At 61.2% G+C, this 57,671-nt stretch carries 48 protein-coding genes and 2 pseudogenes (2 of these 50 cut by a window edge); 23 read left to right on the top strand and 27 right to left on the bottom strand.

Annotation, left to right across the window (positions count from 1 at the left end):
- A protein-coding gene (locus PQR32_RS07250; RefSeq protein ID WP_408223690.1) for a LysR family transcriptional regulator crosses the window boundary here: on the bottom strand, nucleotides 1-159 show its beginning. It extends 741 nt beyond the left edge of the window; only the first 159 of its 900 coding nucleotides appear in the window; its start codon is at nucleotides 157-159; its stop codon lies beyond the left edge, outside the window.
- Between the two features lie 265 nt (nucleotides 160-424).
- Here PQR32_RS07250 and PQR32_RS07245 point away from each other — a divergent pair, with 265 nt between their 5' ends.
- The 4 genes from PQR32_RS07245 (at nucleotide 425) to PQR32_RS07230 (ending at nucleotide 4,802) form a co-directional block, all read left to right on the top strand.
- Entirely contained in the window at nucleotides 425-1,555 is a 1,131-nt protein-coding gene (locus PQR32_RS07245) for a porin (RefSeq protein WP_494471415.1), read from the top strand.
- A 45-nt stretch (nucleotides 1,556-1,600) separates the two neighbouring features.
- The gene (locus PQR32_RS07240) at nucleotides 1,601-2,896 is read left to right on the top strand and encodes an MFS transporter (RefSeq protein WP_408223684.1); all 1,296 of its coding nucleotides are present in this window, start codon (nucleotides 1,601-1,603) and stop codon (nucleotides 2,894-2,896) included.
- 147 nt (nucleotides 2,897-3,043) lie between these two features.
- The gene (locus PQR32_RS07235; RefSeq protein ID WP_408223681.1) at nucleotides 3,044-3,952 is read left to right on the top strand and encodes a polysaccharide deacetylase family protein; all 909 of its coding nucleotides are present in this window, start codon (nucleotides 3,044-3,046) and stop codon (nucleotides 3,950-3,952) included.
- The gene (locus PQR32_RS07230; protein WP_408223678.1) at nucleotides 3,936-4,802 is read left to right on the top strand and encodes an amidohydrolase family protein; all 867 of its coding nucleotides are present in this window, start codon (nucleotides 3,936-3,938) and stop codon (nucleotides 4,800-4,802) included. The genes PQR32_RS07235 and PQR32_RS07230 overlap by 17 nt, the downstream gene beginning before the upstream one ends.
- Before the next feature lie 24 nt (nucleotides 4,803-4,826).
- Here the strand turns inward: PQR32_RS07230 and PQR32_RS07225 are convergent, their stop codons facing one another.
- From PQR32_RS07225 to leuC, 14 genes are all read right to left on the bottom strand, one after another.
- Complete coding sequence (locus PQR32_RS07225) at nucleotides 4,827-5,225, bottom strand: RidA family protein (protein WP_408223675.1); 399 nt, start codon at nucleotides 5,223-5,225, stop codon at nucleotides 4,827-4,829.
- A gap of 110 nt (nucleotides 5,226-5,335) precedes the next feature.
- Nucleotides 5,336-6,436, bottom strand: a complete 1,101-nt coding sequence (locus PQR32_RS07220; RefSeq protein WP_408223672.1) for an alanine racemase — start codon at nucleotides 6,434-6,436, stop codon at nucleotides 5,336-5,338.
- Between the two features lie 35 nt (nucleotides 6,437-6,471).
- Nucleotides 6,472-7,413 carry a glutamate cyclase domain-containing protein gene (locus tag PQR32_RS07215; protein WP_408223669.1) on the bottom strand — a complete coding sequence of 314 codons (942 nt, stop codon included), beginning with the start codon at nucleotides 7,411-7,413 and terminating at the stop codon, nucleotides 6,472-6,474.
- A gap of 47 nt (nucleotides 7,414-7,460) precedes the next feature.
- Complete coding sequence (locus PQR32_RS07210; RefSeq protein ID WP_408223666.1) at nucleotides 7,461-8,762, bottom strand: MFS transporter; 1,302 nt, start codon at nucleotides 8,760-8,762, stop codon at nucleotides 7,461-7,463.
- Nucleotides 8,763-9,115: 353 nt separating this feature from the next.
- Nucleotides 9,116-10,588, bottom strand: coding sequence for an MDR family MFS transporter (locus PQR32_RS07205; RefSeq protein ID WP_408223663.1), 1,473 nt, complete (start codon nucleotides 10,586-10,588; stop codon nucleotides 9,116-9,118).
- A gap of 39 nt (nucleotides 10,589-10,627) precedes the next feature.
- The gene (gene oxlT, locus PQR32_RS07200) at nucleotides 10,628-11,911 is read right to left on the bottom strand and encodes an oxalate/formate MFS antiporter (RefSeq protein WP_408223660.1); all 1,284 of its coding nucleotides are present in this window, start codon (nucleotides 11,909-11,911) and stop codon (nucleotides 10,628-10,630) included.
- A gap of 136 nt (nucleotides 11,912-12,047) precedes the next feature.
- The gene (locus PQR32_RS07195) at nucleotides 12,048-13,625 is read right to left on the bottom strand and encodes a gamma-glutamyltransferase family protein (RefSeq protein ID WP_408223657.1); all 1,578 of its coding nucleotides are present in this window, start codon (nucleotides 13,623-13,625) and stop codon (nucleotides 12,048-12,050) included.
- Between the two features lie 135 nt (nucleotides 13,626-13,760).
- A complete protein-coding gene (locus PQR32_RS07190; protein ID WP_408223655.1) occupies nucleotides 13,761-15,095 on the bottom strand; it encodes an amidase in 1,335 nt (444 codons plus the stop codon).
- On the bottom strand, nucleotides 15,092-16,072 hold the full coding sequence (locus PQR32_RS07185; protein ID WP_408223652.1) for an ABC transporter substrate-binding protein: 981 nt from the start codon (nucleotides 16,070-16,072) through the stop codon (nucleotides 15,092-15,094). Before PQR32_RS07185 ends, PQR32_RS07190 begins: the two co-directional genes overlap by 4 nt.
- Before the next feature lie 68 nt (nucleotides 16,073-16,140).
- On the bottom strand, nucleotides 16,141-16,995 hold the full coding sequence (locus PQR32_RS07180; protein WP_408223649.1) for an ABC transporter permease: 855 nt from the start codon (nucleotides 16,993-16,995) through the stop codon (nucleotides 16,141-16,143).
- A complete protein-coding gene (locus PQR32_RS07175; protein WP_408223646.1) occupies nucleotides 16,992-17,768 on the bottom strand; it encodes an ABC transporter ATP-binding protein in 777 nt (258 codons plus the stop codon). The genes PQR32_RS07180 and PQR32_RS07175 overlap by 4 nt, the downstream gene beginning before the upstream one ends.
- Before the next feature lie 806 nt (nucleotides 17,769-18,574).
- A complete protein-coding gene (locus tag PQR32_RS07170; RefSeq protein ID WP_408223643.1) occupies nucleotides 18,575-19,906 on the bottom strand; it encodes an MFS transporter in 1,332 nt (443 codons plus the stop codon).
- A gap of 104 nt (nucleotides 19,907-20,010) precedes the next feature.
- Entirely contained in the window at nucleotides 20,011-20,652 is a 642-nt protein-coding gene (gene leuD, locus PQR32_RS07165) for a 3-isopropylmalate dehydratase small subunit (RefSeq protein ID WP_408223640.1), read from the bottom strand.
- Complete coding sequence (leuC, locus tag PQR32_RS07160; protein ID WP_408223637.1) at nucleotides 20,645-22,060, bottom strand: 3-isopropylmalate dehydratase large subunit; 1,416 nt, start codon at nucleotides 22,058-22,060, stop codon at nucleotides 20,645-20,647. Before leuC ends, leuD begins: the two co-directional genes overlap by 8 nt.
- Nucleotides 22,061-22,188: 128 nt before the next feature.
- Between leuC and PQR32_RS07155 the strand changes: the two genes are divergently transcribed.
- A complete protein-coding gene (locus tag PQR32_RS07155; RefSeq protein WP_408223634.1) occupies nucleotides 22,189-23,091 on the top strand; it encodes a LysR family transcriptional regulator in 903 nt (300 codons plus the stop codon).
- Between the two features lie 100 nt (nucleotides 23,092-23,191).
- On the opposite strand, the gene PQR32_RS07150 is transcribed toward PQR32_RS07155, so the two are convergent.
- Nucleotides 23,192-24,199: an asparaginase gene (locus PQR32_RS07150; protein ID WP_408223632.1), complete on the bottom strand. Its 1,008-nt coding sequence runs from the start codon at nucleotides 24,197-24,199 to the stop codon at nucleotides 23,192-23,194.
- A gap of 503 nt (nucleotides 24,200-24,702) precedes the next feature.
- Here PQR32_RS07150 and PQR32_RS07145 point away from each other — a divergent pair.
- The 6 genes from PQR32_RS07145 to PQR32_RS07120 all read left to right on the top strand — a co-directional run bounded on the left by PQR32_RS07145 (nucleotide 24,703) and on the right by PQR32_RS07120 (nucleotide 32,712).
- Nucleotides 24,703-26,283, top strand: coding sequence for an ABC transporter substrate-binding protein (locus tag PQR32_RS07145; protein ID WP_408223629.1), 1,581 nt, complete (start codon nucleotides 24,703-24,705; stop codon nucleotides 26,281-26,283).
- A gap of 94 nt (nucleotides 26,284-26,377) precedes the next feature.
- Nucleotides 26,378-27,319 carry an ABC transporter permease gene (locus tag PQR32_RS07140; RefSeq protein ID WP_408223626.1) on the top strand — a complete coding sequence of 314 codons (942 nt, stop codon included), beginning with the start codon at nucleotides 26,378-26,380 and terminating at the stop codon, nucleotides 27,317-27,319.
- An 18-nt stretch (nucleotides 27,320-27,337) separates the two neighbouring features.
- On the top strand, nucleotides 27,338-28,300 hold the full coding sequence (locus tag PQR32_RS07135) for an ABC transporter permease (protein WP_408223623.1): 963 nt from the start codon (nucleotides 27,338-27,340) through the stop codon (nucleotides 28,298-28,300).
- Nucleotides 28,301-28,325: 25 nt separating this feature from the next.
- Nucleotides 28,326-29,963 (top strand): dipeptide ABC transporter ATP-binding protein, encoded by a 1,638-nt coding sequence (locus PQR32_RS07130; protein WP_408223620.1) that lies wholly within the window; start codon nucleotides 28,326-28,328, stop codon nucleotides 29,961-29,963.
- Between the two features lie 89 nt (nucleotides 29,964-30,052).
- On the top strand, nucleotides 30,053-31,585 hold the full coding sequence (locus PQR32_RS07125) for a M81 family metallopeptidase (protein ID WP_408223617.1): 1,533 nt from the start codon (nucleotides 30,053-30,055) through the stop codon (nucleotides 31,583-31,585).
- A 113-nt stretch (nucleotides 31,586-31,698) separates the two neighbouring features.
- Nucleotides 31,699-32,712 (top strand): alpha/beta fold hydrolase, encoded by a 1,014-nt coding sequence (locus PQR32_RS07120; protein WP_408223614.1) that lies wholly within the window; start codon nucleotides 31,699-31,701, stop codon nucleotides 32,710-32,712.
- 144 nt (nucleotides 32,713-32,856) lie between these two features.
- Here the strand turns inward: PQR32_RS07120 and PQR32_RS07115 are convergent, their stop codons facing one another.
- Nucleotides 32,857-33,141, bottom strand: a complete 285-nt coding sequence (locus tag PQR32_RS07115; protein WP_408223611.1) for a hypothetical protein — start codon at nucleotides 33,139-33,141, stop codon at nucleotides 32,857-32,859.
- A gap of 258 nt (nucleotides 33,142-33,399) precedes the next feature.
- Here PQR32_RS07115 and oxlT (PQR32_RS07110) point away from each other — a divergent pair, with 258 nt between their 5' ends.
- The 4 genes from oxlT (PQR32_RS07110) (at nucleotide 33,400) to PQR32_RS07095 (ending at nucleotide 37,723) form a co-directional block, all read left to right on the top strand.
- A complete protein-coding gene (gene oxlT, locus PQR32_RS07110) occupies nucleotides 33,400-34,686 on the top strand; it encodes an oxalate/formate MFS antiporter (RefSeq protein WP_408223608.1) in 1,287 nt (428 codons plus the stop codon).
- 124 nt (nucleotides 34,687-34,810) lie between these two features.
- Nucleotides 34,811-35,962 carry a M20 aminoacylase family protein gene (locus tag PQR32_RS07105; RefSeq protein WP_408223605.1) on the top strand — a complete coding sequence of 384 codons (1,152 nt, stop codon included), beginning with the start codon at nucleotides 34,811-34,813 and terminating at the stop codon, nucleotides 35,960-35,962.
- Between the two features lie 9 nt (nucleotides 35,963-35,971).
- Nucleotides 35,972-37,033 (top strand): serine hydrolase domain-containing protein, encoded by a 1,062-nt coding sequence (locus tag PQR32_RS07100; RefSeq protein WP_408223602.1) that lies wholly within the window; start codon nucleotides 35,972-35,974, stop codon nucleotides 37,031-37,033.
- A gap of 204 nt (nucleotides 37,034-37,237) precedes the next feature.
- Entirely contained in the window at nucleotides 37,238-37,723 is a 486-nt protein-coding gene (locus PQR32_RS07095) for a MarR family winged helix-turn-helix transcriptional regulator (RefSeq protein ID WP_408223599.1), read from the top strand.
- Between the two features lie 205 nt (nucleotides 37,724-37,928).
- On the opposite strand, the gene PQR32_RS07090 is transcribed toward PQR32_RS07095, so the two are convergent.
- Complete coding sequence (locus PQR32_RS07090; protein ID WP_408223596.1) at nucleotides 37,929-38,708, bottom strand: MFS transporter; 780 nt, start codon at nucleotides 38,706-38,708, stop codon at nucleotides 37,929-37,931.
- Nucleotides 38,709-39,156: 448 nt separating this feature from the next.
- Here PQR32_RS07090 and PQR32_RS07085 point away from each other — a divergent pair, with 448 nt between their 5' ends.
- Nucleotides 39,157-39,435, top strand: coding sequence for an HU family DNA-binding protein (locus PQR32_RS07085; RefSeq protein WP_408223593.1), 279 nt, complete (start codon nucleotides 39,157-39,159; stop codon nucleotides 39,433-39,435).
- A gap of 16 nt (nucleotides 39,436-39,451) precedes the next feature.
- Complete coding sequence (locus tag PQR32_RS07080; RefSeq protein ID WP_408223590.1) at nucleotides 39,452-40,477, top strand: PDDEXK nuclease domain-containing protein; 1,026 nt, start codon at nucleotides 39,452-39,454, stop codon at nucleotides 40,475-40,477.
- A gap of 461 nt (nucleotides 40,478-40,938) precedes the next feature.
- Here the strand turns inward: PQR32_RS07080 and PQR32_RS07075 are convergent, their stop codons facing one another.
- Complete coding sequence (locus PQR32_RS07075) at nucleotides 40,939-42,075, bottom strand: sensor histidine kinase (protein WP_408223588.1); 1,137 nt, start codon at nucleotides 42,073-42,075, stop codon at nucleotides 40,939-40,941.
- A 555-nt stretch (nucleotides 42,076-42,630) separates the two neighbouring features.
- On the opposite strand from PQR32_RS07075, the gene PQR32_RS07070 reads away from it, so the two are divergent.
- On the top strand, nucleotides 42,631-42,852 hold the full coding sequence (locus PQR32_RS07070) for a hypothetical protein (RefSeq protein ID WP_408223586.1): 222 nt from the start codon (nucleotides 42,631-42,633) through the stop codon (nucleotides 42,850-42,852).
- Nucleotides 42,853-42,897: 45 nt separating this feature from the next.
- Here PQR32_RS07070 and PQR32_RS07065 read toward each other — a convergent pair whose 3' ends face one another.
- From PQR32_RS07065 to PQR32_RS07045, 6 genes and pseudogenes are all read right to left on the bottom strand, one after another.
- Nucleotides 42,898-43,161, bottom strand: coding sequence for a hypothetical protein (locus PQR32_RS07065; protein ID WP_408223584.1), 264 nt, complete (start codon nucleotides 43,159-43,161; stop codon nucleotides 42,898-42,900).
- 45 nt (nucleotides 43,162-43,206) lie between these two features.
- Nucleotides 43,207-43,956: a CBS domain-containing protein gene (locus PQR32_RS07060; RefSeq protein ID WP_408223582.1), complete on the bottom strand. Its 750-nt coding sequence runs from the start codon at nucleotides 43,954-43,956 to the stop codon at nucleotides 43,207-43,209.
- A 1,466-nt stretch (nucleotides 43,957-45,422) separates the two neighbouring features.
- The gene (locus PQR32_RS07055; protein WP_408223580.1) at nucleotides 45,423-46,487 is read right to left on the bottom strand and encodes a glycosyltransferase family 4 protein; all 1,065 of its coding nucleotides are present in this window, start codon (nucleotides 46,485-46,487) and stop codon (nucleotides 45,423-45,425) included.
- A gap of 563 nt (nucleotides 46,488-47,050) precedes the next feature.
- Nucleotides 47,051-47,189: pseudogene (locus tag PQR32_RS42255) on the bottom strand (IS6 family transposase); the annotation flags it as partial.
- A gap of 143 nt (nucleotides 47,190-47,332) precedes the next feature.
- Nucleotides 47,333-48,478, bottom strand: a complete 1,146-nt coding sequence (locus PQR32_RS07050) for an alpha-hydroxy acid oxidase (protein WP_408223578.1) — start codon at nucleotides 48,476-48,478, stop codon at nucleotides 47,333-47,335.
- Between the two features lie 81 nt (nucleotides 48,479-48,559).
- Nucleotides 48,560-49,269 (bottom strand): annotated as a pseudogene (locus PQR32_RS07045) (enolase C-terminal domain-like protein).
- Between the two features lie 254 nt (nucleotides 49,270-49,523).
- Here PQR32_RS07045 and PQR32_RS07040 point away from each other — a divergent pair.
- From PQR32_RS07040 to PQR32_RS07020, 5 genes are all read left to right on the top strand, one after another.
- On the top strand, nucleotides 49,524-50,168 hold the full coding sequence (locus tag PQR32_RS07040; RefSeq protein WP_408223576.1) for a GntR family transcriptional regulator: 645 nt from the start codon (nucleotides 49,524-49,526) through the stop codon (nucleotides 50,166-50,168).
- Between the two features lie 121 nt (nucleotides 50,169-50,289).
- Complete coding sequence (locus tag PQR32_RS07035) at nucleotides 50,290-51,771, top strand: extracellular solute-binding protein (RefSeq protein ID WP_408223574.1); 1,482 nt, start codon at nucleotides 50,290-50,292, stop codon at nucleotides 51,769-51,771.
- 107 nt (nucleotides 51,772-51,878) lie between these two features.
- Entirely contained in the window at nucleotides 51,879-53,033 is a 1,155-nt protein-coding gene (locus PQR32_RS07030) for a carbohydrate ABC transporter permease (protein ID WP_408223572.1), read from the top strand.
- Entirely contained in the window at nucleotides 53,030-54,061 is a 1,032-nt protein-coding gene (locus tag PQR32_RS07025) for a carbohydrate ABC transporter permease (RefSeq protein ID WP_408223570.1), read from the top strand. Before PQR32_RS07030 ends, PQR32_RS07025 begins: the two co-directional genes overlap by 4 nt.
- On the top strand, nucleotides 54,058-55,176 hold the full coding sequence (locus tag PQR32_RS07020; RefSeq protein WP_408223568.1) for an ABC transporter ATP-binding protein: 1,119 nt from the start codon (nucleotides 54,058-54,060) through the stop codon (nucleotides 55,174-55,176). Before PQR32_RS07025 ends, PQR32_RS07020 begins: the two co-directional genes overlap by 4 nt.
- A gap of 127 nt (nucleotides 55,177-55,303) precedes the next feature.
- Here the strand turns inward: PQR32_RS07020 and PQR32_RS07015 are convergent, their stop codons facing one another.
- Nucleotides 55,304-57,058 (bottom strand): SulP family inorganic anion transporter, encoded by a 1,755-nt coding sequence (locus PQR32_RS07015; RefSeq protein ID WP_408223566.1) that lies wholly within the window; start codon nucleotides 57,056-57,058, stop codon nucleotides 55,304-55,306.
- A 12-nt stretch (nucleotides 57,059-57,070) separates the two neighbouring features.
- Nucleotides 57,071-57,671, bottom strand: partial view of a sodium/glutamate symporter gene (gltS, locus tag PQR32_RS07010; RefSeq protein ID WP_408223564.1) — the 3' portion only. The gene runs 602 nt beyond the window's last position; 601 of the gene's 1,203 nt are visible here — the last part of the coding sequence; its start codon lies off the right edge, out of view; its stop codon occupies nucleotides 57,071-57,073.

Genomic DNA, 57,671 nt, shown 5'->3' with positions numbered 1-57,671 from the left:
GCTGCGCGTGAAGAGCTGCACGCCGAGATGTTCTTCGAACTCCTGGATACGCGCCGAAATGGTCGGCTGCGTGAGATGTTGATGACGCGCCGCCGCATGAAACCCTCCTAACCGCGCCACCCAGTAAAAGGTTTCAATTTGCTGAAGAGTAATACGCATGATCGAAGGTTTCTATCAGATGGTCTCGCTAACTTTGATTATCTCCCGGAAAAATTGCATTCGTATACTCGGTGCACTCTTTGGTTGCCTCTCTATTGACACCGAAGCGTGGTGCGTCGTTGGTCACTTTGCAGCAAGACAGTCCGCAGGCTCCGATTGCCCCGCGCGCAATCTAACATTCCCCGGTCTCGAGATACGAAGTGGTGCGCGGTTTATCACAAGATCGGCATATGAATCCTCTGACGATGAATTGGGAATCCTTATGATAAGGAAGTCACTGCTCGCTCTCGCACTCTCGAACGCGTTCGCTATTCCAGCGTTTGCGCAAAGCAGCGTCACGTTGTACGGGATGATCGATGAGGGCCTGACCTACGTCAGCAACTCCGCCGGCCATAGTCAATGGGCCCTGCAAAGCGGCGTCGAGGGCGGCAGCAGATGGGGTTTGAAAGGCAGCGAGGATCTCGGCGGCGGCACGAATGCGATCTTCCAGCTGGAAAACGGTTTCAACGTTTCCACGGGCACGCTCGGGCAGGGTGGTCTGGAATTCGGCCGTCAAGCCTACGTCGGCCTGACGAACCAACGCTGGGGTACGCTGACATTCGGCCGCCAGTATGACCCGATTGTCGACATGATCGGGCAGACCACTTCCAATGGGCAATGGGGTGGCCTGTTCTCGCACCCGAGCGATATCGACAACACGGACAATGCCTTTCGCGTAAACAACTCGGTCAAGTATGTCACGCCGACCTGGGCAGGCCTGACGGCCGAAGCGATGTACGCCTTCGGCGGTGTCGCCGGCGACTTCCGCCAGAAGAGCACGATCGCCGCCGGCGCGAACTATCGCAATGGTCCGCTGTACCTTGGCGCCGCATACTTTTACGCCACCAGCCCCGCGCAACAGTTTACGGATGGTGGTTTCAAGCCGAACGCCATACCGGGCGTGTCGAACGGCGAAGGCGCATTCGGCTATGTCGGCAATCCGGGCAACATGCAGAACATCGGCGTGGGCGGCGCATACACGATCGGGCCGGCGCGCGTCACCCTGGCGTACACCAACACCAGGTTCGAGGACGCGAGCGGCGTGGCAGGTAACACGGTCACCTTCAGCAACTATGAGATATGGGGGCAATACCACGTGACGCCGGCGACGACGCTGGGCGCCGGCTATACCTTCACGGAAGGCAAGGTGGACTTCAACGACGCGAGACCCAAGTACAACCAGGTCAACCTGCTGGCGGACTACGCCCTCTCCAAACGCACCGACGTCTACCTGAACGCGGCATATCAGAAGGCTGCTGGCGGAGCAAACGCGGATATCTATCAGGGTTTCCCGGGATCGGAATCGAGCACGACGACGCAATGGGTCGCGCGTGCGGCCCTGCGCGTGAGATTTTGACAGCGCGGCTCGAGCGGTAACCACTACTGAAGCGGGGAAGTGAACATGAACACGAGAATGGCAGCGCTGGCGCAGGGCCGTAAATCATCGGTTCGATGGAGGATCTTCTGGTTCCTGCTCGTCCTGATCACGATCAACTACGTGGACCGCGCTTCGCTGTCGGTCGCGATGCCCCTGATCTCGAAGGAGTTCTCGCTCTCGCCGATGGTGCAAGGCTTGATTCTGAGTTCGTTCTTCTGGTCGTATACGGTCATGCAGATTCCGGCGGGCCTGCTGGTCGACCGCTTCAAGCCGCGCATCGTGATCACGGTGGCGACGCTCGTCTGGGGAGGCTTCCAGGCCGGCGCGGGATTCTGCACGAATGCCGTTTCATTGCTGCTAATGCGCCTCGGTCTCGGGTTCGCCGAGGCGTCGATCGCACCCGCCGGCGGTAAGCTCAATGCGCTCTGGTTGACGCGCAACGAACGCACAAGGGGCGCGTCGCTGATGGACGGCGGCGCGCCGCTAGGCGCCGCGGTGGGATCGCTGCTGATCTCGGCGTTGATCGCGCTATTGGGCTCGTGGCGCCTCGCGTTTCTGGTTGCGGGTGTCGCCACGACGCTGGCCGGCGCCCTGGCCTGGGTCTATATCCGCAATCACCCGCGCGAGCATCCGGCGGTCAACGAAGACGAAGCGTCGTTCATCGAGCGTTCGCACGAGGAAGAACTGGAGCGCGAGCCGGCCAACGCATCCGGACGTGCAATCGACTTTCTGAAGTACCGCTCCTTTCTGTTCATGTTCTTCGGCTTCATGTGTTGCAACACGTTGTTCAACGGATTGCTCACGTGGATGCCGAGCTATCTGATCAAGGAGCACGGCCTCGATATCCGTCAAATGGGTGGGTCGAGCTTCATCATTTACTTTTCCGGCTTCGCCGGCGAACTCGTCGGCGCGTGGCTTGCCGATAAGTGGCTGGCGGCGGGCGGCAGGCCGAACACGGTGTTGCGTACGATTTTCGGCGCGGCTGGCGTGATTGCCACTGTCTCGGTGTTTTCAGTAGCTTACTTGTCCAGCGCGACGCTGGTCGTCGTGCTGCTCTCATGCACGGTTTTCTTTTTGCGCTGGGGCAACCTGTACTGGTGCATTCCACCTTTGCTTGCCACGCGCAACAAGGTCGGCACATTAGGTGGCTTTCTGAACCTGGGAGCGGCGATCGGCGGCATTGGCGCGCCGATTCTGGTCGGCGGGATTGTCCAGACGACCGGTTCGTATTTTCTCGCCATGATGTTTTTTGCGGCGACCGGCGTCGGCTTGCTGCTTTGCTCGCTCGGCATCGATTACGAGAAGAAGTTGCCTGTATGAGGCCCGCGCTACCCGAAGCGGATCTGGACATGGTGGCGGGCACCGCATCCGCCCGACCACCACCCGCTGCGGGTGACTTGCCACTTGATTCGCATGACCTGAGCGCTTTCCGGTCTTCAATTAACAACCGTCAGTAAGGACGCTTTGATGAACCCAGATGACTCGTATAGCCAGCCTTGGCAATGGCCTGAATCCCATTGGCGAAAGTTGGTCGACCAGGTACGCGCGGGACGTGCGCTTCGCCCCAATGGCTGGCCTGCGGGAGCGCGTTGCGCGGTAGCGCTCTCATTCGATTGCGACCACGAAACCAGTGAATTGCGCGAGGGCGGAAAGTCGATCGGCCGGCTCAGTTGGGGGCAGTACGGTAGCCGGGCGGGCATGCCGCGCATTCTCGACGTGCTGCGCAAATATGCCGTGCCGGCCTCGTTCTTCGTACCCGCGGTCACGGCGCTTTTGCATCCGGAAGAGGCGCGCAGCATCATCGGCGACGGCCACGAAATCGGCCTGCACGGCTGGATTCATGAACTGAACTCGGTGCTCCCGCACGAGGCGGAACGCGATCTGTTGCTACGCTCGGCGGACACGCTCGAGACCATCACCGGGCAGCGTCCGGTAGGCATGCGTACGCCGTCATGGGATTTCAGCCCGCATACGCTTTCCATCGCGCGCGAGATGGGGTTGCGCTACGATTCGTCGCTGATGGCCGACGTCGACTGCTATGAGTTGCTCGAGGCCGGCGTGCCGAGCGGTCTCGTCGAACTGCCCGTCGAGTGGATTCGCGACGACGGCGCATATCTGATCATGAATCGCTTCGAGGCGGTGCGGCCTTACACGTCGCCGGCCGACGTCTACGATATCTTTCGCCGCGAGTTCGATGCGGCCTATGCGGAGGGTGGCGTCTTCCAGTTGACGATGCATCCGCACGTCACCGGTTACCGGTCGAGAATATGGATTCTGGAAGAAATCATCCGGCATGCGCAGTCGTTGCCGGGAGTGTGGTTCGCGACACATCGCGATGTCGCCGAATGGGCACTTGAACATGCACAACCGACCTGAATCCAGTGTGCGATCCGGCGCTGCCGGGCAGCCGCGCTTTCCGGTTCCACCGAAGGCGACCGATACTCATCACCACATCTACGATGCGCGCTATCCAGTCGATCCGTCCGCGCAATTGCAGCCGCCCGACGCGACGGTCGCCGACTATCGCGCGCTGCAGCGGCGGCTGGGTGTCGAGCGACATGTCGTCGTTCAACCGTCGACGTATGGAACCGACAACCGTTGCCTGCTCGATGCCCTGTCGCAGTTCGGACAGACCGCGCGCGGTATCGCGACTGTGCCCGTCACCGTGACGGATGGTGAGCTGGCCGGTCTTCACGATGCGGGCGTACGCGGGCTGCGCTTTAACCTCGAGTACCTGGTCGGCGTCACAGTATCGATGATGGCGCCGCTCTCGAAGCGGATCGAACCGCTCGGCTGGCACATTCAGGTCAATGCCACTGCCGCGCAGCTACTCGCGCATCGGCAGTTGCTTGCGAGTCTGTCGTCGCCGCTCGTGATTGATCATATGGGGCAGATCCCGCAACCGGACGCCGCGGAGCATGCCGCGTTCCGGATGGTCGAGGCGCTGCTGGCCAACGGCCGTACCTGGGTCAAATTGAGCGGACCCTATCTCGTGTCGCAAAGCGGAGCGCCGGTCTACGCCGATGCCGGCGGGGTCGCGCTCAGGTTTACCCAACTTGCCGCGGACAGGATGCTGTGGGGATCGGACTGGCCTCATCCGACGCAAGCGGCCGACAACAAGCCGGACGCTGCCCATTTGCTGGATGACCTGGCGCTGTGGATACCCGATGAATCGACGCGGTATCGAATCCTCGTTGAGAATCCCGCGAGGCTTTACGGCTTTTAGCGTGCGTGCGCCGCGCCGCCTGGTTCAGCGCTTGCCGATGTAGGCAACTACGTCGATCTCTACGAGCACGCCTTGCAGACCGGCTTCCACGGTCGTTCGCGCCGGCTTGTGCTGGGCAAACCAGTTCGCGTAGAGCGCGTTGAAGCGGCTGAAGAGCGTCAAGTCGGTCAGATAGACCGTGACCTTGACGACATCCTCCAGCCTCGCGCCGGCGGCCGCCAGCACCCGCTCGACATTGGCAAGCGTTGCACGGGTCTGCTCTTCGATCGAGTCGCCGATCAGTTTCCGGTCGGCGTCGCGCGGCGTTTGGCCGGACAGGAAGACGAAGTCGCCGGCGATCATCGCGGAAGAATAGTGCCCGCCTGGTTTGAAGTCAGTTGGATTGACGCTACGCAATGCGCGGGACGTGCCGCTGTCGTTCATGTTTTTCCCTTCGCCGTGATCTGGTGTTTTGCCGACTTGCCGTATGACGTGCGTGGCTGCGTCGCGTCGCGTCGCTTCAATCGACGCCTGTCCGTTGCGGGCCTCAAGGCCTATCGACGGTTCCCGAGTTGCTCACGCACTTCCCACGACCCTTCCGCGGTGAGCACCATTGCGCTGGGGTAGAGATAAGCAGTCGTGCAAGCGTGGCGCGGCAATAGCATCACCCGGTCGCCGACTGCCAGATCGGTGTTTTCGACCACGACGTGCTCTTCGCTCATCATGACGATCCTGCCGTCCCAGCGAAAGCGCTCGGCCAGCGGCTTGTCCGGCGAGATAGCCTTCGAGCCCGCATCGAGCGTGGCGGTCGTGCTATTGCGTGAAATCACCGTGGCCAGCACATAGGCGCTCGGCGTCCAGCCGAGCGCAGACAACTCCAGGTCGTGTTGAGCGCTCGAATAGGCCCAACTGCCGGGGGACACGAAATCGGCGAGTGTGCGCGGCCACAGATCGAACGTATAGCTGCCCCCGGCGATGAGCCTTCTCGACAATCCTTCTGCCTCGGCGGCGCGCGTCAGCGCCGCCACTTTCTCCACGATGGCGGCCACCCGCGTGCGGCGTGTGGCATGGTCGAGATCATGGATGTGGCCGTCGTAGGCATGCCATCCTCCAAAGCGGCCGATCGTGGCCAGCTCGCGGGCCAGTTGCAGCGTCGCCGTTGCTATTGGCGCTCCAGTTCTGCCCATGCCGGCATCCAGATCGATAAGCAGCGAGAGATTGGGCAGCTGCGCACCATTCGTCGCGAGTCGCCACGCGGCTACGCCTGCCGCCGAGTCGACGAGCGCCTCGACCCGTGCGTCCGGATGAACGTGCGCCAGCGCGAGCACGGTACGGATATGAGCAGCGTTCACAGTCGGATACGCCCAGACGACGTGTTTCGCGCCGGCCCCGAGCGCCATCGCCACTTCGGCTACGGTAGCGGTCTTGAATGCGGTTACGCCCTCGCGAACCAGTCTCTTGACGACCCACCCTGCGCGATGCGTCTTCACATGCGGCATGAGGCGTTCCACCCCTCCACACGCACGGGCGGTCGCATACAGGTTATCGACGATGCCGCGCTCGGATACGATGAAACACGGTGTCTGCAATTCTTCTGGCAAGCTGGCGGCCCATGACGGCGCACGTCTGAGAGCGGTACTCGAAAGGTCGGACATGGTTGGTGCGTTAAGAGAGAAAAAGGGCGTTGCGCTCACGAGCGCGACGGCGCTGCGAGATATCCGTCAACGTGAGCTCTGAGCTGACTCAGCACTTGTGCATGCTGTTCCCACGACAGCCGGTCGACGCTCATCTTCGGCGTAGCAGGGCGGTCGATACGGCTATCGTCAACCGCCTGACCGATGTCGACGGCCGCGGCGAGATACGCCCGGTCGCGCTCCGGCGTGAAATCGGTGAGTAGCCGCGCCGCCGCATCTCGCGGCGCGACCATCGCCATCGCGGATACCAGTCCCCAGCCGCCCCAGTTCGAGACGCTGGAAACGATCAGGTAGTCGGCGGGAATGGCTGCGCTGATCAACGGGCCGTTGGGAATGTCGTCGTGGACGATTTCTTCGGGCAGCACGCCCATGCCGATTTCATTGCCGCCGTCGCCGATGCCGATCGTGACCCACGGACGCGGCCACTCGGGATCCTCGAACAGGAGATGCAGCGGAGCGGTATCGTCGGACATGTCCGCGCCGTACTCGCGGTGCGGCTTGCCGTCGCTCGCGGGCGACACCCGCTCGATCGCGATCATATGCGTGATCGGACGTTCAGCCTCGCTTAGCCGGACTCTCAGCGACTTGACCGATGCGGCGCTTACCGAGGTGATCTCGAAGGCCACGTCTTTCGGCAATTCCGTTGTAACAGCCCAGACCGCCTTGCAGCATGGCGCATCCGAGATTACCGTCACCGGTATGCCGAGGTTCGAAAGTGCGGCGGCCAGGTGGGCCATGCCGCCCAGTCCGTCCGTCTCCGGCGAGGGCGGGACGGCATTGCGTATGAAGAAGCCAGTCACGATACCGACGTGGGCGTTCGGCGTGCTCATGATCGAGCGCGCGGCTGCTTCCAGTTGACCTTCAACGAACCGTTTCATGCGGCCAATGTCGCGCCGGACGGTTTGGCCAATGATGTCTTCGACTTTTGCTATTCCCATTTTCCAATCTCAGTAGCAACGTTGTTCATGCGAGGCGCGGCGATGGCTTAGACCGGAATCTTCGTTTCATAATCGATTCCGATCGAACAGAGCAGCAGGCCGACGCCCATTGCGGCGAAACACATCAGCGCGAGGAAATAGGAGCCCGTGAATTGAACGATCGCGCCGATCGCGATGGGGATCACCATGCCGCCGATATTCCCGCCGAAGTTGAGCAGACCGCCGAGCATGCCCACCTTGTTGCGCGAGGCGAGCATCGCGGGGATCGACCAGTACAGACCACCCCAGCGCAAAAAGAAGAGCGTGATGGACAGCAGGATCACGACCATCGTGGGGCTCGTCGCGTGTGCCACTGAAAACACCGCAATCGTGGCAACCACGCCGGCGATACCGAAGATCGTACGCATGACGCGGTTCGGCGCGGCACCGCTCGCGAGCCACTTGTCGGCGACGTAGGCACCGGAGAGTTCGCCGATGAAGCCGCAGAAGAAGATCACGAAGCTGGCGCCGCCCATCTGTTGAATGTTGAAGCCCTGCACTTTCTGCAGATAGGTGGGCATCCATGTCAACAGGCCGTAGTAAAGCGTCGTGCAACACATGAAGCCGACGAACATCAGCAACACTGAGCGATACCTGAAGAAATCGAGCGAGTTGCCTGACAGGTTTTTCGCTTCCTTTTCATCCTCCTTGCGCCGGGCCTGTTCGATATGTTCCGCTTCGGCTTCGTTGACCCCGGCGTGATCGCGCGGTTGATTCCTGATGTAGTACCACGCGCCGATGCCGCATAGAACCGTGCCGACGCCGGCGATCGCGAACGCTGTGCGCCATGAGTGCGCCACTACGATCAGCCAGGTGATCAGTACTGATCCGAGCGCTGCACCGAGCGGCGAGCCGCCGTCCATCAGCGAGGCGCCGCGGACCCGCTCATGCTGCGTGAGCCACATCGCATTGAGCGCACCGCCCGCCGAGGCCACGGGCGCTTCTGCCACACCGAGTCCGAGCCTCGTCGCGAGCAAGGACATCGCATTGGTCGTCAACGCGCCAAGACCCTGGAAGGCACCCCAGAGCAAAGTGCACAGCGCGGGCACCAGCCGCGGCTTGAAGCGGTCGACTGCCATGCCGCCCGGAATCTGCATCAGCGTGTACGACCAGAAGAACGAACTCATGATGAGGCCTTGCATGACCGGCGTCAGCGTGAACTCGCTGGCGATCATCGGCATCGCGACGGACAGGGATGCACGATCGATGTAGTTGACCGTGACGAGCAGCAACATGATGAGAAAAATCTTCCAGCGAACCGATGTCTTCGGCTGGGCGTACGCCATGACCGCTGCGGGTGCTCTGCTCATGCCTGTTTCTCCTGACTCGCTGTTTGAATGTCACGTACATGCGCGGCGCGTTGCGCATCGGGGAGGTATGAACCGGTCATCTGCCACGCCGCAGGCACCCGTTCCATGCTAGTTGAAAGTGAGTATAGGTGCGACGATCTGAGGGGAGATAATCGAAAGTGACCCGCGCAATCGATAGAAATCGCTGATCATGCGTGCACCGCCTCGTGCAGGTTTATCTATCTGCGCGCCATCGCGCGTGACAGGCTCCGCGTTCAGGAGCTCGTCGAAACGATGGCGAAGCGTGGCCTGCTCCAACATATGACGATCAGGCGCTGGGTCAAAGGCGACTCGGCAAGGAGCAGGCCGGCGCATCAATGGGTTGTGGGTTCGCTCCTTCGCACGAGATTGATAGTGGGTACAAGCATCAGGGAGACGACCGCGCCGATCGATATCATCAGGACGGAAGAGAAGGTGAGATGGAGGGACTGGTGGAGCGCAACTCTCGCCGCAGAGTTGACGATAGCGTCGCCTGGTGCCGAGTCAAGAAGCTGTCGCAACTGATCGGAGGTAACCTCTGCGGTGCCGGTCGAATGAGTCAGCCCATAATTCAGAACCGCACCAAACACGGTTGCACCAAGCGTACTGCCGAGGTTGCGGGAGAACAGGTTGGACGCCGTCGCGCTACCGCGTTCCGACGGCTTGACGATTTCCTGGATCAAGATAAGTGAGCTCACGCTAACTATTCCCATTCCAAAGCCCATAATCAACGACCCGATTCCTGCAAACAGCGGTGTGCTCTGTGGGGTCAATGCTGCGAAGACCACTGCGCCAATCGGCAAGAACACGCTGCCGCCGATGAGGGTGCGCCGCAGTCCGATCCGGTGGAAGGAGCGTGCTGCAATGGTAGCGCCCGTTGGCCAACCGACCATTATCATGGTCAAGGCGAGGCCCGCCGCCACCGGGGACCTGCCCAGGACGCCCTGTACATACATGGGAAGGAAGCTGGTCAGCCCCATTAGCGCCATTCCCGAAAGGACCGTGGCGGCATTACACGCCGCGATTGGCCGATACCCCCACAAGGAAAACGAAATCATGGGGTCGGCGGCCCGTTGCTCCTGGAGAATGAAGAGTGCGCCGCATATCACGAACAGAGCAAACTCGAGGATGGTTCGAGTACTGACGGACGTCCCGGCATTCGTCAGCGCCACCATGAGAGCGCCGATGCATGCAGCGAAAAGCGTTGCACCGAGGATATCGATCGAAGGGCGTTCGCGCCTTTCCTGTTCGTGTAGAAAGACGATGAAGCCGGCGGCGGAGGCAAGGCCAATTGGGATATTGATCCAGAAGATCCAGGCCCACGAAAGGTCGCGAATGAGCATGCCACCCGCCATCGGCCCGATGACCGCAGCGATCGCCCAGACACTGGCGAGATAGCCCTGGATTTTCCCTCGTTCACGTGCTGGATACAGGTCGCCCACGATAGTGAGCGCGACAGGCTGGATCGCACCAGCGCCGACACCTTGAATCAGTCGAAACGCAATCATTGCAGGCATGGACCGGGCAAAGCCCGCGAGCACCGATCCCACCAGAAAGATGACGATGCCAATGAGCATGATGGGCTTACGACCGTACAGGTCAGCGAGCTTGCCGAATACGACGGTCATTGCCGTCTGCGTGAGCAGAAACGACGAGAAGACCCAGCTATAAAGATGCAGGCCGCCCAATTGAGTCACGATCTGCGGCATCGCTGTAGACACAATGGTCGCTTCGATAGCGACCATTGCCATTGACGCCATGACCGATGCAATAACGAGCGGTCGCACTGTTTTCAGTTGTGGTGACATGCTATTTTGTAGAAGGGGCGCTGCCCGCGATCAGACTTGTTATCCACCCACTCCGACAAAACGCGCGCGCGCCGGCTTCAACACGAACATTGCAAGGACGGCAGTACTCAGATCGAGCACAATCGCGCATCCGAACACTGGCGCCCAGCTGCCGGTGTGCTGATGCAGCAACGCGGCCAGCGGGCCGCCGAAGATCGAGCCAATCCCGAACGAGATGTAAAGCCAGCCGTAATTCGTGGTGGCATAACGGGTGCCAAACGTGTCGGTCAGGGTCGAAGGGAACAGCGAAAAAATTTCACCCCAGCCGAAGAACACCACGCCGGACAGCAGCACGAACAGGACCGCGTTATCGCGCGTCAGCAGCCAGAGCGCCATCGCCACACCTTCCAGCGCGAACGCGAAACACATCGTGTTTTCGCGCCCCAGGCGGTCCGATATCCAGCCGAACAGCGGACGGGTCAGACCGTTCGTGAAGCGGTCGATCGTCAGTGCCAGCGGCAATGCGGCGAGCCCGAAGACCAGTACCTTGCTGACGCCGAAGTCGGCGGCGAAGCTTGCCATCTGCGAGGTGACCATGAGGCCCGAAGTAGACATCATCGTCATCATCACGAACATCAGCCAGAACAGCGGTGTCCTGAGCATTTCGGACGGGCGGAAGTCGCGCGTCGAGACCGTCGTCCGGGATACTGCCGAGCCGATACTGTCGGCCGCGGGCGGTACTCGCAGGCCCTGCGAGGCGAGCAGGCCGACCGCTGCGAAGATGATGCCGTACAGCCACAGCGTGGATTCGACACCGTGCGTTGCCAGCGATGCCGAGATCGGAAAGGTGGTGACAATGGCGCCCATGCCGTAGCCTGCGGCCGCTACACCGGCGGCGAAACCGCGTCGATCGGGAAACCAGCGAACCACGAATCCCACCACGCCGACATACACGATGCCGGTACCGAGACCGCCGACGCAGCCATACGTGAGGTACAGCATCGCCGTACTGTGCGCATACGAAGCAAGCACCCAGCTCACGCCTGCCAGCACCGTACCGATCGAGATCAGCCTGCGCGGCCCGAAACGATCAATCAGCGCGCCCTGGAACGGTGAAAAGAATGCCTGCAGCAGCACCAGCAGTGAGAATGTGACTTGCAGTTCCGGCAGGGCGATGCCGAGCTTGGCCATGAGCGGCTTCGTCATCAGAGTCCATACATATTGCGGACTCGAAATCGTCATCATGCAAACAAGGCCGAGTCCGAGCTGGATCCAGCGGGTATGCGCGGCTGTTTGCGCGGCGGGCGGGGCGGCGCCTTTCAATGATTGCGTGGGGGTATTCAACGTGTTTCTCCGTTTGGGATTGATCTATCGACAGATGAACAGACGTGCGCCGTCCCTGCCGTCGGCGCGAACGCTCGCGGGTCGTCGATTCAGAAGGGTGCGGGCGGAGTGGCCGCCCGCTGTCTGGCAGGCGCGCTTACCAGCCAGCCGCGGCGCCGTCGCTGCGCGGGTCGAAGCCTGCTTCCAGACATCCGTTGCCGTGCCGGACAATCGCGCCCGCGTGGCCCATTGCTTCGTCGTACGGCCGCATCTGCTCGACGTCATGGCCGAGACGACGCAGCGCATTGAATGTCTCGACCGGAAACCGCGCCTCCAGCTTGAGCGATTCATTGGTTTGCCCCCAGGTCCGACCCAGCAGCCAGCGAGGCGCATCGATAGCGGCTTGCGGATTCCAGCCGAAGTGCGCGATCCGCGAAAAGACGGCGCTTTGCGATTGCGGCTGGCCGTCGCCGCCCATGTTTCCGTACACCATCGTGCGTCCATCGGCGAAGCGCGCGAGCGCCGGGTTCAACGTGTGAAATGGCCGCCGCCCAGGCGTAAGTGGATTGCGCGCAGAAGGATCGAGCGAGAAGCTACAACCGCGGTTTTGCCAGTTGATACCCGAATCTGCGAGCACGAGGCCGCTGCCGAACTCGTGATAGATGCTCTGGATGAAGCTGACGGCCACGCCATCGGCGTCGATCACGCCGAGCCACACTGTGTCGGCCGGTCCGAGGCCGCGACCCCACGGTGCTGCCGTGGACATCGAAATCCGTTCGGCCATCGCGTCGAGCACATGAGGCGCAAGCAGCGCCTGTGGATCGATGTCCATGTAATCCGGGTCGGTGATGTGCTTGTCGCGTATGGCGAACGCGAGCTTGGTTGCCTCCACGCACGCGTGGACGTACTCGGGCCCGAGCGGATCCATATCGTCGCGCAAGACACGGTCAAGCACGCCGAGAATCTGCAACGATACAAGCCCCTGGGTGGGCGGCGGCATGTTGTAGATCGTGCCGAGAGAATGCGTGAGCGCCAGTGGCGTGCGCAGCCTTGCGCGATGCTGTTCAAGGTCCGCGAGCGACAGAGGACTTTCGAGGGCGCGCAGATCGGCCGCGATGCTGCGTGCGAGATCGCCACGGTAGAAGTCGTCGAGACCCGCGTGGGCGAGACGCTCGAGCGTCGCGGCTAGGCGCGGCTGCACGAAGCGCTCGCCGACAGCCGGTACGCCCAGCGGGTTGTCGCTCGTCAGAAACGTCTCGGCGAACCCCGCGACTGATTTGAGTTCCTGCCGCTTGAGCGCGACGCATTCGGACTGACTCCGCGTGACAGGAATACCGCCTCCCGCGTAGGCGATTGCGTCTTCCAGCAAGCGCGCGACCGGCAGCTTGCCGCCGAGTGTGTCACTGGACCAGCGATGCGCCAACGACCAGCCCGACACCGTTCCGGCCACCGTGTTCGCCGCCAGCGGGCCGCGAAACGGGATGGATTGCAGGCCGCGTGCGCGGTAGGCGTCGATCGTCGCCGCCGATGCCGCCGCTCCACACGCCTCGATGCCGACGGGCTCTTCGCCCGGCCGCGAAATCAACCAGAAGCCATCGCCGCCGATACTGTTCATATGCGGGTACACCGCTGCAATGGTCGCCGCGGCGGCAATCATCGCCTCGACGGCATTGCCTCCGTCGCGCAGGATCGCGAGCGCGCTTTGCGATGCCAGCGCATGGGGTGTGACCGCCATCCCACGGATGCCGCGTACGGGATTTAAAAATTCTGCTCTCATGTTTCCTCAAAAATCAATCGATCATCGCTACCCGCTCAGCCGCTACGGGTTTGCATGATCACGTCATACTTGCTGCACACAACGAAGCTGGCATCAGCGAGAAGCAACTGCGATGTTCCAGCCGGTTCTACCTTCCACCCACTCGGCAAGCGATAGCAAAGCGGCATCGTGCTGACTTGCACCGACCAGTTGCACGCCGAGCGGCAGTCCGTCCGGACCGAAGCCAACCGGTAACGTCACCGCCGGCACGCCGAGGAAGGTCCAGGGCGTGCAGAACGCCGCATCGCCCGTATAGTCGAGCCCACGGGGCGCCTCGCCTGATGCCGGCGCCACCAGCAGCGCGTCCAGTCCCGCCGCTTCAGTGAGCCAGCGGTCGAAGCGAAGCGCCATCTTTATCTGCAATGCCTTGGCTTTCGCATACTCGGTCGCGGGCAAAGCCCGGCCTTCTTCGACCAGAGCCGTGATCGGCGCGCTGACAAGAACTGGCGAACGGTCTACCAGTTCGCCGTGTGTCAATGCGGCTTCAACTGCGAGCAGGATCGAAGCATGCCGTGCAGCGTCGGCCAATTCGGCAGGCAAGTCGGCAGCGACGATTTCCGCGCCATCGGCGCGCAAACGCAGGGCAAGTTGATTCAGCACATGCTGCTGCGCCTTGTCGATCGGTCCACCGATCTGCTCGCGCAACACGCCGATGCGTGGCGGCCGCTGTGCCGTATCGCCAGGGACTTTCCCAGGGCGACTGCTATGCGACGCGTGTGGATCGTCCGCGTCGCTGCCTGCCAGAATGGATAGCGCATGAACTGCGTCGGCGACATTGGTGGTGAAAACGCCAAGGTGATCGAGCGACCCTGACAACGGCAACACGCCGGTCCGCGCAATCGTGCCGTAACTCGGCTTTACCCCGACCACGCCGCAATACGCGGCGGGACGGATGACGGAGCCGAACGTCTGCGTGCCGAGCGCCAGCGGCACGATGCCTGCCGCGACGGCGGCAGCGGAACCGCTCGACGAGCCGCCAGGCGTGTGATCGCTATTCCACGGGTTGGTCGTGGCGCCAGGCTGACGCCAGGCGAACTCGGTGGTGACCGTTTTGCCGAGTATCGTCGCGCCGGCTTCGCGCAAACGGGCGACCACCCATGCGTCCTTGTCGGGCCTGCGCCCTTCGTAGGCCGGCGATCCAAACGCGGTGGGCATATCGGCCGTATCGATCAGGTCCTTTATGCCGACTGGGACGCCCGCGAGCGGCGCGTCGCGATCGGCACGATTGACGATCGGCGACGTCGGCAGATGGATGAACGCTTGCAACTCCGGTTGCAGCCGTTGCGCGGCATCGAACGCCTGTTGCACGGTCTGCTCGACGGTGCGGGTTCCCGTGCTGATCGCGTCACGGATTTCGCGGATGCTGGGGGAGGGGGAAGAATGGTTCATTTCGCGGCGAGTGCTTGATGAATGAAGTTCTGCACGATGAAGGTGCTGTATTTCGGCTGCTGCTTCAGGTTGCCGAGCGCGATTTGCGTATCCATTGCAACCGTCAGCGATTTCGGGGTGATGTCGACATTCCTCGGATACACGCCTTCGTCCAGCATGCGTTTTACCGCGGCGTTCACGATCTCTGGATCAAGGCTTGGAAATTCCCTGCGGGCGATCGCCGACGTTTCCGTGGGATTGTTCTGCATGAATACGAGCGCCTGCTGCATACCCTTCACGAACCGTGCAGCCACGTCGGGGTCCACGCTTCTTTTCGCCGAGATCGAGGAGAATGCGTATTCGCCGTACAACTTCGGAAAGCCGAGCACCACTTTCATGCCTTTGGCAACGGCCTGGTCAAGGCCGGGCTCATACATCACCGCAACCTTGGACTGGCCAGCGACCAGTGGGCCGATCTCGGAGCCAAGCGGTACCTGGGATAGTTTTACGTCGGCGGGCGACATGCCGTTCTCTTTTAGCAACTTGAAGAACAGCGACGTGCTGGTGGTCGGCATCTGACCCGACACGACCGTCTGGCCCTTCACATCCTTGATGCCGGTGAATTTGCTGTCCGGTGTAGCGGCGATCCATACCGCCGCACCGTTCACGACGTTGGCGATCACATCGACATCCGCGCCTTTTTCGGCGGCGACCGCGGTCCATTCGGGACCATGCAAGGAGAAATCCGCACTGCCCGACAACACGGCTGACAACGCCGCGCTCGGGCTGCCTGCGGTCTGCTTTGTCACCTCTAACCCTTCCTTGGTGAAGAAGCCGCCGTCGATGGCAACGTAGAGTGGCAGATACAGCATCGACTGGAAAGCCTGAGAAATAACCGCTTTTTTGTCGGCGGCCAATGCGGGCGTTGCGATGCTGACGGCCGAAACTGCGACTGCTGTTGTCAGAGCAGCCAGCATCTTTCTTGCAATGATTGCCATTTTCAGGTCCGGAGAAAGGTTAGATTGAAGGGCGGAAAGGAAGCAATTCGACCTGTGTGGCGACGGCATCAAACCCGTAGCGTTGGTGCATTCGACACCTGTCGCCACGGCAACAGCTTGCGTTCGATCAGGTCGATCAGGAAATACAACACGAAGCCAATCGCCATCAGTACGAAGAGGCCGGCCCACACGGTGTTCAGATCGTAAAGACTTGAAGCGGTGAAGATCATGTGGCCAAGCCCTTTCTCCGACGAAATGAATTCACCCACCACGGCGCCCACCAGACCAAAGCCGATGTTGATACGGAAAGTCGAGATTACGTAAGGCAGCGTGAACGGAATCACGACTTTCAGGAACACGTCGTTCTTGTTCGCGCCAAGCGTGACGAGGAGTGCCTGAAGATCAGGATCGGCCTCTTTCGCTGCCTCGTAGGCGGCTATCAGCGCGACAATCGCCGTCAGCGAAATCGCCAGCGCAACTTTCGAAACGAGCCCGGTGCCGAACCAGAGAATCACAATCGGGGCGAAAGCGATCTTCGGAACACTGTTGATCGCGACGATAAACGGCTCGATCAGTCGCGCGACGAATGGCGAATACCACAATGCGAGGCCGCAGACCGAGCCGACCGCCGTGCCGAACAGAAAGCCGAGCATGGCTTCGAACAAGGTGTAGCCGATATCGACGAAAAGGTCGCCCGATTCAGCGGAGCGAGCTAAAGCGTCGTAGATTTTTGTCGGCGAGCCGACCAGGAAGTTCGATACCCAGCCGAGCCGCGCAGCGCCTTCCCATATCGCAAAGAATGCAATCACCGCGACGAGTTGCAGCACCGTGCGCCCCCATCCGGTATTCAGCACAGGGCCCGAGCGCGTCTGGCTGCGCGGCGCGGAGATTTTCGCGTCATTGATGGATGCGGAACGGTTCATGCGGCCTTTACCTCGGTCTGGATATCGAGTTCCGCGCACAGCGCGTGAAAGTAGCCGGAGAAGTTCGGGTCGCTGCGCGCACCGATTGGCGAACGCGCGCCGATCTCGATGTCATAGACTTTCTTGACTTGCGAAGGTCGGCCGCCGAGCACCACGACACGCTTCGACAACGCGACTGCTTCGTCGATGTCGTGCGTGACCAGAACGACTGTCTTGTGGAACGTCTCGACCGCTTCCATCAGCACGCCTTCAAGATACAGCCGGGTCTGATAGTCGAGCGCTGAAAACGGCTCATCGAGCAGGATGATGTCGGGATCGTTGATCAAGGTGCGGATCAGCGCGACACGCTGGCGCATGCCGCCGGACAGCATGCGGGGATAGGCGTTTTCGAAACCCGCGAGGCCGTAGGTGTTCAGGTATTCCATGGCCGTCTCGCGTGCTTGCGCAACCGGCATGCGGGACAACTCGGGCCCGATCAGGACGTTCTGCAATACGGTGCGCCACGGCAACAAGAGGTCTCGCTGCATCATGTAACCAACTTTGCCGCGCAAGCCGGTGACTGCTTGACCTCGATAGACGATCTCGCCGCTGTCGGGTTCGAGGAGGCCGGCGATCACGTTGAACACGGTCGTCTTCCCGCAACCCGACGGGCCGATGATGCTGACGAAGTCCCGTTCATTGATGTCGAACGACAGCCCACCCAGCACATCGACCGAGCCCTGCTTACTGGAAAACGATTTTCGAATGTTTCGCAACGCTAGTTGTACTGGCATGCTGGTCCTCGTGCTGAACTTGAATCACTTCGCGCTTCGCTCACGTGTCCGCTACGCGCAGCGTCGGTACAGGGTTGGTTGACGCTTGTGAAGCGCCTGTCCTGGGGGGCACTCAATTGCCGGCTTCGTCGCTAGCCGGTGCAATCTAGGTGCAAATTGCAACAATTGAAATATCCACATTGATTCAGTTTGCACGAAACGTGCCATCGAGAGAAAACCCATACGCAAGGGAGAATCGGGGACTTGCAGGTGGAGATGAGCACGCCGCAATGTTCGGGAAGTGTGCAGATACGCGCAAGGAAGGTGCATGAGGCACGGCAAGATTGGTGGCGCACCGTCTCTGGGCGAAACGCAAACGTTCGGCGGCGAAAGGCCGCTGCAAGACGTTCAGGATTGGAAATCGTTGCGAAAACTGCCTTCAGAATCGAAGTGCCGTACCAACGGTTGCATCAGAACGTTTAACTTGGGGCTTGGGCCGCGCTGGATACAGCGTCTTGCCAGTTCAATCCAGGCGCCGTTTTGGCGAGGGCATGCGGTATGCAGTGTCGCTTCGGCCGCTGCATAAATGCAGCGGCGTCGGGGGGGCAGCCGAAAAACACGGCTTCCCACCGACGCCAGCGAGTGCTTTCCGGGTAGCGGCGCTTCTGTCCGATGATTTGTCGCAAGGGCCGTTAGGCTCACCCGTGTCAGGAGCGTTCGACGCGTTAGCGGTTATAGGCAACCGTTTCTGCGTCGTTATCGCCCTGGCCAGGTTTTGTATTGATCCTATTTGCCGAAAAGTCGGGCGCGTGCTTCGCGCGACAGAATCAAGAGACTGTGGGTGTAACAGACGACTCCGTTTGTCGACGGCCGAACATCCAGGAAATGACTGCCGACACGATCAGCGTGCCGCTAACGAAGTAGAGTCCGAGCGAGTAGTCGCCGCTGATTTCGCGTAACTTGCCGATGACCATTGGGCCGATCGTGCCGCCTATCAGACTGCCCATCGCGTTGATCAATGCGATGCCCGCAGCTGCAGCCGAACCGGAGAGGAACTGCGTGGGCATGCTCCACAGCGGCGGCTTCGCGGCGTTGATGCCAAAATTCGCGACCGACAGTCCGACGATCAGGAGCAGTGCGGACGGTGCATATCCGGCAAGCAGCATCCCTGCGCCTGCGGCCAGACATGCGATCGACACGTGCAATCTGCGTTCGCCGGTGCGGTCGGAGTTTTTCGCCCAGAGCACCATACCGACGACAGCGACGACATTGGGAATTGCGTTGACGAGTCCCAGTTCGAAATAGCTGAAGCCGAAGTGGCTGATGATCATCGGCGCCCAAATGCCAATCGCGTACAGGCCAGTCGACGTGCCCGCATAAACGAGGGCGAGGGCGAGCACTCGCGGATCCTTCGTGGCCGCCCATACGCTGGATGCCGCGCCGGTCGCCTTGGCGGCGCGCTCCCGGTCCATCTCGAGCGTGAGCCACTCACGCTCGTCGGTATCGAGCCAGCGCGCATCTTCAGGCTTGTCGGTCAGGAAGAAGAACGCGATCACGCCGAGCGCGACAGTCGGTGCCGCTTCGAGAATGAAGAGCCACTGCCAGCCATGAATCTGTGCGATGCCGTCCATGCCCATGATGGCGCCGGAGATCGGCGAGCCGATCATGTTCGATAACGGCGCGGCGGTCATGAAAATCGCCGTCACGAGCGCTCGATGCCGGGCCGGGAACCAATAGCTCAGGTACAGGATGATGCCGGGGAAGAATCCGGCCTCCGCCAGCCCTAGCAGGAAGCGCAGCACATAGAAGCTATATGGACCGCTGACACTCGCGGTCCCAGCGGAGAGGCCCCCCCACACGACCATGAGCAACGCGATCCACCGCCGCGCGCCGACGCGCTGAAGCGCAAGATTCGACGGCATGCCGAACACGATGTAGCCGACGAAGAAGATTCCCGCGCCGAAGCCGAACATCGCTGGTGTGAGCCCGATGTCGTGATTCATCGTCAGGCCGGCGAAGCCGACGTTGACGCGGTTCAGGAAGCTCACGAAGTACAGCGCGATGATGAACGGCACGATGCGCCATGTGATCTTCTTGACGGTGCGCGTCTCTAGCGCGTGCGCGTCCGGAACGGTGGCGCGTTTGGATGGCTGGGGCATGGTCGTCTCCTGCCGGCGCGTTCCACGCGCCGGTCTCGTTATCAGGTTGAAATTCGCGTCGCTCGATGCCGACACGCACGCATGGAGAGCGTGCTTGTGTCCAGTTACGACATGCTGCGTTGCTGGGCAGGAAGATCGATGCGTGCCCACGGATTGGCTGCCCAATGCCGCTGTTCAAATGCATCGATCTGGTCGGATTGCTGCAGTGTCATCTGGACCATGTCGAGACCGTCCATAAACATGCGTTTTTGCCTCGGCGGGATCGAGAACGAATGGCGCTCGCCCGAGGCAGTCACGACAACTTCGTTCTCGACGTCGATCGACAACTGTCTGGTGTCCGTATGAGCGAGTTCGGCAACAAGTGCATCGACTATCTCCGGCGCGAGCGTCACGAGCAGCAGGCGATTATTGCCGGCGTTGAAGTAGAAGATTTCGCCGTAGCTAGGAGCGATGACCGCTTCGATGCCGGCCTGTTGCAGTCCCCACACGGCGTGTTCGCGACTCGAGCCGCAGCCGAAATTCGATCCGGCGATCAGAATGCGTGCGTCGCGATATTCCGGGCGATTCAGCACGAACGTCTCGCGCGGCTGACCGCGGTCATCGTAGCGCAGGTCGTAAAGCAGTCCACGCGCGAGCCCCGACTTGTCAATGCCGAACAGGAACTGCTTCGGCATGATCTGGTCGGTATCAAGATTGTTGATCGGCAACGGCGCTGCGGTGCCCTGAATGAGACGGCGATCAGCCATGTACAAGCTCCTTGCGAATGTCGACGATATGACCCGCGATCGCAGCGGCAGCGGCCATTGCGGGACTCATCAGGTGGGTCTTGCTGCCACGGCCCTGGCGGCCTTCGAAGTTGCGATTGGTCGTCGATGCGCAGCGCTCGCCCGGCGCCAGGACGTCGTCGTTCATCGCGAGGCACATCGAACAGCCGGGCTGGCGCCACTCGAAGCCCGCGTCGATCAGGATCTGCGCAACGCCTTCGCGCTCCGCCTGGTCGCGGACCATGCCGGAACCAGGAACGACCATGGCGCGAACCGATGCCGCGACCTTGCGTCCCCGCACCATAGCCGCAGCCGCTCGAAGGTCTTCAATGCGCGCATTCGTGCACGAGCCAATGAACACACGATCGATTGGCGTGCCCTCGATGCTTGCGCCGGACGGCAGCGCGATGTAGTCGAGCGCCTTGCGCGCGGTTGCTGCGTCGATGCCGGTTGCCGTGTCGACTTCGGGAATGTGCCCGTCGACGGGAATCGCCTGGTCTGGACTCGTGCCCCACGTAACATACGGCGCGATTTGCGATGCATCGACGTGATGTTCGACCTCGAAGAGAGCATTGGGGTCCGAGCGCAGCGAGCGCCATGCGGCCGTCGCGCTATCGAGCGTCGCCGCATCCAGATCGCGCACGCGGGCCCGCACGTAGTCGATCGTCGTGTCGTCCGGTGCAATCAACGCGGCGCGCGCGCCGGCTTCGACCGTCATGTTGCACAAGGTCATTCGCGCCTCGGCAGAAAGCGAAGCGATTGTCGATCCCGCATATTCGAGCGCGAAGCCGCGGGCGCCCTGTGCGCCGATACGCGCAATGATGTGCAGTACCAGGTCCTTCGACGTGGTGCCAGGCGGCAGTTCTCCGTCGACGGTGATCCGCATGTCGTTCGCCACGCGATAGACGAGCGTTTGCGTCGCGAGTACGTGTTCGACTTCTGAGGTGCCGATCCCGAAACCGAGTGCGCCGAGCGCACCGTACGTCGTCGTGTGACTATCGCCACACAGTACGACCATGCCAGGCCGGATCAGTCCGATTTCCGGTGCGACGACGTGCTCGATCCCCTGCGCCGGATCGTTCACGTCGAACAGGTGGATGCCTTGCGTGGTGCAGTTGCGTGTGAAATTCGCGGCTTGCTTTGATGCGTCGACGATGTCGATCGTGCGGGCGGCAACCGGCACCGCACGCGTCGGGATGACGTGGTCGACAATCCCCATCTGCTGCCGTGGCCGGCGCACGAGGACGTCTTTCTCAGTGAGTCCGGCGAACGCCTGCGGACTCGTGTACTCGTTCATGATATGCAGGTCCGCATACAGCAGCACATGCTGGTCGTCGAGGCGGTCGACCGTATGTGATGCGACGAGCTTTTGATAGAAGGTGTGCGGCATGGACTCCTCTGGCCGGTTGAATCTGAAGCGTGGGGCCGGTCATGATCGACCGATAAGCAGGAGTCTAATTCGCCAATTCCGTTATAGAATTCAGTAGAATCTAAACTACTCTTAAATTAAATTTATCAATGGACGCGGTTTCGGATCTCGAGTTTTTCGTCAAACTCGTCAAACATGGCAGCCTGTCGGCGCTCGCGCGGGACGTTGGAGTCACGCCGCCCGCGGTGAGCGCTCGCCTTGCGCAGATCGAGCGGCGCCTCGGTGTGCGGCTGCTGAACCGGACCACCCGGCGGCTCAGCATGACGCACGAGGGCGAGCAATACCTGACGACGGGGTCGAAGCTGCTGTCTGCGTTACAGGAACTCGACCGGACCATTTCGAGCAGCAGAGCGACGCCAAAGGGGCTGCTGCGCGTGAATGCGACCTTCGGCTTTGGCCGCCGTCACATCGCCCCGGCCATCGCGGCGTTTCATCGCCAGTATCCCGACGTCGAGGTACAACTAGAGTTGACGGATCGCCCGTTGAATCTCGCCGAAGCGGCGTTCGACGTCGGCGTGCGGTTCGGCGAGATTCCCGATTCAAGGTTGATCGCACGCAAGGTCGCGACGAACCGCAGGATGGTGTGCGCGTCGCCGATCTACGTGCGAGCGAAAGGCGAACCGGATACGCCGCGCGATCTGCAGCGGCATCAATGCATCGTACTCAGGGAAAACGACACGGCCTACGGCACCTGGCATTTCAGCAAGGGGAAGCGCCACGAAACGGTCAAGGTGCACGGTGTGCTGAGCAGCAATGACGGCGAAGCGACGCTCGTCTGGGCACTTGACGGACAGGGAATCCTGATGCGCTCGGAGTGGGATGCGACCACCTATCTGCAGTCTGGCCGTCTCAAGCAGTTGCTGCCCGATTGGTCGTTGCCGCCAGCAGATATCTATGCTGTGTATCCAGAGCGGCTCAATCTGACGGCGAAGGTGACGGCGTTCGTCGAATTTCTCGAAGGCTTTCTCGGGAAGGGGCCGGGAGCGGGCTGAGGTGGCGAAAAAGCCGATGGCTTCTCGCTCACCTGCGATTTGAACCGCAACCCGGAACACGTCGGTCGAACCGGCTGGCAATGGGCATTGCGCCGCGCGTCTAGCCGGCATCGTCAACGCGCTTCCAGAATTCGAACGCAGCGGCGTATGCGTTGCGCGGCGCGCCCGTCGCGACCAGCAGCCAGAGAAGCAGGCGCGCCTTGCGCGGCCCGAGCCACCCTGAAAACAACGCGCCACGGCGGGCCAGGTCGATTTCTGAGCCAGAGAATCCATAGGTGCGCGCCGCCGTCGATCCCGATCCCGTGCGGCTGGAGATGACGATCGGCAGCCGCGGCGCCAGCGCTTCGATGCGCTGTGCTTCGTCATCCGAAACATGCCCGGCACCGTAGGCCGCGATGACGATCCCCTGATATCCCGCGTGGGCGACCGCGTCGAGCATCTCACCCGTCTCACCCAGACATGTCTCGACGAGCGCCACTCGAGCCGACAGGTCGGGCGTGGAAAAGCGCTGGGAATAACGCTTTGACGGTGGACGGAAATACTGGGGCATACCTTCGAGCACCATGCCAGCTGGTCCTACGACTGGCGACTCGAAGGTTTCGACGGACATCGAGTTCGCTTTACGCACCCAGCGCGCCTCATGGATCGTGTTGTTCATGACTACGGCTACACCGCGCCCGCGACTGGCGCCGTGCGCGGCGCAGGCCACCGCGGCAAGAATATTGGCGGGCCCATCCGCGCCTACGGCCAGCGGCGTGCGCATTGCGCCTGTGACCACCAGAGGTTGAGGATGCGTCCACAGAAGATCGAGCAGGAAGGCGGTTTCCTCGAGCGTGTCGGTTCCTTGGGTCAGGACGATCCCGGCGGCGCCGGCAGCCACCATGCGCTCTGCCCACGCCAGACTGTCCAGCACATGCGCAAAGTTCAGCGAAGGGCTGGGTAACTGCAAGAGCGTCTCGGCGTGAATCTGCGCGATATCAGCCAGACCGGGGACCGCGGCCACCAATTGTTGCGCGGAAAGACGTGGCAACGCGCCAGCGTCGGCATTGTCGGCGGTCATACATATCGTGCCGCCCAATGCCCCGACAGCGATGCTCGGATAGTTCATCGAAGTATTCCTTTCGAGTGTTTGGAAAATATCAGCTTGAACCGTAGCTCAAATGCGTGCAAAGACTCGCTACCGACGAGGAGCGCCGTTATCGCGCCCGGAATCGGTGCGGCACCGAACTTGCACTGCGTGATGCACCTTCCTCGCGCGCACTTGCACAAGTCCCGCGCATCGCGCTGTGCTCTTGCCGGCTGAGCAAGCGCCCGCTTGCCCACACGTACTGGAGTTACCGCATGATGGCACGCTTCGTGCCTATAAGCATGTAAATTTCAATTGTTGCAAGTTGCAATTAACGTGGCGCAGTGGAATCGGAGATCAGCCTGTCGCAGGCGCATATCCGAAATTGGAACATCTGAACTTCAGTCTGGATATCCGAAGGCGTGCCACTGTATCAACGAGCTTACTGAACACGTCGAAGAGAGTGGCGAGTGGACACGGCCGCTAATACGACGCAAGCACGGCCTGAATTCATTTTGTGTCATTTCTTCCTATTGGAGTGAAGCATGTTGAAGCGATTGTTTACTCGATGCGTAGCTGGGGCGCTGATTGCGAGCGCTGCGACGATGGTGTGTGCGCAGGATGCATCCAAGGTGTTACGAGTCGTGCCGCAAGCCGATCTGAAGATCCTCGATCCGATCTGGACCACGGCATTCATCACGCGCGATCACGGCTACATGATCTACGACACACTGTTCGGCGTGGATGCCAAGGGCGTAGTACAACCGGAGATGGTGGACACATATACGACCTCGCCGGACGGCAAGACCTGGACGTTCACGCTACGCAAGGGGCTCGCATTCAGCGACGGCAAGCCGGTCACCTCAACCGACGTTATCGCGTCGATCACGCGCTGGGGCAAGCGCGACGTGTTTGGTGAGAGAATGTTCGCGGCCCTGCAGTCGTTCGATGCGGTCGACGCCAAGTCTTTCCGCATGACCTTCAAGCAACCCTTCCCAATGGTCCTGGACGCGCTCGGCAAGCCGTCGGGCAGCGCCCCGTTCATCATGCCGAAGCGGGTCGCCGATACGCCGGCGGACCAGCAGATCTCTGACTACACCGGTTCGGGCCCCTACATCTTCAAACAGGACGAGTACCGCCCGGGCGCGAAGATCGTATACATCAAGAACCCGAATTATGTGCCGCGACCGGAGCCGGCTTCCGGGACCGCAGGCGGCAAGCATGTCTATGTCGACCGGGTCGAATGGATCGTGCTTAAGGACGCACAGACGCAGGCCAATGCGATTGCGAACGGCGAAGTGGACATGATCGAATGGATGCCCGCTGAACAATACGCCGCGTTCAAGAACAATCCCAAGCTGGAGCTGGTGAAGCCGACGCCGGCCGGGCTCTTCGACCTGCACCTGAATCATCTGGTGCCGCCGTTCAACAACCCGAAGATCGCCCAGGCGGCAATCATGGCGATCAACCAGGAAGCGTTGATGCGCGCGCAACTGGTAAACAAGGATCTGTACCGGACGTGTTCCTCGATTTACCCCTGCGATTCGCCGTTGGCGTCGAGCGAGACCGCCTACTTCACTGGCAAGCCCCAGTTCGCGGCGGCCCGCAATCTGTTGAAGGAGGCGGGCTACGACGGCAAGCCGGTGGTGTTGATGTATCCGTCGGACTACGCAGTACTGAACAAGTTTCCGCCAGTCATGGCGCAACTGTTGAAGCAGGCCGGGTTCAATGTCGACCTTCAGGCAATGGACTGGTCGACGCTCGTCACGCGCCGAACCAGCAAGGCGCCGGCCGACAAGGGTGGCTGGAACCTGTTCATTACCGGATGGGCGCCCGGCGACACCATGAATCCGTTGTTCTTCACGCCGCTGACGGGCAATGGCGACAAGGGCTGGTTCGGCTGGGCGACTGACGACAAGATCGAGCAGCTCAAGAGCGATTACCTTGTCGCCAGCGATCCTGCGCAGCGCAAGAAGATTGCTGCGGCGATCCAGCTGGAAACGTACCAGAGCGGGATTCTGGCACCGTTGGGCGACTTCGATTTCTATTCGGTGATCCGCAAGGGCGTGGTCAGCGGCGTCGTCCCGGCTCAGGTCAACGTGTTCTGGAACATTCGCAAGAGCTAACCGGTGTCGGTGGCTGGCCGTTCGCCGGCCGGCCGCCCTCTCGCATGGCAACGCAAACCTGTCCATCTGTCAACCGGCTTGGAGCGTAACCGACATGGCTTTCTTTCTTTTCCGACGCGTACTGTCGACGGCGCCAGTGCTGGTCATTGTCGCCCTTATCGTGTTCATGATTCTGCGCCTGACGCCGGGCGATCCGGCTGCGGCGCTCGTCGGTGACAACGGCACTAGCGCGGACATCGCGCGGATCCACGCGAGCCTCGGACTCGACCGGCCGCTGCCAGTGCAGTTCGTTAAATGGACTGGGCAATTGCTGCAGGGCAACCTCGGCGATTCGTACTACATGAAACAGCCGGTAACCCGATTGATTGCGCAACGCATCGCACCGACCGTGTCGTTGTCCGTCCTGACACTGGTGATGACGCTCCTGCTCGCGGTGCCGCTCGGCGTGATCGCGGCCTCGCGGCACGGAGGCTGGCTGGACCGGATGTTGATGGGAGTTTCCGTGATGGGATTCTCGGTGCCGTCGTTCGTGGTCGGCTATATCCTCATATGGGCGGTCGCCTTGCATGCGAAGCTGTTACCGGTGCAGGGATACGCACCACTGAGCGCGGGTATCGGTCCGTGGCTCACGCACCTGATCCTGCCCGCCATTACGCTGTCCATCGTCTACCTTGCGCTGATTGCCCGCGTTACGCGCGCTGCGGTTGCCGAGGCGTTGACCGAAGACTACATCCGCACCGCCCGCGCCAAGGGTATCTCCGAAGCACGCGTGCTGATTCGCCATGCGCTGGCCAATGCCGCGGTACCGATCGTCACGGTGATCGGCATCGGCATCGGCTTGCTGATCGGCGGCGTGGTGGTCACCGAAACCGTCTACGCGATCCCCGGGCTCGGGCAACTAACGGTCGATGCTGTACTGGCGCGCGACTTCCCGCTGGTGCAAGGCATCACGCTGTTCTTTTCCTTTGTTTACGTGCTTATCAACCTGCTGGTCGACATGAGCTATCTGCTGCTCGACCCGCGTATCCGCTATTGAGTGAAAGGACGACTGGACATGAGCGACGATCACGATCCGATGACCCTTGCCGCGCCGGGCGCCATGCTTGCCAACCTGGAGGTGGCGCCGGCCATTCGCTCCCGCACACCGTTGTGGCGCCGCGTGCTGCGGAACTGGTCGGTGCGCCTGGGATGCGGGGCACTGGTGCTTCTGCTCTTCGTAGCCGTCGCCGCACCGTGGCTTGGCACGATCGATCCGACCGCGATGGATCCCGCGAGCGCCAACCTTGCGCCGGGCGTGAGGGCCGAATTCAGTGATCTGTCAGGCGCGACGTTCCAGCACTTCTTCCTGATGGGCACTGACAGTCTCGGCCGGGATACCTGGAGCCGGGTGGTATATGGGGCGCGCGTGTCGCTGTCGGTCGGCATCTCGGTGGCACTGCTGGCGCTCACCTTCGGCGCACTGGTCGGCGTGGCGGCGGGATATTTTCGCCGCCTCGACGACGTCATCATGCGCGCCATGGACAGCTTGATGGCGATTCCCAGCATCCTGTTCGCGATTACGCTGATGGCGCTCTGGCGGCCGACGCTGGTCACGGTGATTGTCGCGATCACGATTCCCGAAATTCCGCGCGTCGCGCGGTTGGTGCGCTCGATCGTGCTGACCATTCGCGAGGAACCCTACATCGAGGCCGCCATTTCGTTGGCCACGCCGACCGTCAAGATTCTGTGGCGTCATATTTTGCCGAATGCAATCGCACCGCTGATCGTGCAGGGCACCTACGTGTGCGCGTCGGCGATCCTGGTGGAAGCGATCCTGTCGTTTCTCGGCGTTGGCCTGCCGCCGGATATTCCGACGTGGGGCAACGTCATGGCCGACGGGCGCATGCAGTTCAACCAATATCCTCAGACCGTGCTGTTCCCAGGTGTTTTCCTGGCGCTGACGGTGCTGGCGGTCAACATCCTGGGCGACGGATTGCGTGACACGCTCGATCCGAAATTCAACAAACGGGGGAGCTGACGCGATGCGCGATTTCGACTTCAAAATGGCAGCACCCTCCGCGGCCGAGCCGGCCACGAGCGTCCTCGCCGTGAATAACCTCACCATTTCTCTGCCGGCTGGTGCCGACCGGCCCCATGCAATCCGGCATGTCTCGCTCGACGTGCGGCAGGGGGAGATTGTCTGCCTGCTGGGCGAGTCCGGCTCGGGCAAATCGGTGATCGCACAGGCAGTGATGGGTTTGCTGCCGCCAACGCTCAAGGCGGTAGACGGCAGCATCGAGCTGCTCGGCGAGGACGTGCTGACAGCTAGTCCGGCCCGCATACGCCAATTGCGCGGTGAAAAAATGGCGATGGTTTTCCAGGAACCGATGACGGCCCTCAATCCGATCATGACGTGCGGCGCGCAGGTCGACGAGATGCTGGCACAGCATAGTCGTGCCGGCGTCGGCGAGAGGCGTCGGCGCATACTCGAGATCTTCGCCCACGTCAGGCTGCCGGAACCGGAGCGTATCTACGCGTCTTATCCGCATCAGTTGTCGGGCGGACAGCGTCAGCGCATCGTGATCGCCATGGCGCTGATCCTGAAGCCGTCGCTGCTGATCTGCGACGAGCCCACCACCGCGCTCGACGTCACGACCCAGGCCGAGATCCTCAAGCTGATTCGTGAATTGCAGACTGAGAGTGGAACTGCCGTGCTGTTCATCACGCATGATTTCGGTGTTGTAGCCGAGATCGCTGATCGTGTCGTGGTATTGCGGTTGGGCGACATGGTCGAGCAGGGCGCCAAGTTGCAAGTATTGCAGCAGCCGCGCGAGCCCTATACCCGCATGTTGCTGGCAGCCGTCCCCGCGCTGGTGCCGCGCATGCGTCCGCCGGTGGAGAAGGCCTATCCACTGCTCGACGCGCGTGGGATTGGGAAGACGTATGTGACGGGTTCCTGGCCGGGCCGCAAGCGCAAGGTGCGGGCGGCCACTGATGTCTCGCTGACGGTGCATCCGGGCGAAACGGTCGGAATTGTGGGCGAATCCGGTTCGGGAAAATCGACTGTTGCGCGTTGCATTGCGCGGCTCATCGAGCCGACCGCCGGCGATATTTTCGCCGACGGTCGATCGGTGGCCAAAGCGCGCGGCCGCGCGTTATATCCGTTCCGGCGCGGCGTACAGGTCGTGTTCCAGGATCCCTACCGGTCGCTGGATCCGCGCCAGACAGTGGGGGCTTCAATCGTCGAAGGGCCGTTGAATTTCGGCGTGCCATACGCTCAGGCGTGGCAACGTGCAGAAGAACTGATGACGCTGGTACGGCTCAGGCCCGATGCGCTGAACCGCTACCCTAGCGAATTCTCTGGCGGCCAGCGGCAACGGATCTCGATCGCGCGGGCGCTGGCCTGCGAGCCACAAGTATTGATCGCCGACGAGGCGGTGTCCGCACTCGACGTCTCGGTCCAGGCGCAAATCCTCGAGCTACTGGACGACATTCAGCAGCGGCTGCGGATCGGCATTCTGTTCATTACACACGATCTGCGAGTGGCCAGCCAGATCTGCGATCGGGTCATCGTGATGCGGCGCGGCGAGATTGTCGAGGAAGGCGCGATCGAGGAGGTGTTCCTCGCGCCGCGCCACGAGTATACGCAGGCTTTGCTGGCGGCGGCGCCAGGACGTGGCTTTGCGTTCGGCGCGGCTTGATGCGTGCCCCTCTCATCACAGTGATTTCCCGAGGTTCCGGTCAGTCATGGCGTTGACCCGATACCGGCGATATTTTCAAAGAGACAGCAATGCACACACCTAAGCGAATCGTCTTCTGTGGCTTCCAGCACGAGACGAATACTTTCGCACCGACTCAAGCGGACCTGCTCGCGTTCGAGCGCGGAGGCGGCTGGCCGGGGCTGGTGCGCGGCGACGCGGTATTCGAAGCGATTGCGGGCAGAAATATTCCCGCCGCCGGTTTTGTCGATGCAGCACGAAGCGCGGGCCATACGCTGCTGCCAACCCTGTGGTGCGCGGCTAGCCCGTCAGCGCACGTCACCGAGGCAGCCTACGAACATATCGCCGGTGAGATCCTGGCCGGCATCGAGGCAGCGCTGCCGGTCGACGCGGTCTACCTGGACCTGCACGGCGCGATGGTCACGACTCATTTCGACGACGGCGAGGGCGAACTGTTGCGGCGCGTGCGTGCGCTCGTTGGTGAGGCTGTGCCGGTGGTGGGCAGTCTCGATCTGCACGGAAACGTGACGGCGCAGATGCTCGACAGGGCAGACGCACTGGTCGCATACCGTACCTATCCGCACGTCGACATGGCGCGCACCGGGAAGCGCGCATTTGCGCTTCTGGAAAAGCGCTGGTCAAGCGGTTCGCGTGCCGCGCTCGCATTCCGCCGGCTGCCGTTCCTCGTGCCGATCTGCTGGCAGTGCACCGACATGCAGCCGGCCGCGCGTCTTTATGCGTTGCTGGAGGAGATCGAAGCGGCGGATAGTGCCGACCTGTCGTTCGCGACCGGTTTCCCGGCGGCCGATTTTCCCGAATGCTCGCCGGTGATCTGGGCTTATGCGAACGATCCCGCCGTTGCCGAAGCGGCGGTCGACGAGTTGACGCGGGCGGCGAACGACGCTGAAGCCGAATTCGCCGGTACGCTGTATTCACCCGACGATGCAGTCCGTTACGCGATCGAACAGAGCCGCGCCGGCAGGCGTCCGATCATCGTCGCAGACGGACAGGACAATCCGGGTGCCGGCGCGAATTCGGACACCACCGGGGTACTGCGGGCGCTGATCAGGCAGGACGCGCAGCAGGCTGCGATCGGCCTGATCGTCGATCCGGCGGCCGCCGAAGCGATTCACGAGCGGCGTGTCGGCGAGACGATCCGGCTGTCACTGGGTGGTCATTCCGGCATCCCCGGCGACGCGCCTTACGAAGACGAGTTCCTGATCGAAGCGATCTCGGAAGGCAAGATTGACGCGACCGGCCCGTACTATGCCGGCTTTCACCTGGATGTCGGGCCGGCCGCCTGCCTGAGGCGCGGCGGCGTGCGAATCGTCGTGGCCTCGTTCAAGGTGCAGATGGCCGACCAGGCGCTGTTTCGCCTCGTCGGCATCGAGCCCGCCACGCAGGCGATCCTGGTCGTCAAGAGCGCGGTACATTTCCGCGCCGACTTCGCACCGATCGCGGCTGAGATTATCGTCTGCGCAGCGCCTGGTTCAATGCCCATGCGGCTTGAGCAACTGCCGTGGAGCAAGCTTCCTGCGGGAATGCGGCTTGGCGCCAAGGGGCAGCCTTTCGAGCCGGGGCGGACGGCCTCGGAGGGTGGCTGACTTGCGCATCGACAGGACCTGTTGCAGCTTCAGGCCGCCGCAGCGCATCGACACCTTCTATCTGACTTTTCTATTACCCACTCGTCACATTTCACCAATCGAGATCCCTACACATGGAAGACTATTTTGTATTCAACGCCGGAAACGTGGTGTTGCAATCCGGTATCACCTTCAGAGATGCCAAGCTCGCCTATCAAACCTACGGAAAGTTGAACGCAGAAAAATCGAATGTCATTCTATACATGACGTCATTTTCCGCGCATCACTATGACATCGAGTGGATGGTCGGTCCGGGCAAGGCGCTAGACACCGACAAGTACTTCGTCGTTATTCCGAACCTGTTCGGCAATGGACTGTCGTCCTCGCCCAGCAACGCAACCGAGCCCTTTAGCGGAAGCCGTTGGCCGAATTTTACGATCGCCGATAACGTCGCGATTCAACACCAACTCCTGACGCAAGAACTCGGCATCGACGTATTGCAATTAGCGTGCGGGTGGTCGATGGGCGGCTTACAGGCGTATCAATGGGCGGCAATGTATCCGGAGATGGTCAGGCGGCTGGTCGTGCTCTGCGGCGCGGCAAAGACGTCGCCGCACAATCAGGTGTTCATCGAGGGCGTGCGCGCGACCCTGACGACTGATCCGGGTTTTCAAAACGGAACGTTCGTTGAGCGTCCCGAGCGCGGTCTGCGGGCCATGGGTCGCAACTACGCTGCCATGGCGATGTCGCAGACGTTTTATCGTGACGAGGTGTGGCGCCAGGCCGGCTTTTCCTCGCTCGAAGATTATCTCGTGATGTCTTGGGAAGCGAATTTCCTGAAGCGCGACGGCAACAACCTGCTGGCTCACTTATGGACATGGCAGCATGCGAACATCGCGGCCAATTCCAAATACAACGGTGATTTTCACGCAGCGCTGAAGGCGATTACGGCAAAGGCTTTGATCATGCCTAGCGAAACCGATCTGTATTTTCAGGTGGAAGACAACCGTCTCGAGGTCGCGCAAATGCGCAACGCCAGGCTCGTTCCCATTTCGTCGATATGGGGCCATCGCGCCGGGCTGCCGACAGCCAATCTGGACGATGCCGCGTTTATTTCCGCTGCGATAACCCGGCATCTTGAGGACTAACGTACCAGACATGCCGCGGCGGCGTGTCGTGTTTCTCTTTTAGTCCCTTATCGGCACCGCAAGCCGAGCCATTTCCCAAGCGTGGCGTGCTGCCTGACGCAACAGCCTACGCGGCTGTCACACCGATGACGCAACAAAGGCAGCTCACACGAACCAGCGGCGTTCTCCATCATCGGCGAGCGTCGAGAACGACATATTGCGCACCGCGACGAAACCGAGTCGGGTGTTTCGGCAGATTGCATCGTCACATCTAAATCGCTCCTTGAGATCGTCGCATCCGTACGGGTGCGACGCATGCCAATGTTTCGCCCGAAATCGGTGCAACGGTGATATCGCGTCGCGCAGTGCACCTTTCTCGCGCGCACCGCGCATGGTTTCTGCGCATGGCCGCGGTTGCATCGCGGTATGAAAAACGCCCGATTTGTCCATGAACACGGGGTTTGCACGGACGTGGCACGCTTCGTGCAAATCGATTTAACATGCAAACGACAATTATTGGAAATTGCAACTATATCGACGCGATGCGAATGCACTGGCAGATCGTCGATAGGTGCAGTTTTCAGGGCTGGGTCATCTGAACTTACGTTTCGATGTACTGAGCGCGTTGTCCAGGAGCGTGGCGTCGAGTCTTCAGGAAAGCGCGCTGCCTGAGTCATTTCGTGTCACTTATTCGTACGGAGTTGAAGCATGAGTACCCAGAATTTCGGCGCCCGCACCCGCGCCCCACTTGTCCTTTCACTACACAGCCGCTGGTGGCAATTATTGTGCGGCCTCGTATGCGCGATGGTCGCGTCCAATCCCCAATACATCTGGACGTTGCTGACGCGCCCGCTGACAGCGCAACTCGGCGTGTCGCTGCCGGGTCTGCAGGTCACCTTCTCCATCCTCATTGTCTGCCAGACTTTCCTATCGCCGCTCGAGGGCTATTTGATCGAGCGCTTTGGGCCGCGCTGGTTGCTGGCCGCGGGTGGCGCAATCACGGGGCTTAGCTGGGTACTGACGAGCCGCGCGGAATCTCTGCTGTCCGTTTATCTCTGCTATGGCGTTCTCGGGGGGATCGGCGTAGGTATTGTCGTGGTCGGCACGATCGGGCTGATGGCACGCTGGTTCCCGGACCGTCGGGGTTTTGCGATAGGCGTGGTGATGGCGGGCTTCGGCATGGGCGCGATGCTCACGACATTTCCGATCACCAATAGCATCGCCAGGTACGGCTATCAGCATACGCTGGTCGTCTATGGCGTGATCCTCGGTGTGATCGGAATACTTGCCGCGCTCGGCATGAGACTGCCGCCTCCCGGCTACATGGCGGACTGGCGGCCGCAGAGAGCCGCGGCCGCCATACCCGACACGCGGCCCGGCAACATGCTGCGCACGCCGTTGTTCTGGCTGATGTTTGTGATGATGTCGATGATGGCAACCTCCGGCCTGATGGTGACTTCACAAATGGCAGTCTTCACGCGAGATTTCGGCATGGCGGGAGTCACCGTGTTCGGCCTCGCGGCGTTGCCGCTTGCGTTGACGATTGATCGCGTGGCGAACGGCGTGACGCGGCCCATGTTCGGATGGATCTCCGACCTGATCGGGCGCGAGCACACGATGCTGATCGCATTCGGGATGGAAGCGATAGCGATGACCTTGTGGCTCACGTCGCGGCACGACCCGTTGTTGTTCGTGCTGCTGTCGGGCGTCGTCTTTCTCGGCTGGGGCGAGATTTTTTCGCTGTTCCCTTCGACACTCACGGACACGTTTGGCAGCAAGCATGCGATCGTCAACTACGCGTGCCTGTCTTATGCGCAAGGTATCGGTTCGATCCTGGGCGGACCGGTGGCGGCGCTACTCCACGAGCATACGGGCGGTTGGGACGCGGTGTTCGGCACGGCAATCGCATTGGACAGTTGTACCGCTGTGCTCGCGATCGCCGCACTCAGGCCGATGCGCCGCGCGTGGTTTGCCCGCGCGTCCAGGCGCTCGTAATGCAATGGGCCACGTCCAGCCTGTCAGCAATCTCGCCCACTTGAATCTGCGCGGTTGCCGCACCGCCTCGTCGATTCTCTGTTTTTTCGTCTCCTTAATTTTCCACTGAAAGGGATTAATTCCAATGGATAGCGACCTGATCGACCTGATGATGAAGTGGCGGCACGCCCTGCACTCCTGTCCGGAAACTGCGTTCGAGGAGGTCGCAACCGCGGACCTCGTCGCCGGCGTATTGCGACAGTATGGCTTCGAGGTACATGGCGGCATTGGGCGAACCGGTGTAGTGGGCACCATGACCCGAAGCGCGGGACCCGCCATCGGCTTGCGCGCCGACATGGACGCGCTGCCGATCGCTGAAGCCAATAGCTTCGCGCATCGATCGCAACATGAAGGCAAGATGCATGCGTGTGGCCATGACGGCCATACTGCAATGCTGCTCGGCGCCGCTGTCGCGTTGAGCCGCGACTCCAGTTGGCGCGGTACGGTGCATGTGATTTTTCAGCCAGCAGAAGAAGGGCCAGCGGGCGGCGGCAGGATGATGGTCGAAGACGGACTCTTCGAGCGATTTGCGTGCGACGCCGTGTTTGGTTTGCACAACTGGCCGGGCATCCCGCGCGGACAGTTTGCGATCAACGATGGTCCGATGATGGCATCGTTCGACACGTTCGAGATTGTTGTCGACGGCAAGGGTTCGCATGCCGCGATGCCGGAGGAGGGAAGCGACGTGCTGGTTTGTGCCAGCCAGATTGTCACCGCATTGCAGACGATCATAAGCCGGCGAATTTCCCCGAAGGAATCAGGCGTCGTTAGCGTCACGCAAATTCATGGTGGCGAAGCGTGGAACGTATTGCCTGACCGTGCGGTCATTCGCGGCACCGTCCGCTGTTTTTCGAGCGATGTGCAGGAACGGATCCGCGCGTCGATCGGCGAAGTCTCCTCGGGTATTGCGCGCGCACTGGGCGCAAACGCGACGCTTGACTATCGCTACGCGTATCCGGCCACCATCAACAGTGCCGTTCAAGCCGACCTTGCAGCTGCGGCCGCCGCGGTGACCGTCGGCACTACCAGCGTGCGGCGAGGTTGTGTGCCTTCGATGGCCTCGGAAGATTTTGCGTTCATGCTGCACGCGAAGCCCGGCGCGTATATCTGGATGGGCGTTGACGAGGCGACTCCGGCAGCACCGCTCCACAATCCGCATTACGATTTCAACGATGGCGCGCTTGCGATCGGTGCGAATTATTGGGTGAACCTCGTCAAGCTGTTTTGTGCACGGTAAAGGGCCCTCATGCAACCTGCCAATCTCCAGCATGCTGTGCAATTCGCGATCGATCATGAAACGCCGTGGGACCGCGAGGTCGATGGCGTATGGGGCGTACATCCGGACGACCCGCCACCCTGGAACCGGTTGCTCGGACCGGTGCATGGGCGTGGTCCGGTGTCCGGCGTCATCACGCGGGCTGGCCAGCCGCTAACTTCGTGGGGCGAACCTGATCGTGCCGACCTGACCTTTAGCATCGCCAAGACTTATCTTGCGCTGCTGGCCGGCGTTGCGCACGATCGAGGCCTGATGCCCGATGTCGACGAGCCGGTGCATGTGCGCGTGCCTGGTATCGGCTTTGATGACGAGCACAACGCGAGCGTGAGCTGGGCGCATCTGCTGCAGCAGACGAGCGAATGGCAAGGCGTGTGTTTCGGCTTGCCCGACGAGGCCGACCACTACCGATACGTGAAATTCGGCAAGGAGCCCGATGGGAAGAAGGGGGAGCGGCGGTCGTTACACGCTCCCGGTGCCTACTGGGAATACAACGACGTGCGCATCAACCAGTTTTCGCTGGCGCTGCTGCACCTGTTCGGCCGCCCGTTGCCAGAGGTGTTTCGCGAAGCGATCATGCGGCCACTCGACGCGAGTGAGAACTGGCAATGGGTCGGTTACGACAATGCCTGGGTGGAGGTGGGCGGGCAGCGCGTGCAGTCGGTTCCGGGCGGCACGCATTGGGGTGGCGGCCTGTCGATCAGTGCTCAGGACCAGATCAAGGTGGCCCACCTGTTGCTGGGTCAGGGCAGCGTCAACGGCCGGCAGATAGTCTCCACCGAGTGGCTGCAGCGCATGTTGACACCGTGTGCGATCGCACCGTTCTATGGCTACCTGGTCTGGCTCAACCACGAGCGCAGCGTCTTTCCGAGCGCGCCGGCGTCCAGCTACTTCGCAATCGGCGCGGGCGGTTCGTTCACCTGGATCGAACCCGAACGCGAACTGGCGGTGGTGGTGCGCTGGCTCAACCCGGCACATGCCGACGAATTTTTCGGTTTGGTGCTCAAGGCGATTGACGAGGGGGCGAGGGGTTAATCAGCGTCCATTCGCTTGCCGCACGGCCATCGTGCGTGCTTGCCCCATTCGTGTGCATTGCGGTACGCTCGTGCCGTCTGGCAAGCGCCCGGCTTGTCAGCACGTATGGGTTTTTCGCACGGTGGTATGTTTCGTGCACGAAACGCGTAAACTTTAAAAGTTGCAGTGTGCAACTGAATCAGAGTAGCTGAATGGGAGAACAGCATGTCGAAGGCGCCGTATCCAAGACTGGAACATTTAAACTTCCGCCTCGATGTACTGAGCGAGTTGGCCAAGGGTGTGGCGTCCGGCCTTTACGAAGCCGAATGTGACGTAACCCTGCGCGACCTGCGCGTGCTGCGTTTCGTCGATATGCAGCCTGGCATCTCGCTCGGTCCGCTGATTGAGCTGACGTACCTTGAAAAGACGCTGGTTTCGAAGCTGGTCACTACGCTAGCTAATCGCGGCTTGCTGACGCGCTCTACCGGCACGACGGATGCACGCGTCATCAACCTGAACTTGACCAGGAAAGGCAAGGCAATTGTCCGCAAGTGCGATCGGATCGGCGAGATCTTCGACGAGCAGCTCATGTCTGTTTTGTCAGCGGAGGAAAAGCGAGTGCTTTTTGACTGCATCAACAAGCTGACGGAACACGTGGAGGAGGGCGGTGAATGGACGGTCCCGCCGGCAAGACGCAGACGCACGGCCTGAATCGAGACACCTGGGCGAGAATAGGCTGCCCCAGCGCGGGCAGACGATCGGCGGCATGTGGCGGACGCCGGTTGCCACGCCCGCGCGTTCTTTCGGGGAAGGATTAGGCCAAGCGCCAAAGGCGAGACCGAACTTGCTGAATCTCTCTTTAGCTTTCACGGTTATGCCCATGGGGACAAGCGAATTCACTCGGTTCAATTCCGCACTATCGCAATGCGGTCCGCGTATGGCCACTTACCTCCCGGCCCGCCTCCGGGTCCATGCCGATAAAGCAGAGGACCGAGATCAGCACCAGCACAGCCACTAGCAGGAAGGCGACCCGGAAATCAGCCAGTGAGAACTGGGCGTGATTTCCATGATCCAGGACCGCTGCGTGCAGCGCTATCGCACCAAATGCGATGCCCAGACCGATTGTCATCTGCTGGACCATACTGAAGAATGTGCTCGCTGAGCTCATTCGTGCCGGCGGAACGTCCGCGAACGCGAGCGTGTTGATGCTTGTGAACTGCATCGACCGGCACAAGGCGCCTGCCAGCAGCACCAGCATGATCAGCGCGCGAGGCATGTCCGGCGAGAGCAGGCTACACAAAGCGATTGTGACCGCCGTAAGCACCCCGTTGACGATCATCACCTTGCGAAAGCCAAAGCGTTTGAGGATCGGCGTGGTGGCAGTCTTCATGCCCAGATTGCCGGCCGCGTACGCGAGCACCGGCAAACCCGCAGCGAATGCATTCAACCCGAAGCCCAGTTGGAACAGCAGCGGTAACAGGAAGGGTGAGACACTGACCCATACGACATATAACGAGCCGCCGTGGAGGGTCAAACGGAACGTCGGAATTCGCCAGGGCGAAAGATCGATCAGGGGATGTTCGGCGCGGCCGAAATGCCGTATGGCCAGGACTGCAGCGACCAAGCCGCAGATCAGCGCGGCGGTCGTGATGCGCCAGTCGCTATGCAGTTGCCCGATCAGGACCATGCCGTACATCAGGCACGTCAGCGCGATACCCGCTCAGCACGAACCCCGGCACATCGAAGGGACGGCGGGTGGCTTCGCGGTAGTTCGGATGAATAAGGCGGTTAGCGCCAGACCCGGCAAAACGATCGGCACGTTTAGCAGAAAGATCCAGCGCCAGTTGAAATAGGTCGAGATAAACCCACCCAATACCGGTGCAGCGAGGCCGGGCCACGTGATATAGGCTATCGAACGCATCAGGTGACGTTTCTCGGTGCTGCGCAGCACGGCGCGGTGTGCCACCTTGCGATTCGCCGCCGTATTTATTCGAACGACAACGACAACGCCACGCCCAGCGACGCGGCCGGCGTTGGGTGAGCTGTCTGGAGATGCCAAGCCGGTAGGACTGGCGCATATTGCGCAAAGCCCCATCGGTCGGGTAGGGTGGCATCATCTTCACAACCAGAACAGAGGATAAACGATGAACAAGCAGGAACTGGTGGATGCCGTTGCCGCGAAGACCGGCGTAAGCAAGGCAGTGGCGGCCGAAACGCTGGGTGCGCTGATCGGCGCCATCACGGCGGCCGTCACGAAAGGCGACGCCGTGCAGCTGATCGGCTTCGGCTCGTTTTCAACAGGTGCCCGTGCCGCGCGCGTGGGTCGCAATCCGGCCACCGGCGCCGAGATTCAGATCCCTGCCGCGAAGACTGTGAAGTTCACAGCGGGCAAGGCGTTCAAGGATGCGGTGAACGCCGGATGACTGGGAGATGAGTGGCATGACGAACACAGAGCCTGCGGGCGCGGACTACGCTGCCTGGCTGAATGACCTGAAGGCGCGGGTGGCGAGCGCACGGCAACGTGCGGCGCTGGCTGTCAGTCGGGAACTGGTGCTGCTTTACTGGCAGATTGGCCGGGATATCGCGCAGCGACAGCAAGTTCAGGGGTGGGGCGCAAAGGTGATCGATCGCCTTGCGCGCGATTTGCGCTCGGCATTTCCCGACATGCGCGGCTTTTCCCCGCGCAACCTCAAGTACATGCGTGCGTTCGCGCAGGCGTGGCCGGATGGGGAATTTGTGCAGCAGGCTGCTGCACAATTGCCGTGGTTCCACCTGTGTACGCTGCTCGACAAACTGACCACTCGCGAGGAGCGTGAGTGGTATGCAGCGAAGGCGGTCGAGCACGGCTGGTCGCGCAACGTGCTCGTCATGCAGATCGAAACCCGAGTACGCGAACGCCAGGGCAACGCGGTGACAAATTTCCCCGAACGCCTGCCGTCGCCGCAATCCGATCTTGCGCGGGACAGCCTGAAGGACCCGTATATCTTCGACTTCCTCGGCCTCGGCGAGCATGCGCAGGAACGGGATCTGGAACACGCTTTGACCCGACACATCACTAGATTCCTGCTTGAGCTCGGTGCCGGGTTTGCGTTCGTCGGCCGGCAATACCGGCTCGAAGTTGGTGGCGACGAGTTCTTTGTCGATCTTCTGTTCTACCATCTGAAGCTGCGCTGCTACGTGGTCGTCGAACTGAAGGCCACGCCGTTCAGGCCGGAATACGCGGGGCAGCTGAACTTCTACCTGTCGGCGATCGATGCGCAACTGAAGACGCCCACCGATCAACCGACCATCGGGCTTCTCCTGTGCAAGGAACAGAACAGGCTGGTCGCCGAATACGCGCTTCGTGGCATCGCCAAGCCGATGGGTGTGGCCGAATACCAGCTTTTGCGCGAGATACCCCAACCGCTGGCCACTGAGTTGCCGTCGATCGCCGAGATCGAGGCCGAGTTGCGTGATGAGGAGTAACGCCGCTACTGCGTGCCGTTTCGCAATGTCCCTGCCGAAAGGGGCAAGCAGGATCTGAAGCCTGGTGCCATCGTTGTAGCTTGGATGCGCAGCCAGTGCGCTGCGACTTACTTCCGAAACGCGGCTTCTATCGCTTCATCGCACGAGCCAGGCGCGCCAGAGCGCGAAGTCCTGGCGGGGCAACCTGTGCCGCATGCGGGCGGGAGCATCTGAAAGCGCTTGACTAGCAAGGGATTCCGCGAAACGTATCAGCGGAGGGCAGGCATGGGTGCGATGCTGCGTGCGTCACCGGCCCGAACTAGCGCGTTCAGCGTGTCCTCTAATCCGGCTAGTGTGGTTGCCGAGCAGCGCGATAGGTACGCGGGCCAGAAGCGGCATCAAGCGTGTCCAATGGCACGGCTCGGTTCAGCGGCGTGCCGCAACCCCCGTGTAGCGCGTAGACGACCCGACAGCGGTAACGCTCAGCTTGCAGAGACTGCATATCGAGGCAAGGCAATCGTGAAGACACAACCCGTGCCGGGCACATCCCGGACGCTGAGAACACCGTTATCTGCCTCGACGCTGCGCCTGGTGATTGAGAGACCTAGCCCCAGTCCGGTCCTATCCGTGCCGTTCTGAGTGAACGGCAGGAACATTCTTTCCGCGTTACCGGACGGAAGACCACCGCAATGATCCTTCACATCGATCAGAATGCGATCCGATAACGCGTACGCGTCCAGCGTCACTTCGGTGTGGTTGTGCGTGAATTTAAAAGCGTTTTGCAGCAGATTTCCGACCGCTGAATAAAGCTGGTCGCGATCCCCGCAAATGGCCAGCCGCGGATCCACAGTGGAAACCGTCAGTACGCATCCGCGAATCTGGGCCGCAAGGTCAGCGGCATATTTCACTTCAGCGATGAAGTCGGCAACAGAAAACATCCTCGATTGCAAGGAAATTCCTGCGGCCGTACGAACCTCGTCCAGAGAGTGAGCTATCAGATCACGCAATCCGTCCAAACTCCGTTCCAGAACCGACCCTGTGGCTCCAGACAGACTTAGACTTCCGGTCTTTGCCGCGGTAAACGCGAGCGTCGCAGTCTGAAGAAAGTTACGCAGTTCGTGTGCGAAAAATCCCAGCCGCTCATGCATTTCAACGGCCTGCTTGTCCGCCACCGCAAAATCGCGCTGGTAGCTGAACTCGGTGACCGCATCGGCAATGGCATTGTCCAGACAGCGGTTAAGGGTTCGAAACTCGTCTATCAGAAACGGCGCATCGCGCTCGTACGCGAGGTCTGTAATGGCCTGGCACAGGTCCCCATAGTCGTGGACGACCTGGTCAACCGAGAACCCGAGCTTCAACAACTCCCGCCCATGCTGCGCCGCTGACTCGCCGATTTCGGATAAAGACGCCCCGCCGCCCGAAGGACCTGAAATCCTGCGGCTGTCCAGTGGTTCCGACGTCTGTTCCATTCGAAGCGTCCTGATGAGCTGATCGAGGAACAGCGGCACACCATTCTGAAGTTGCTGCGCGGTTGCCTCGCGTGCGGGCCGCTGTGCCACCTTCGCCCGACACCGTTCTATCAGTTCATTGCGGTTGTTTGCCAGAAAAACGTGCATCATGACGCGCCCCCTGGATGTTGGTTTCGTCTTTCTATGAGTGGCGCCAGCGGCACGCCCACACTACCCACGGCGACGTGGCATTTGCTCACTGGCAGGTCGGCCAACTATGTCGAAGCACCATGGCGTGGCGCCCACACTCGGAAAACGGTAGGCCGGCTTCCCGAGACCGCGATAGACCCTTGCCACGATAAGTGCCCGTGGCGCCAGTCATGTGAGACCGCGGTCCCTTTCGAGTAGTAACTACCGCCGCACACCATGTTACGCGCTCTGCGCGTTCGGGTATTTCCTTTCGGCGAATGCGGGGCAGCAGTCCGCCGTACGCGTAAGGAATCCCACTGAGCCCGCCATGCCGCAACCGGTCAGCGCCGCGGCGGCAGGGCTATGTGTACGTTCACCGGACTGAGCCAGGCGAGCCCCATGCCATAGTGGCCGGTCGGCGCTGGTCGCGAAGATCGCATATAGATCCAGGAACCCGCTACCAATGCCAGAAGCGGGGATCGCCTCAACGCAATTTCGCGATTGCATCACGCGCATCAGTGGCCAGAATTCCGCCCCTTGAATGTGATCGCGGTCGATATCAAAATTCGGGTCAGCGATGTCGTCGTGAGGAATCGTTTCTGCAATCGAACGGCCGACAGTGACGGCGTGCCGCAGATGGCCGATCTGGGTCGCCAGGTGCTGCTGGACAACGTCCTAAAGTCGGAAAGACGCGAGCATTGCCCGAAGCTCGGTCCATTCGCCAGTTACACCGAGATGCATGGAGTCACGCATACCTGAATCCGTTTTCATCGCTTCGGCCAGGTCTCCGGGCAGGGCGACGGATTACTGGGCCAACGCAACCAGCGCAGCAAGTCTGACTTTATTTTCACGCTTTTCAGTCAGGTAGCCATGAATGAAAGGTAGCGACGCAGTGGCCGTCACCGCGAAAACGCTGCCCACTGCCTGTACCCATGCAGCAAGTGCCGGATGCGCTTCGACCCAACGAAGAATGTCATCCTTGTGTGGACTCCCGGGTTTGTCTTCTGATTCGCTGGTAACGGCGATAGACTTGTCCGCCAGTATGGTTGCGAAGGTGAACGGCGACATTTTTGCAGTGGTTCTTGGGATGAATGCGCTCTGTCCCGAGACGCGTCATTCCCGAGGGTGGTCCTCGCGGTCGATCTCCCCAGCGGCCTGTTCCCAGAACTGTACATCCCGGCCCTCCGGCGTACCCGCCCGCTCCCACACCTCACGGGCGCGGCGTAGTATCCGGGCTTCTCTCTCTGAAGTCGGCTCACGTTCTTCAACCGTTGCCCCCTCCTCATCGACACGGACGCTCGTCACGTCATATCCGTCCGCGAGCTGGTGCCACACCGTGACCTTGTTCAACTGTTCGAACTGACCGATCGCCGTCGCGATCGCCTCTGCCTTTGTGCCCTGGGCGACCGAAACGCGCATCAACTCGCTGTGATGCGGGTGACCGCGGTGGTCAGTGAATGTCTTATGAAAAATCACTTCATAGGGACGTCGCTGGGAGGTGCCACCGTCCACGTCAGACAGGGAAATAACGCCTACCAGGTGCCGGTCCCCTCGGTCGAGGACCGCCAGACGATGTACATGATTCTGGTTCATGATGGTGGCGGCCTGTTCGATCGGATCATCCTCGAAGCAGAAAAGTACTTCGGCCGACATCGCTTCGCGCACGGTCATCTGACTGACGTTTCGTGCATCCGCGACGCCCCGCATCGTGATATCGCGGTCCGTGAGCATCCCGATCACGCGCGTGTCCTGGCACACCGGCAACGCGCCAATGTTTTCGTTCTTCAGCTTGCGGGCTGCCGCGTCGAGCATTTCCTCCGCCTGAATGCGAACTGGCTCTTTCATCATTTCTCTGACTAGCATAACGTTGTTCCTGGTAGGGGTACCTGGAGAGGGTGCACCCCGCGCAAAGCGGTTAGCAGCACATCTCAGGCCTCACGAATACGGTTCAGTAAACCCGGAGATACAAACTCCAAGGTAGCCCACTGTTCAGGCTACGCGACAGCGGACGCAGATGCGGTCCGATAGCGTACAGAGAGACGAACGCCGGCCAGATCAGTGTCGCTCACTTGAGTGGCGGCTCCTTTCCTTAATGAACAATCCGTCCCCTGTAATCCTGACGACCAATGCGACCGGAATTTTCAGGCTGCAGGCACTGCTGGTTCGCGCTCGCCAGGCGCGATCATCTACGGCGACGCCGTCGCTGTGCCGAACGATAGAGAACGGTTGCCCGGCAGAGTGGACACGGAAAGTCTGCTCTGGCAGTGCACTGGCTACGGTTTCCGATACGTGACATGCCCGCGGACCCAGGGTCTCTACCTTCGACAAAGGGGCTCTTCTTCTTCCACGGATTTTTGATGATTGGGTTGTAGCGATCTGAAACATTGTGCGGTTTCCCGCCGCATGTAGTCACCGATCGGATTGATGTTTCCCCATGCCAATGGCGAAAGGGATTGCAGCTGGCTGTCATCAGGCTCCGGCCCGTGGCGTTTTGATCTCACGGACTCGCCCGTCACTCATGGGGCAGCGGCGGTGGTAAGTGTCCGACGCTCAGCGTACAGACGTGATCGCGGTCGCTGAGCGACCATCGCGTGATGGGCACGTAACTGGAACGTCCTATCTCAACCCGAAATAGCCGAGCACAAACAGAACGATGACCACGGCTCCAACAAGCCAGATGATGTTGTTCATGACACTCTCCTCAAGTTCGACACTAGCCTAAGCAGCGGTGCGACGCGGGTCGCGGACCAATTGGCGAAGCGTGCAGCGGCACCTCGCGTTTTGTCGCAACAAAGACTTGCGCGGTTGCGCCGGTTGCCGGCTGCGAATGCGCGCCCCGCGAGAGAAATCAGGGAATCACCGGCGCACGGCGGACGCAACCTATCTTTCTCACATGCGACAGGGTATGTCTGTACGGTAGCGGTCCGAACGCCTAAAGAAGGCTAATAGACTCTGAACGGAGTGGGAACGGTCGATCGTCACGGCCGCCTATGGCTACTGATGCGACACCTTCAGCGTAGTCAGCATCGGTAGCTGGGCCTATCAGTGTTGGTCGGATCGCAGGCACGGCGCACGGGTGAAGTTCGGACTCCGCTGGAGCCCTCGGACAAACAGATCGCCATGCAGACCAAGAATCGGGGGATTCACGTCCGGCGACCCCATGAATCATTCATGGCATCCCAACAGCCAGGGGCGCATGAGTCCGGCCAGACGGAAGGATGGTAGGTTCGCTGGGTTCATCGCATGAAAATGGCCGGTCAGCGTCCCTTCCGGCGTGCGTCGTCATGACCGGCGCCACGGCTTCGCCATGGAAAGCCGCCAGGCGCAGATCAACCGGCGGCGGCACGTCGCAACACCGGGCGCGTTGCCGCGTGAAGCAGTGACGTATAGCTGGCTACGTAATTCCGCGCCATCGTTCTGGCGCTGAAGCGGCGTTCGAACTGGGCGCGGACTTCCGTACGTGACAGCTCATCGAGTCGTTGCAGCGCGCCAACGGCACTCTGCACGTCTTCGCAGATATAACCGGTGACGCCGTGGTCGATCACTTCGGGGACAGAGCCGCGATTGAATGCGATCACCGGGGTACCGCACGCCATTGCCTCGATCATGACGAGGCCGAACGGCTCGGACCAGTCGATCGGAAACAGCAGCGCCCTCGCACCCGACAGGAATCCAGGCTTCTGCTGCTCGCTGATTTCCCCGAGAAATTCGACGTGCGCCTGCGACAGCAGCGGCTCGATTTCCGTCTTGAAGTATTTCTGGTCGGCCTTGTCTATCTTCGCGGCGATCTTCAACGGCAGACCGCTTTGTGCAGCGATCCTGATGGCGACATCTGCTCCTTTCTCCGGACTCAGTCGTCCCAGGAAAGCGAGATATTGCGGCTCCTTCTGCGTTTGCGGCGTGAGCAGCGTTTCCGGCAGACCGTGATAGATCGTGTCCAGCCAGTTCGCCTGCGGCAGCGGCAAACGTTGTGAATCGGAGATCGACACGACCGGCGCCTTCGGAAACGTATTGAACACGGCTTGCAATTCCGGCAGGTCGAGGCGGCCGTGCAGCGTCGTCACGAACGGCGTGTCGAGCCGCGAAAACAGCGAGAACGGCAGATAGTCGAGGTGGAAGTGCAACACGTCGAATTCGTGGGCGACACGGCGCACCTGTTCGAGCATCAGCATGTGCGGGGCGAGCAGGTCGCGGGTTGACGGGTCGAGGCGCAATGCACGCGGCCACGCGGCCGCGAGCGTCGCCTTCGTGTGCGAGTCGCCGCTTGCGAACAGGGTCACGTCGTGCCCCAGGTCGACAAGCGCCTCGGTGAGGTAGGACACCACGCGCTCGGTGCCCCCATAGAGTTCCGGGGGAACCGCCTCATGCAACGGGGCAATCTGTGCGATGCGCATGGGTACTTCTCCCTGGAAAGTGCACGCTTTAAAACCATCCAGGGTTGAGGCCTCGCAGGGCAACGTGTACGAGATCCTGGTGAGACGATCGGGACCGGCTCTGGGCGTCTCCCCTGGATGGCGGCGCTTCCGGATCGCATCATCCGGCGAATACGCGCTATGTCGCCACGGGATTGCAGGGCACCTCGTCGCACACCGGGAAAGTCGCAGTGGATGCAATGTTGTGGAAGCCGGGACGTCGGTGTTTTTTCCGTGAGGACGATGTGTCCGTCAATACGTTCTCACTTCTGGCACGGCAGGTCTGTACGGTAGCGGTCAACACCCTTTATACGATGCGTCAAACCTTCCTCAACGGTCTGGGAAACGGGCGGCCCCAGCCAGCGTGCTTGCGCCACGCGAAGGGAACGGGACCTGTCTGATTGCAGTGGAAATGCCGAACTTTCCAATCTGAAAAAACAGTGCATTAGGTCATTTTTAGTATGGGTATGGGCATCCCTGCCGCGCGGGCATTGTCAAATTGACGGAGACAGACCGGGTTTGGCGCAGACGTATCGTTATACTTATTAATTAGCGTTGGCCTCCGCTTGTGCCACCGTCCAGCGTTGCCACACGGAACTGCGCCTTGAGTTGGGCGCGATGGCATGAGGCCGTCATCCGGTGCGTGGGCAACGCGAAGTGCTGCCGGATCGGACCGAAGCAGGAGCAAGTTCGATGTGCACTGGTGGAGATCGACGTTTTTGCAAGCATCGGAAGATTGCGGCTCGAAAGAAGAGGCGGCGAACGGAATACGCCGAACATTCGGCTGAACACCGTCCACCGCCAGGCGTCGCGCCTGGCGCCGGTCTTCAACGCCTGTCAGGCAGCAGGATCCGCTCGTCCACCTGACGGATGTCAGTGTGGCCGCAAAAGGCCATGGTGATGTCCAGTTCCTTCTGGATGATCTGCAGGCACTGTGTGACACCAGCCTCTCCCATCGCACCCAGGCCGTAGAGGAAGCTGCGGCCGATCAGCGTGCCCCTGGCGCCGAGCGCAACGGCTTTCAGCACGTCCTGTCCGCTGCGGATGCCGCCATCCATCCACACCTCGATGCGCGAGCCGATCTCACGCGCGATCTCGGGAAGTGCCGAGATCGAAGAGGGTGCGCCGTCGAGTTGGCGGCCGCCATGGTTGGAGACGATCAGCGCGTCGGCACCGCTATTGGCGGCAAGGCGCGCATCTTCGACATCCATGATGCCTTTCAGAATGAGTTTGCCACCCCATAGCTTCTTGACCCACTCGACGTCCGCCCAACTCAGCGCCGGATCGAACTGTTCGGCGGTCCACGAACTCAGGGACGATAAATCGCCTACACCCTTCGCGTGACCGACGATGTTGCCGAAGGTGCGCCGCCGGGTGCCGAGCATGCCGAGGCACCAGCGCGGCCTGGTCGCCAGATTGATGAGGTTCGCTGGGGTCAGTTTGGGCGGCGCCGACAGGCCGTTCTTGATGTCCTTGTGGCGTTGGCCGAGGATCTGCAGGTCCAGCGTTAGCATCAGGGCGCTGCACCGTGCCGCGCGAGCCCGCTCAATTAACCGCACAATGAAATCGCGGTCGCGCATCATATAAAGTTGGAACCAGAACGGCTTGCTGGTCTCGGCGGCAACGTCCTCGATCGAGCAGATGCTCATCGTGGACAAGGTGAACGGGACGCCGAACTTCTCCGCCGCGCGTGCAGCGAGGATTTCGCCGTCGGCATGTTGCATGCCGGTCAAGCCCGTCGGCGCGAGCGCTACGGGCATGGCGGCCTCCTGACCGACCATTTCCGTGCGCGTGCTGCGGCCCGCCATGTTGACCGCCACTCGCTGGCGCAGCTTGAGGCGCTGGAAGTCGCTTTCATTTGCGCGGTAGGTACTCTCGGTCCATGAGCCACTGTCGGCGTAGTCGTAGAACATGCGCGGCACGCGCCGTTGAGCAAGCACGCGTAAATCTTCGATGCAGGTGATGGCAGGCACAGTTTTTCTCAGCACAGGGAATAACGACGAGTGTACGTTCTCGGACGCTCGCCCGGTATTCTGGGATTGCCTGGGAAAAATTCACGCCCGCCACGCCGCGCCTTGCGGAAAGTGAAATTGGTCGAGCGACTCGGCGCGCATCTCGAGGCTATAGCCGGGCAGTTGCGGCGGCTTATAGCGGCACATCACGCGGTTATGGCAATCCTCGCCGGTCGCCACACCGATCGGGGCCACGCGCCGGCGGATGGCCGCGTGCCCCAGGATATCGTCGGGGCTCGTCGGCTCTTCGATCCACCAGGGATCGAACTCTGCGAGGCGCCGCATGTTGGCGACGGCTTCGTCGACTTTCCACGCCGGGTTGGCGTCCATCATCAGCTTGCGATCAGCGCCGATTTCGTCGCGCAGAATGCGCGCGCCGCACGGTCCTCTCCCACACGGCATTCATGATAGCGGCAGGCGCGAGGTGAATCGCGCCTTTCTCCGGACCGATCCAGCGCAACTGGCTGTCTGACGTGAGGGCGCGCCAGAACGAACCCATGTCGGCAACGATGTCTTCGAGGGTCTTGCCGACGATGAGCGGCGCCAGCGAGTTCGCCGCGGTCACGCAAATTTCGTTAGCCCGGCCGATAGCGAAGGTAAGTCCGCGTCCCACCATCTGTTCCGGTGAGTCTGTTTCGAGCACGACGTAGGTGGCCGAATACTCCGGCGCCGCATTCAGCATCGGAGCCATCGAGTGAGCGGGAGGCCAGGAAGCGAATGTCCCGAACGGACAGCCTCGTGATCGTGGTCATCTGGACGCCCCCAAGCGTGACCGGTGCGGCAGCCAGTTGGTACGCGCGCATGGCTCGCACCAAGCGCTGCTGGTAAGCACACACGAGGCCACGCTCCAAGCGTTAGCACGCGTTGACAGCACTGATTTCACCACCTAGCATGCTAGCATGTCAGTCGCAAATCAAGCTCTCCGTGAGCGTCGTAATCCATGAAGTCAGCGGCCAACGGCCCTTATGCTGCATTGCAGAAACTGCAGGGCGGGGAACGGAGTAGTTTGACCGACGCCGTGGCAGAGGCGTTGCGCGAGGCTATCGTCACGCTTGCGCTGGAGCCAGGAATGATGATCGACAAGCAGGCGGTCTGCGAACGGATGGGCGTGTCGCGTTTTCCGGTGTCCGCGGCGCTTGCGAAGCTTGCCACCGCTGGGCTCGTCGAGGTGTTGCCGCAACGCGGCACACGTGTCAAGCCGATCGTGATTCACGACATCCGCCAGCATCTGTTTATCCGCAGCGCGCTCGAAGTCGAGACCGTGCGCGGCCTGTCGTCGACGCGATCCGATGCGACTCTGGAGGCGCTCGCCGCCAACCTCGACAAGCAACGCGAGGCCGTGGCCAAAGGATTGCGCCACGAATTTCACCTGCTCGATCTCGCCTTCCACGAGATCCTGCTCGACGCTATCGACTTGCCTCGCGTAAAGGAAATCGTCGCCACGTCGCGCGGCGCGCTTGATCGTGCGCGCCAGTTGCTGGGGAGTCCGGAACGTCATATTCATACACTCGAGGAGCACGTGCGCATCTTCGAGGCGATCGCGGAGCGTGACGCCGAAGCTGCGGCCCACGCGATGCACTGTCATCTGGATGAAGTCGTTGCAGAGTTGCGGCGCTTTGCCACCGAACGGCCCGATTTGTTCGAGGAGTAAACCGGCCCTTCGCACGAGTCTTCGTAGGAGTCTCCGGACCGCCGCAGTCCGGGCGCATCGGGTGGGCTGCTCGCCAGCCGCCGAGCGCAGCGTAGTCAACTCGGTATGGAGGAGACAAAAAATGAAACTCGTCAAATGTGCAAGCGTGGCCGCCGCCCTGGCGGCTGCGTGGTTCATGGCAGCGGGGCATGCGCTCGCTGCAGAAGATTTCCATGGCGTCACCATCAATGTGATGACGTTCGTGGGTCCGCAAATCGCGGAGCCGCTGCAGCGCCGTGCGCCTGACTTCGAAAAGCTCACGGGTGCCAAAGTCAACATTCTGACCGTGCCGTTCTCCGACTTGTACCAGAAGCTGCTGACCGATTGGGCCTCCGGTACGAACTCGGTCGACGCCGCGGTGTTCGCCCCGCAGTGGATGGTCGACTATACGAAGGGCGGCTTCCTCGAGGACCTGTCGGCGCGCGTCGCCCATGATCCGGCGCTGAAGGAAGACGACGTGATGCCGTTCTTCCGCGATTTTTCGGAGCGTTTCAATGGCAAGACCTATCTGGTTGCGCTCGACGGCGACTTCCAGATGGTCTACTACCGGACCGACATTCTGAAACAGCTCGGCAAGCAGCCGCCGAGAACCTGGGACGATTACCTGGACATCGCGAAGGCAGCGAACGGCAAGGTATTCGGCGGCGACGGCAAACCGGTTGCGGGTTCGTGTATTTCGAAGAAGCGCAATGCGCAGGCGTACTGGGCGATCATCTCGATTGCGGGTGGCTACATCCAGTCGAAAGGGACGGCGCAAGGCGCCTTCTTCGATCCGGCCAACTTCAAGCCGCTCGTCGACAATGATGCGTTCAAGGCCGCGCTGAACGTCTACAAGGAATCGACCCGATACGGACCGCCGAACGAAATCAATCTCGACGTCGGCGATACGCGCAGCGCCTTCATTTCAGGACACTGCGCGCTGACGCTCGACTGGGGTGACGTCGGCGTGCTGGCGATCGACCCGAAGCAGTCGAAGGTGATCGACAAGGTCGGCGCGGTCATCCTGCCGGGCTCGACGAAGGTGTTGAACCGTGACACCGGCAAGCTGGTGGCGTGCGACAAGAGTACGTGCCCGTATGCGGTGGAGGGCGTCAACCACGCGCCTTTTGCAGCATTCGGCGGGTGGTCCGGCGGGATCAATGCCAAGGCCAACCCCAAGGTGAAGGATGCAGCCTACGCGTTTCTCTCGTACATGAGCCAGCCTGCTCAATCGAATATTGACGTGACGATCGGTGCGACCGGCTTCAATCCGTATCGCCGATCGCAGTTCACGGACATGTCGATCTGGAAGAAGTCCGGCATGAGCGACGCGGCGGCGGCCTCCTACCTCGGCGCCATCAAGGCCAGTCTGCAAAGCCCGAATATGATCATCGACCTGCGTATCCCTCAGAACCAGCGCTACGAGCAAGTCGTACTGGATACCGCGGTGGCGCGGTTTCTCGCGGGGGAACTTGATGCCGACGCCACCATGAAGGCGATCCAGACAGGCTGGGATGAAATTACCGACGACCTTGGAAAGGACGGCCAGTTGAAGGCCTACAAGGCGTCGATCGGCGCGAAATAGCCGCATGCCGCGCCGGTCTGCGGCAACCGGCGCCGCTTCGGGAGAGGCGATGACGAACGGCGTCCGAACGTCGTTCGTCCGCCGTAACGATGACACGAGACTGGCTCATGCAATCTTCGTCGCACGTTTCGTCACCTGCTTCACAGCGACGCGCGTCGCGCAGGTCATCCGTTGCCAACTGGCTGGATCGCCAGGCCCCCTACGTGTTCGTGCTGCCGGCCGTGCTACTCATTCTCGGCTTTTCGATCTTTCCGCTAGTCACGTCCGCCTATCTGTCGTTGATGCGGTTCTCGCTCGGCGAGGGAGGCTACGAACTGAAGTTTGTCGGCATGCGCAACTACGTGAGGCTTTTCAGCGGCAGCCAGCAATTTCACTTTGTCGGTGTATTCCGGCCGCCTGGCATTATTAGCCTCTCGGTGATGGCCGCTGCCGCGCTCGCTACAGGCTGGTGGCTCCTCAGTTACCTGCGCGGCAGGCATCGCTCTGTCGTCGGCGGCATCGGCCGGCTGATCACTGCTGCGTCCTTGCTGGCGCTCGTGTGGCTTGCCGCCAATACGGTCGGTCACGGCGGCGAGCTGGGCAGCCTGATGGTGACGCTCTTTTACGTGGTGTTCGGCGTGGCGCTGCAGTTCCTGCTGGGTCTCGGGCTCGCCTACCTGTGCGCGTTGCCGCTCAAGGGCGGCCGATTTTTCCGGATTCTGTTCTTTCTGCCGCTGATGGTGACACCCGTTGGCATCGCGTACATGTTCCGCATGATGGCGGATACCGCAGTTGGCCCGCTTGCGCCGGTGTGGGCGTGGCTTGGGCTGGGGCATATCTCGTGGGCGGCGGACCCGTGGCTTGCGCGCATCGTGGTCATCATCGGGGATACCTGGCAGTGGGTGCCTTTCATGTTTCTTGTTTTGCTGGCCGCGCTGGAAGGCACCTCGCGTGACCAGATCGAGGCCGCGCAACTCGATGGCGCGTCGAGCTGGCGGATCTTTCGCGACGTGACCTGGCCGGCGATCGCGCCGGTCGCCGCGAGCGCGGTGCTGATTCGCCTGATCGAAGCGTTCAAGGTGGTCGACCTGCCGAACGTGCTGACCAATGGCGGCCCCGGCATTGCGACGGAATCAATGACACTGCACGCATTCATCGAATGGCGCACGCTGAATCTCGGCGGCGCGTCGGCCGTCGCCTACATGTTGTTCTTCGTGTCGACGATCGCGTGTGTGTCATTTTTTCAACTCGTCGTGCGGCGCGCGAGAGGGGGGCAATCATGATCCGGCGCCTCTTTGTTCCCGCACGGCTCGATGAGATTCCCATCGGCACCCGGGTGATTGCCTATGGCCTGCTTGGCTTATGGACACTGGTCGTATTGTTTCCGTTGTACTGGATGGCGATCACGTCGTTCAAGCTGCCTATCGACGTATCGAACGGGCCGGCCTACGTGCCATTCATCGACTTCAAGCCGAGTCTCGACGCTTGGCATTACATCTTCGTCGACCTCGGACCGGACACGTTTCGTCCCTACGTGAATTCGCTGATCATTGCCACGTTCTCCACGGCTGCCGCCGTGTTCCTGGGCTCGATAGCGGCTTACGCCCTCGCGCGCATCGAATACAGGCCGCCCGTCGCGGCGGTGGGTCTCGGCGTCCTGATGCTGGCCGTGGTGGTGGCCGCCGTCGGCTGGGGCGGTGTGGACCTGCGGATCGCAGTGGCCGTGTGCGGCGCGCTCTTTTTCCTGCTGCTGCGCCCGATCATCCGACGCGCAAGGCGCCATTTCGCCAACGACGACATTCTCTTCTGGATTATTTCTCAACGCATCTTGCCGCCTGTCGTCACGGTGATCCCGATCTACCTGACCTTCAAGAGCATCGGGTTGCTCGACACCCGGACCGCGCTGATCATCACCTATGCGACAGCGAATATGCCGATTGTCGTCTGGCTGATGTTCGATTTTTTCGCCAGCGTGCCGAAAGAAATCGAGGAGAGCGCACAGATCGACGGCGCGACACGCTTTGCCATCCTGTTTGGCATCGTGGTCCCGCTCGTCGCGCCGGGTATCGTGGCGACAGGCCTGCTCGTGCTGATCCTCTCCTGGAACGAGTATCTGTTCGCGCTCTTTCTGTCGACGGCCAACGCGCAAACCCTGCCACTTCTCGTCGCCGCGCAGAACGCCACTCGGGGGCCGCAGTGGTGGAACATGTCGGTGCTGATTCTGATCATGATCCTGCCGGTGATGCTGCTCACGCTCACGCTACAGCGCTTCATCGTCAAAGGCATTCTCGTGGGAGCGGTCAAAGGATGAACGACATGGAGACGCAGGCGCCACGCCCGTCGCATTTCGCGAGCTCGACGGTGCCGCATTCGAAGAGCGTCTCGCTGCGCAACGTCAGCAAGACCTTCGGAGACACACGCGTACTGCACGATCTGTCACTGGACGTACATGCGGGCGAGTTTCTTGTCCTTCTCGGCGAATCGGGTTGCGGCAAGACGACCGCGTTGCGCATCATCGCGGGACTCGAATCGGCGAGTGAGGGGAGCATCTACGTCGGCGACAACGACGTGACACAGCAACTGCCGCGCGATCGTGATGTTGCGATGGTATTTCAGTCCTACGCGCTGTATCCGCATAAGACGGTGTTCGAGAACATTGCTTACCCGCTGATCGTGAGAAAGCGCGCGAAGGCCGAGATCGATGCGGCGGTGCGCGACGTGGCGGCGAGCGTTCATCTTGAACCGCAGCTCGACCGGTATCCGCGTCAGTTATCGGGTGGCCAGCGGCAGCGCGTCGCGCTCGCTCGCGCCATTGTTCGCCGCCCCGCGGCGTTTCTGATGGACGAACCGCTGTCGAACCTCGATGCGAAGCTGCGCGGCCATATGCGTGCCGAACTCAAGCACATGCAGCATGAGCTCGGTGTCACTACGATCTACGTCACACATGACCAGATCGAGGCAATGACCCTTGCGCATCGTGTTGCGCTGATCGACAAAGGCGTCCTGCAACAACTCGACGCCCCAGCGCGCATTTATTCGGACCCCGCGAATCTGTTCGTCGCGGGCTTCATTGGTTCGCCGCCAATGAATTTTCTGCGCGGCACGCTGACGAACAACCGCTTCGAGTCGGAAGGCCTGGCGCTGGTTGCGGACGTAAATCATCATGGGGAGGCGGTGCTTGGCGTGCGTCCCGAAGACTGCATGCTCGTCACCGCGGCTGATGGTGAGTTCCGCGGGCACATCTATTCGGTCGAATTGATCGGCGATCACTCGCTCGTCACGCTGAACGTCGGAGAGCAGCAGATAGTCGTCAAGGTGTCGAACATGTTTGCTGGAGAGATCGGCACGGAGGTCGGCCTGCGGGCGAACCGCGAGCGCGTTTATTTCTTCGACCAGAGTTCGGGCCTGCGTATCCGGCAGTGCTGAGTGTTGCCGGATGCGGGCAGCGGATTGACCCAGATTGGCGCGATGAAGAAACCGAAGCCGCTCGAAGACTCACGCTGGATTCGCGTTCGGCTCGGCTTCGCAGGATTGCCTTGTGTCGGGAATTCATTCAATCCGGAGTTGCAGTTGAGTCCGGCGACGACGCCTTTCGGGCCATCTCCCGCCTGAACGCACGCGTTGCTTCGCGTAGGGTCGGAAAGTGCGGCCACGGCGGCCCCGCTTCCCCCAGACCGCGATCGCTCAGCCACTGAACGGTTTGCGCGTAGCGTCCGGCCATGACCATCGTAATACCACGTGCCGCGAGCTCGCGCTGAAGTTCAGTCAGCGTATGGCGGCCGGTGACGTCGGTGGCTGTGATCGTCATGGCGTCCAGCACGAACCAGCGCGGCGCGAGGCCGGCCGCATCAACCAGTTGTAACGCCGAGCGTTTGAAATAGCGTGCGTTGAAAAAAACAACCGGAGCGTTGAACCGGAAAAGACATAGTCCGGGGGTGAAGCGCGCAGTCGGATGCAGTGCGACGTTGTGAAAGCCAGGCATCCCTTTCACCTCGCCAAGCACTTCGCAAGAGGGGCGTGCAACGATTCGGATGAAGCGCAGCAGCGCCAGAACGACGGCCAGCAGAATGCCATGCATGGACCCCAGAACAACGACACCGATGGTTGCCACGATCGAGATGGCAAGCTCGTCTTTTGCCTCCCGCCATAGCGTCCGGAGCGTTGCCACGTCAACCAGTGAGACGGCAGCCATCACCAGGACAGCGGCCAGGGCAGGGATGGGCACGTATTGGAGCGGTCCCGTAAGGAACAGCAGGACAACAGCGATCGTCGCAGCTGCAAACAGCCCTGCAACCTGGGTGCGGCCGCCGGCGGTGTCGTTCATCGCGGTACGGGAGGAGGCGCCACTGACGGCAAAGCCCTGCGATAGCGCCGAAGCGATGTTCGCGGCACCGATCGCCGCCAGTTCGCGATCGTCATCGACGTCGTACCCATTCTTTGCGGCAAAGCTGCGCGCTGTCAGCATGCCACTGCAAAACGCGATCAACGCGATCCCGGCTGCATCGACAAGTAGCGTATCGAGCGACTCGAGCGTGCCGTACGGTAGAGTCAACGCGGGCAGGCCAGCCGGAACCGGGCCTACAGTTTGCACACCCTGGGCATGGAGTGCGAAACCCTTGGTGGCGAGTCCCGAAAGCGCCAGGGTTATCAGCGCGGCAGGCACACGGGGCAACACCTTCGGTGAAATCACCAACATCACGAATGAAGCCAGACCGACCGCGACGGTTGGAAGGTGGGTTTCTCCGAGTCTCCCCGCGACCTCCACCAGACGCGGAATGATGCCACCCGACTCGACCTTGAAGCCGAGCAGCTTGCCCATCTGACCGAGCACGATCGACAACGCGACTCCGTTCATGAAGCCTGTCAGGATAGGACGCGACAGGAAATCCGCACAGACGCCAAGCCGCAGGAAACTGGCACCGATGCACAGCAGGCCCGCAACAAGCGCGAGCGTCATCGACATGGATAGGTATGCGGCAGAGCCGAGTGCGGCAAGCGGAGAAATGGCCGCAAGGATCAATGCGCAGGTCGCCGCGTCCGGTCCAACGATCAACTGGCGCGATGTTCCGAAGAGCGCATAGGCGACCAGCGGAAGGATGCTCGAATAGAGACCGATAGCAGCGTTGAAGCCCGCGAGTTGCGCGTATGCAACGCCGACGGGCAAAGCAATCGCTGCAACACACAGGCCAGCAACGAAATCGTGGCGCAGATCCTGCACACGGTAATGAACGAGGTCGTGCAGACCCGGAGCGATACGTGCGATCCGGTCCAGTGCTGCGGATCCTCTGCGAGTGGGCGCTCGGTTCATAAGAACATCGGGTCAACGAAAAATCGGCAACGCGAGATAACCCTTGATGACGATTGCATTGACGATGTCGATAAAAAATGCCCCCACCATCGGCACAATGAGAAACGCCAGATGCGAGTGGCCGAAGCGGTTCGTGACCGCCTGCATATTGGCAATTGCGGTTGGCGTCGCTCCAAGCCCGAACCCGCAATGACCCGCGGCCAGTACGACAGCGTCGTAGTTGCCGCCCATCACGCGGAACGTCACGAAGATCGCATATAGCGCCATCAATGCCGTCTGCGCGACAAGAATCGAAATGACCGGCAATGCCAACGCGGCCAGATCCCACAGTTTCAGCGTCATCAGCGCCATGGCGAGGAACAGCGCGAGGCTGACATTGCCGAGCAGTGCGACAGCGTGCTCGGCCACGGGCTTGCCCGCCAATGCGAGCCCATTGCTTAGTAGTACGCCAATAAACAGTACGCAGACAAAAGTCGGCAATTCGAAGGCCGTGCCGGCCAGCAGGTTCGAGAGCACCTCGCCGACCGCCAGGCTGATCGCAATCAATGTCAGCGTGGCGATGAAGGCGGCGGGCGTGGTGGGCTGTTCCGCTTTCGGCTCTTCAAAGGCGAGT

The organism is Paraburkholderia dipogonis, from assembly GCF_046027395.1.
GTDB classification, from domain to species: domain Bacteria; phylum Pseudomonadota; class Gammaproteobacteria; order Burkholderiales; family Burkholderiaceae; genus Paraburkholderia; species Paraburkholderia dipogonis_A.
Note: the sequence above shows the minus strand (reverse complement) of the source record. Positions and strands in the feature narration are given on the sequence as shown.

Bases quoted from the DNA above. Each gene is read 5' to 3' on its own strand.
- PQR32_RS07100 (WP_408223602.1), top strand. From the start codon at position 35,972: ATGCAACCTGCCAATCTCCAGCATGCTGTGCAATTCGCGATCGATCAT.
- PQR32_RS07235 (WP_408223681.1), top strand. From the start codon at position 3,044: ATGAACCCAGATGACTCGTATAGCCAGCCTTGGCAATGGCCTGAATCC.
- PQR32_RS07015 (WP_408223566.1), bottom strand. From the start codon at position 57,058: ATGAACCGAGCGCCCACTCGCAGAGGATCCGCAGCACTGGACCGGATC.
- PQR32_RS07140 (WP_408223626.1), top strand. From the start codon at position 26,378: ATGGCTTTCTTTCTTTTCCGACGCGTACTGTCGACGGCGCCAGTGCTG.
- PQR32_RS07170 (WP_408223643.1), bottom strand. From the start codon at position 19,906: ATGCCCCAGCCATCCAAACGCGCCACCGTTCCGGACGCGCACGCGCTA.
- oxlT (WP_408223608.1), top strand. From the start codon at position 33,400: ATGAGTACCCAGAATTTCGGCGCCCGCACCCGCGCCCCACTTGTCCTT.
- leuD (WP_408223640.1), bottom strand. From the start codon at position 20,652: ATGGCTGATCGCCGTCTCATTCAGGGCACCGCAGCGCCGTTGCCGATC.
- PQR32_RS07085 (WP_408223593.1), top strand. From the start codon at position 39,157: ATGAACAAGCAGGAACTGGTGGATGCCGTTGCCGCGAAGACCGGCGTA.
- PQR32_RS07130 (WP_408223620.1), top strand. From the start codon at position 28,326: ATGGCAGCACCCTCCGCGGCCGAGCCGGCCACGAGCGTCCTCGCCGTG.
- PQR32_RS07105 (WP_408223605.1), top strand. From the start codon at position 34,811: ATGGATAGCGACCTGATCGACCTGATGATGAAGTGGCGGCACGCCCTG.
- PQR32_RS07120 (WP_408223614.1), top strand. From the start codon at position 31,699: ATGGAAGACTATTTTGTATTCAACGCCGGAAACGTGGTGTTGCAATCC.
- PQR32_RS07155 (WP_408223634.1), top strand. From the start codon at position 22,189: ATGGACGCGGTTTCGGATCTCGAGTTTTTCGTCAAACTCGTCAAACAT.
- PQR32_RS07090 (WP_408223596.1), bottom strand. From the start codon at position 38,708: ATGTACGGCATGGTCCTGATCGGGCAACTGCATAGCGACTGGCGCATC.
- PQR32_RS07230 (WP_408223678.1), top strand. From the start codon at position 3,936: ATGCACAACCGACCTGAATCCAGTGTGCGATCCGGCGCTGCCGGGCAG.
- PQR32_RS07060 (WP_408223582.1), bottom strand. From the start codon at position 43,956: ATGCTAGTCAGAGAAATGATGAAAGAGCCAGTTCGCATTCAGGCGGAG.
- PQR32_RS07190 (WP_408223655.1), bottom strand. From the start codon at position 15,095: ATGAACCATTCTTCCCCCTCCCCCAGCATCCGCGAAATCCGTGACGCG.
- PQR32_RS07210 (WP_408223666.1), bottom strand. From the start codon at position 8,762: ATGAGCAGAGCACCCGCAGCGGTCATGGCGTACGCCCAGCCGAAGACA.
- PQR32_RS07150 (WP_408223632.1), bottom strand. From the start codon at position 24,199: ATGAACTATCCGAGCATCGCTGTCGGGGCATTGGGCGGCACGATATGT.
- PQR32_RS07180 (WP_408223649.1), bottom strand. From the start codon at position 16,995: ATGAACCGTTCCGCATCCATCAATGACGCGAAAATCTCCGCGCCGCGC.
- PQR32_RS07205 (WP_408223663.1), bottom strand. From the start codon at position 10,588: ATGTCACCACAACTGAAAACAGTGCGACCGCTCGTTATTGCATCGGTC.
- PQR32_RS07115 (WP_408223611.1), bottom strand. From the start codon at position 33,141: ATGGACAAATCGGGCGTTTTTCATACCGCGATGCAACCGCGGCCATGC.
- PQR32_RS07025 (WP_408223570.1), top strand. From the start codon at position 53,030: ATGATCCGGCGCCTCTTTGTTCCCGCACGGCTCGATGAGATTCCCATC.
- PQR32_RS07220 (WP_408223672.1), bottom strand. From the start codon at position 6,436: ATGTCCGACCTTTCGAGTACCGCTCTCAGACGTGCGCCGTCATGGGCC.
- PQR32_RS07225 (WP_408223675.1), bottom strand. From the start codon at position 5,225: ATGAACGACAGCGGCACGTCCCGCGCATTGCGTAGCGTCAATCCAACT.
- PQR32_RS07240 (WP_408223684.1), top strand. From the start codon at position 1,601: ATGAACACGAGAATGGCAGCGCTGGCGCAGGGCCGTAAATCATCGGTT.
- PQR32_RS07030 (WP_408223572.1), top strand. From the start codon at position 51,879: ATGCAATCTTCGTCGCACGTTTCGTCACCTGCTTCACAGCGACGCGCG.
- PQR32_RS07075 (WP_408223588.1), bottom strand. From the start codon at position 42,075: ATGATGCACGTTTTTCTGGCAAACAACCGCAATGAACTGATAGAACGG.
- PQR32_RS07125 (WP_408223617.1), top strand. From the start codon at position 30,053: ATGCACACACCTAAGCGAATCGTCTTCTGTGGCTTCCAGCACGAGACG.
- PQR32_RS07065 (WP_408223584.1), bottom strand. From the start codon at position 43,161: ATGTCGCCGTTCACCTTCGCAACCATACTGGCGGACAAGTCTATCGCC.
- PQR32_RS07135 (WP_408223623.1), top strand. From the start codon at position 27,338: ATGAGCGACGATCACGATCCGATGACCCTTGCCGCGCCGGGCGCCATG.
- PQR32_RS07195 (WP_408223657.1), bottom strand. From the start codon at position 13,625: ATGGCGGTCACACCCCATGCGCTGGCATCGCAAAGCGCGCTCGCGATC.
- PQR32_RS07020 (WP_408223568.1), top strand. From the start codon at position 54,058: ATGAACGACATGGAGACGCAGGCGCCACGCCCGTCGCATTTCGCGAGC.
- PQR32_RS07095 (WP_408223599.1), top strand. From the start codon at position 37,238: ATGTCGAAGGCGCCGTATCCAAGACTGGAACATTTAAACTTCCGCCTC.
- PQR32_RS07080 (WP_408223590.1), top strand. From the start codon at position 39,452: ATGACGAACACAGAGCCTGCGGGCGCGGACTACGCTGCCTGGCTGAAT.
- PQR32_RS07055 (WP_408223580.1), bottom strand. From the start codon at position 46,487: ATGCGCATCGCACAGATTGCCCCGTTGCATGAGGCGGTTCCCCCGGAA.
- PQR32_RS07175 (WP_408223646.1), bottom strand. From the start codon at position 17,768: ATGCCAGTACAACTAGCGTTGCGAAACATTCGAAAATCGTTTTCCAGT.
- leuC (WP_408223637.1), bottom strand. From the start codon at position 22,060: ATGCCGCACACCTTCTATCAAAAGCTCGTCGCATCACATACGGTCGAC.
- PQR32_RS07035 (WP_408223574.1), top strand. From the start codon at position 50,290: ATGAAACTCGTCAAATGTGCAAGCGTGGCCGCCGCCCTGGCGGCTGCG.
- PQR32_RS07145 (WP_408223629.1), top strand. From the start codon at position 24,703: ATGTTGAAGCGATTGTTTACTCGATGCGTAGCTGGGGCGCTGATTGCG.
- PQR32_RS07185 (WP_408223652.1), bottom strand. From the start codon at position 16,072: ATGGCAATCATTGCAAGAAAGATGCTGGCTGCTCTGACAACAGCAGTC.
- PQR32_RS07215 (WP_408223669.1), bottom strand. From the start codon at position 7,413: ATGGGAATAGCAAAAGTCGAAGACATCATTGGCCAAACCGTCCGGCGC.